Source organism: Massilia niastensis DSM 21313 (genome assembly GCF_000382345.1).
GTDB classification, from domain to species: domain Bacteria; phylum Pseudomonadota; class Gammaproteobacteria; order Burkholderiales; family Burkholderiaceae_D; genus Telluria; species Telluria niastensis.
The window spans coordinates 1-54,261 of sequence record NZ_KB908119.1; the positions used below are offsets into that span (position 1 = coordinate 1).

The following is a 54,261-nucleotide window of genomic DNA, read 5'->3' on the forward strand; positions in this document are numbered from 1 at the left end:
ATCCGTTCCACGTGCTGAAGAACCTGTTCCGTCATCGGAAGACACGGTACCGCGGGCTGGCGAAGAACACTGCACAGCTGTTCACCTTGTTTGCCTTTGCCAATCTGGTGCTTGCCGGCCGTACCTTTGGGAGCGCTCGCGCCCGAACTCCGTCCTGAATGGGGAAACGCGTGCCGCGACACGCCGAAACCTGCTCGGCAGCGTCGAATAGACGCAAAAAATAGCTGATTTCGGCGCTCGTCTCTGCCGGCACCGGTTTGTCGCACCGGCGCGAAGGAAACCTTATTTATTCAGCGCTTCCCTAGGACAAGCACCGTAAGCAGTTATCTTACCGGGCGTACAATTTTCATAAACCTTGATAGTACCCGCTTTTATATATCCGATCACTTTGACTCGAACAAGTTGGCTGCAATTGGACGCCGTTGCAGTGAGAGGATTGCCGCTAGTGAACGTGAAAAAGAGAGGTGGCGCGTATCTCGCGTGACAAAGACAAAGCTGGCGCTGACTGCATATTCTGCGGACCTTCATGAGTTCGGACGTGCCTTTGATTCGTTACTAGCCCCGATATATGCTTTAGCCGAAGAAACATCTGAAACCAGAACAAAGCCTATTTCGAAGCACGACAAAGCAGCGATATTCTATTTTGTGTGTTGCTGCCGTATTGAAGGCCTTTTACTGTTTCCTCAAACACACCTGTTCCCATTACTGAGGATTGGGGCCGGGGACAAAGAAGACAAATGGGGCGACGAGCTCCTCCCAACAACCTATTTAGACGAAATAGGTATCGTTGCGCCTATTGCTCTGAATGCAAGATGGTTAGCCAACATCCGTCTAAAATGCTTCGGCATCGAATCAGTTTTAGATTTCCTGCCAGAGGTGATCAATCCGTTCTTCCTTCATGCGAAACAAGCTGCGAACAAATCTGTTCTTCAAAATCTAGCGAAAATACCAAAACCACTGGTCGCTTACCAAACGGCGCACTATAAAAAGGCGCTTCGTCATACCGCTGCTCACTACGAATCTTTACGCGCCCGAGATGCTACACGAGGAAAGGCTGGAACTGACTTTGCTTGGGTGCTCACAAAGGATCCGAGCCTCAATGAATGGCGCGAACTAGCAGCGCGTTATTACCGCACGCTGACATCAAATTTGCCGGGAATTCAAAATGTACTGAATACATTCCTTGATCACTTAGCGTCACATCCTTATCTTCCCCGAGACCCTCGCGTTTTCCTCAACAAGCGAGCGATACCCACGCAACTTTACGAAGGCCGTGGTGGAAACCTAAACGGGCATGTAGATTTCATCGAGTGGGTCATCAAATGGGGATTAGCCGAAGTTGACGCCGCTGACGGAAGTCCTCTGCGATCTCGTTTTCTAAAAAACCCGTTCGAGCGCAAGATCAATGAACGAAGGCGTGCCGACACCCCTCGAGACCCGATGCCACCTTTTTTAGTCGAAAAGGCTATAGAGGTCCTGACCGGCAACGAATGGGAATGGGCTAAAAAAGTAAGCGGCAACGGCTTTTCCGGCGAACAGATTTCTGGCGATTGGTTCAGGCATTATGATCCTCAAGCCCGAAGTTTCAAAAGGATCTGGTCGCCTGTACGTGCCGTCGCCCTATACCTGAAGCTTCGTACCGTGCTTCGTCTATTCCAAGTTATTCATCTTGATTCTGGAGAAGCTGATTACTTCCGCCTTACCGCTGGCTCAGCATCAGAAGATGCGCCTTCTCGATATTCGATGATCCGGAACAAGCACCAGCTCGCTTCGAAGCTTGAGAGAACCCATCAAGCTAAAGGTGTACTTCAAACCATCTCAGACAATCGAACTGGACAGGTTGAGGTATTTCTTCGAGTTAGCACGAACAAAAGCCAGGATCGCAATAAGGATGCTTCGGAAAAAGGGTATGACTCTCCCTGGGCTGCTGATGACGTAATCAAGGTTCTAATGTGGCTGCGGGAGTGGCAAGAGAAGAACAACCCAATTTTGCGCATCACACCATGGGAAGAGGTACCAGACCTGCTGCACGCGAAAGGTAAAATTGTGCTCAAAGGCATGGAAAACTGTTTTCTCTTTCGCGATCCAACTAGCCCAGCTAACGATCATCCCATCTCCGAAAGCGCTGTCCTTCAGCTATGGCTAGCTCTCTGTGACGAAGTAGAGAAGCGACTGGCCGCTGAAACGATTACCGATCCAATTGGAACGAACCACTATAAACTTGTGGTCCAGCGAGACGATGCCGCGCGCGCGACCAAGGTCAGGTACGATCTTCATTCCCTACGGGTAACAAATATTACAGCGCTCGATAAGGCAGGTGTTCCCGCACATATCGTCATGCTGATCGCTGGTCACGCGAATCTTTCCATGAAGCTCTATTATACAAAATACAGCATGTCGGAGACTAGGGAGCTACTGACAACGCTGAACCTAGCAGGCGATATCAACGCTTGGCAAAAGGAATGGATCAATTCAACGAAGGATCTCGACTTCCGGCGGATGACTAGCTTATTTGCCTACAACGACATGGAAGCTGTCCACCGATTTGAACGTTCAGACCATGAGCTAGTTTTTATGGATGTTGGCATGTGCACTGCAAGCTGTGCGGGCTGCCATGAAGGGAAAACGATCCGAACCAATGGAAGAAAAACTTCGTACGGACCTGTTCCAGGAGGACGACGAAACTGCGCAGAATGTCGCTACTTGCTCAGTGGACCACCATTTTTAACAGGTTTGGTGGCGACAATCAATGTAAAAAGTCTAGCTGGAGTGGACGTTGCGCGACGCCGAACGAATGCTCAGCGGGAGATTAATCGTCTTAAAGGAAAACGGCACGAGGCCATAGACAATCCATCGTTGTTTGGCTCGATTAGTACTGACGAGTTAGTCAGATGGACGGAAGATCTCGAACGCTTGACCGCAGAATTTGATCAGATAATGCTTGAAATGTCGGCTGCAGCAAGTCTTGCGATTGAATGTACCGAAATTCATAACAAGGTGGCGGCTGGCGAGATTACTGTCAACGGCAAGCTAGTCTTGCTTACTCGCGACAAAGGAACACTTGAGCAACAATTTGAGCAATGCAGTGAGTTTGAACTGCTGGACCGCGTTTGCGAAAATTCTGTTTTTTTCGAGTCAATTCAAGGGGAAACGGTGGACAAAGCCAGCCTCAAACGTAATCGATATTATGATCAGGTGCTGATTAGACATGGGCTTGAGCCTGCATTCCTGACGCTCGATGAGCAAACAGCGCTAAAGGTTGGCAACGAACTCTCTCGTCTAATGTATCTGCGCTTGGGCAAAACCAAGGCGATCAATGTGTTAGACGGCCGCGATACACTTGAGAATCTCGGAATTTTGACCGATACGCTAACATCGTTTGGCCTCGAAGCAAAACGTCTGGATTTGAATACGCCTACGCAGTAGAATAATCACTGCACCATGTTGTTCAGTCTATGATGATCCGCTCTGGTAGCTTCACATCGAAGGCACAAAATGCGTGAAATTAAAACATCGATAGGTGCCCTATGAGTAAGCAAATTGCCATTAGCCCTCTTGCTCATATAAGATTCGAAGATCTGGATCCGAACAGGCTGCCGCGTGTAAGACTACTTACACACGGGTCCGACTTCGTTCCGTGGTTGCAGTTTTCTCAAGCACACGGCCTTAAAATCGGCGGTCAGCGCGCTTACAGTCGTGCGATTGGCTTATTCATCGATTTTTTGGCTGCCCGTGGTGAGGAATTCCACTACGACGGCGCCACGAAATACACTGAACTATTTCCGGCGTTTTTTACTTCGCTGTCGCTCGGCACAATGCAAAAAGGCTCTTGCCCATACGATCTCTGGTGGACGCCACGACGTGTTCGAGATATCAAAAATATTAGTCAACGCATAACAATTTTTCTAGATTGGATAGCAGACAGATCAGATATACCGTCGATCGTTCCACAAAGAAACTCGACGACTGGAGAACAACTTAAGTTTTGGGCCCGGTGGAATACTTTAAAAGGTAAAAGCCTTCTAGGCCATTTGATGAGGCCACAAGCCAGTCAAGGTTTATCAGTACAAACAAGTGCGCCTCCAGTACTTTGGTCTGAGCCAAAAACCGATCAAGAGCTTTTACGTTTTGAAGACGAATACTTCCACCGCTTCCTCAACGAAGGCTTTAAGCGTCGGGCCGAACTTCGGTGGTCGGTTGTTAGGGATCAAATGATTTCACTGCTACTTCATGGCAGCGGTTTGCGTATCAGTGACGCGTTGTCGCTCTGGATACCTGACGTAATGTACGATGACCCCGAATTTCCGGGAAAAGCAGTAGTCCGTTTGTACGATCCGCATGAGGGCTCGATCTCATATCTTGACCCTCTAACCGGGCGAAAAGTAACGACAACAAGGGTGGCGTTTCTCCGGCTGAAATACGACATGTTGCCCCTGTCTCTTCAGCCCGGGCATCAGCGTGTAGGAGCCAAGGGAAACCTTTACCAAGATTCAGAGGAAAAATATGCACTCGTCTGTTGGAAAGGGCCGAGGTATGCACGCGCATTCGCCCAACTGCGGGATGAATATCTTCGAATACGGCCGCGACCCGATAACCATCCCTTTCTTTTTGTGACTCCTGAAGGTAAACCCATGACCGACAGAGCTTTTGCAAAAGTTCATGCAGCCGCAATCCGAAGGATTGGTCTAACACCCGGCAAAAAATTCGGAACCACGCCACATGGACATCGACACGCTTATGTATACGATTTACGAAAAGCCGGGCTGGGTATCAAGGAAATTCAAATCGCGGTTCGCCACCGATCGACTGAAAGTCAAGAAGCTTATGGGGGCATGACTATGCTAGAGGTATCCCAAGAAGTCCAAAAGGCATGCGTCGATGCAAAGGGCGAGCTCGTAGATATTGGACGGAACTTAGCTTGAGAAAAAATATTCACTGGCATAACGATCAGCAACGGGTTGTCCGCGAACATAGTAGGATAAACGGGCGCCTTATCACTCTCAACAGTGACCTAGAACGCTTCTATATCCCAGAAAGCTTCTCAGTTGACAGGTTACGACCGGCTGCATCTTGCGCTCTCGAAGTCATGCGCCAAATTGAAGAGAAACACGGGCGCGCCCGATTCTCACGTAATATCAAAAATCGTTTGGAGTCCGCTTCTTCAATCAGCAGCGCTTCCGAGTTCGGGATATGGCTCGACAATGTTTTTGAGATTCGGGAAGAAACGTGGGGCTCGAAAACCATAAAGAAAGGATGGACTCTTGCTGACAAAACAGCCCTCCTCCGATTTTTGCGGCTGTGTTGGCTGTCGGAAGCGCTCGTTTTTCCGCTCCTCGACCCGTTTCCGACGACCAAATTCGTAGACGATTATATTGAGGAACTCGTCCCCAAACAATATCGCGCAGAAACAAAAGCGATCACAAAAATACCAGAGAATCAACAGTGGCTCGCCAAACTGCAACTTTGTTGTCACGGTTTATCGTCTGTGGTTGACCTGACTCCACCAATACTTAATCCGGCACTTCTTTTAGCGCATAAGACTAAGAGTGATCCAATGCTCCGGAAGCTGACACAGATACCAATACCTCTAGTCGCGTTTCAAAAGGCGCATGTGGACATTTCCCTTACGCACACGGCATCGGACTATTTTGAGGTCAGGCCTCGCGATACCTCTCGCGGTCGGGGCGGCCTCGACTTCGCTTGGTGTCTCGCTCGCGATAAGGGGCTAGAACGTTGGCGTTCACTGGCAGAAGGGTTTCTTGCGGCACAAGAAATAGCTCGCCCTACTACGCAGTCTTTACTGAACATGTTCTTGGAGTACTTAATCGCGAACCCCAACTTGCCACGAGATCCCTTCAAATTTTTGAATGCGGATTATCAACCTCTACCCTTGTTCAAGGGTTCAAGTGCTAATCCGAACAAACACCGCGATTTTATTGAGTGGGCCCTGGATGGTCCGCTCGCCGATTACGATGCTGTAGCGGGCGACAGCGTACGGTGTGTTGGGCTGCACAACCCCTTTGTCATGGCCCCTCTCCAGCGTTCTCGAATTCAGACCGCTCGTAGTCCGATGCCGCTGCTGCTCGTGCAGAAAGCACTCGAAATTTTGACAGCCAACGATTGGGAATGGGCCAAGAATAAAGCTAAAGTCGCTCAAGCCGAGGGCAATATTGCGGGCGACTGGTATGAAGAATACGATCCGGTCACCGGTCGCCTGATTAAAAAGTGGTCGCCTGTCCGCGCAATGTGCCTTTATGTCAAGTTGCAAACTGTGTTCCGGACATTTCAGGTTCGCCACTTGGATTCCGGCGAAGCGGACTGCGAACGTGTCGAGGCCGAGCACATACACCTTGAAGGTCGAGCTGAGCGCGTATACCGCAGGGTCACGAATTCCCATCAGTTAGCAAAGGTTTCACCGAGAAAGTCCGTTCCCAGCGGCGTTCTGCAAACATTCCTAGACGAGCCAACCGGAAAACTACAACCTTTTTTCCGAGTTAGCACAAACAAGTCAGCCAATCGCGCGACCGGGGCGTGGACTACAGGGTACGACTGCCCGTGGGCACCTGACGATGTGGTAGACATCTTTCTGCAGTTACGGGACTGGCAGGAGATCAACAATCCGGTTACGACCTTGACTCAGTGGAAGGACGTACCGGAGCTAAAACACAAAAAGGGCGCAAAGACGCTTATTAAACTCGAGGGCTGCTTTTTGTTCCGCGACCCCACCGCCAAAAATCCTTATCATCCTATTAGCGATAGCAAAGTTTCTCTTTTGTGGCGCGATTTATGTGAGGAGGTCGAGAAAAGATTAAATTCGGAAGGATATCAGGATGCATTAGGGCGGCCCATGCCGCCCTTGGTAGTCACCTACAGCAAGGGCAGACCCTCTCGGGTTCTTTATGACATGCATTCACTGCGGGTCACGCAGTTGTCTGCCATGCATAAAGCCGGCGTCCCATTAAAAGTTGCTATGGATATTGCGGGCCATTCAACGGGACGTATGAATTTGTATTATGTCAAGTATGGCATGACAGAGATCCGGGAAATTGTCAGCGCCGTCGAGGCAAAAATTGAGATCGCTCGACAGAAGGAATGGGCAGATGGTGTCAGAGAGCTAGAGGAAAAACAAATTTCCGGCCTCCTTGCATTCAATGATCCTTCCGCCATAGGTGCATTTTTAAGTGATGTACAGGGCTTCGTATTCATGGACGTCGGCATCTGCACTGCAGGGTGCAGCCGATGCCATGAAGGAAAATTGGTGACTGTGCCAAACAAGAAGCCACAGGTCGCTCCAGTTCCGGGTGGGAGGAGGAACTGCGCCGAATGTCGTTTTCTCATTAGCGGCCCGCCGTTCCTGTCGGGGCTTACTGCCACTGTAAACGTAAAGAGCCTAGCGGCAGTGGATGTTGCTAAACGGAGAACCATTATGGAACAAAAAAAGTCCCAGATTGAACACAGGCGCCGTGAAGCTCAGAGATGTGGAGGTCAGCTTGCACCTAACGAATGGGCAGAGCTTATAAAGACCACAGAATGCCTCGATAGTATTACCGAAGAGTTCGACCAACTAATGAGCGAAATGAGTTCTGCAGCCACGCTTGTTTCACGCTGCGTCACGATTTATAACAATATGCTCCTATCAGGAACGCCTTCAAATGAAAAGTTATCTCTATATGCCAGGGACCTAGGCACCATTAAACAACAGTTCGAAGAAAGCCCTGAGTTCGAAGCGCTCGACAAGGTTTGTCGTTCAAGTGTCTTTTTTACTTCGACAATGGGAACTACAGTCGAAAAGGCGAACCTGAAACGCAACGCATATTACGATAAAATGTTGTCAACACATGGATTACCACCTGCGTTTTTAACCTTGGACGAAGATACTGCCTTAAGAACTGGGAATGAGCTTAGTAGATTGTTATACATGCGTTTGGGACGCGACCGCGCGTTAAACCTCTTGGAGGGGAGAGAAAAACTACAGGACTTAGGTATCATCGCGGAGATTTTCTCTTCCCTGCCGCTTAATACAAAACCCTTGGATTTATCTTTAATTCGAACATAATCGCTGAAACTTGAATCTTTGGCACAATGTGCTTGACGAGATTCAGATTTGACCCAGCATCTGACAGTGACGATGATTACCGACTGCCACTATATCAAATGTACCAAAAAATGAAATTTCCAGAACATCCCGAAAATAGTTCGGGTCGTACAAATAATTTCGAACGAGGGCGCGCTTTTGACTTAAAAGAGCGTCTTAAACAGTCCGCAAGAGCAGACAAACAGCTGAAAATTGACGCGCTATGGGATCTACTGATTAGCCAATATCGAAACGCAGATATGGACTTTAGTGTGGCGAAAATAGGTCGAGAACTGGAGGCCCGGGGCATACAGAAATCTCAATCGTATCGAAATTTTACAGGAAAAGACTATCGAGATATAACTGAAGCATTCGCTCACGAGTTCGGAGGCCGCACTCATCACTTTCGTGCAGCCTCACAAACGCCGCTAGATAAAGTAATCGATGCACTACCGGATATTGATGCGCAAACCAGGCTACGCTTGATTATTCGAGAAGAAGCCAAGCTGCGAGAGGAAAACCAGCAACTACGTGCTCTGTTAAAAAAAATACCTTCTCCCGAGCTACCGATACAGGACGTCCATGCAACTTCCACTTCATCCGGAGTAACTTCGTTACGACCTATAGGAAATGCAAAACAAACGCCATGGACGCAACCGTTGAAACAGTTTCTTGATCCTGATTGGCTGGCCGCATGTGGGCTCAAATGCGAAGCTGATGGGACAGTTTATCATGACAATCAAGCAATTACGCTTCCTGGGTTCTCCAATCAGCTCCAAGAGGTTATTGACTACTTCAACAATGATGACAATTAGGGAAGTGCTCTGACAGGGCTTGCAGCGCCCGCTGCCAGCCGCTTCCAAAGGTTTCTAACGTGCGTCGCGCCAGGGTACGGGCTTGCACTCAGCCCCCCGGACTCGCACCGCAGAGCTGGTTACCTCAGTAAGGATGTGTCAGGCTCGCTTTGGCGGTGATCGATAGTTGCAATTTTCTTATTAGCTAGGACAATCTCTGAAACAATCGGTTCAAAATGAGCGCGACGGCGGCCACTTCTTCGAAAAATAAGGCAGGCATCTCCACGAAAGGCGAAAAAACCTTCCCGATTCAGGAGCGCAGTCGGTACGGCAACCTTTAGAGCAATGGAGGCATTGGCTCATCGTTTTGCACTGAAGGCTGGGCTCACTTCGAAACGCATGTGCAGACTTCCTTTGCCCCATGCTCTGCCAAATCATTGGCCATTCCTTCCCGAGCGGTTACTCCGGCCCCTCCGTGTACGGCGCGGCTGAGTGCCCCTTGCATGCGGGTCCTGCAGTGAGGAGCCGGCGATACTCTCTCCCTACCCTAAAAATTCTGGGCTTCACCGGAATCAGCGGAGCCCGAAAAAGTGAAAAGCCTCGAGCATCACTATGAGTTCTACAGGTTAAGAGTGTTCCAAGCTTGATGGTGACGAATCTAGCGGAGAGAACGGCATTCATATTGATGACACATTCGTGCAGGCCACAAACAAAAAACCCGCTACACGTTATAATGCGGCGGGTTTTTCGATTGTTAAAGACTTCTCTAAAAAATATTATCCTGGCGGAGGCGGTGTCCGTAGAACCTAGAGTGAAAAAGTGCGCTCAACTAGGTCTATCTACCTTCCTATCTACCTTGCGAATGATCAAACTCTGCTTTTTATTGATGAGCTTACGTGACCAATAACTGTGGCTTAGAGGGTGTAGACGAAATCAACGGCGTGGTTGTGGCATGCTATGGAGGTGTGGGAGGAGCATGCCATGGCAACGAAACATCCACCCGACGATTCTCAGCCGTCAGTCCATGCTGGGGGCCGGCCGCCAGCATTGAAGCCTGAGCATATCGCAATTCTGCTTGAGATCGTGGCAGAGCGCGCGCAAGCCAGTTTGCAGGAGATTGCAGACGAGTTGCATCGCCGCAGTGGCGTACGCGTGTGTGACGCCACCATCCGCCGTGCACTGCGCGCGCAAGGTGTCGTCAGAATCAAGCCAGTACGTCGGGTCTACATAGCAGGCAAGGCGGCCAAGCGCTACGGCTACACGGCGGCGCATCGACGCGAGAACGTTCCACCGTACAGCACCAATCTAACCGACGCCGAATGGGAGTTGGTCGCTGATTTGTTTGATCGCGCACCAGGCCAGCGGGGCACGCCTGTGCATTACAGCCGGCGGGAGTTGGTCAACGCATGCTGCTATGTCTTGCGCACAGGCTGTGCCTGGCGGCTGCTGCCCACGACATTCCCACCCTGGCAGGCAGTGTACAAAGCGTTCTCGCGTTGGGTCAGCGCAGGCGTGTTCGAGCAGATGCAAGACCGCTTGCGCGAGCAATGGCGTTCACGCATGGGGCGCGCGAGCGCGCCGACAGCGGCGGTCATTGACGCCCAATCCACCCGTACCTCACCACAGGGCGGCGAGAGCGGTTTCGATGCAGGCAAGAAGGTCAAGGGTCGAAAGCGCAACCTGGTCGTCGATACGCTGGGGCTGGTCATCGCGGTCACGGTAACCGCCGCGAGCGTACAAGACCGGGATGCTGCAGCCGCCGTGGTCGCACAAGCGTGCGCCAAGGTACCTGGACTTGAAAGGCTCTATACCGACGGCGCGTACGGTGGCAAATGTGCCCGCAACATCGAGCAGACACATCACATCCGTGCCGAGGTCGTACGGCGTCCTGGGAACGGCGCGACTGGCACGTTGCACGACCCCGCGCAATCACCTGTGCCGACTGCAGAAATAAGCGCAGGATTTGTGGCCTTGCCAAAGCGCTGGGTCGTCGAGCGTACGCATGCGTGGACGGAACGCTGGCGGCGCACGGTGATGCATCACGACCGCAAGCTTGCTGTTTCAGCCGCCTGGGTGTGGCTGGCAGAAGCGCGTATGCTACTCACTAGACTCGCCTACCAATGTTGATTTCGTCTACACCCTCTTAGAGCGCCTAACAAAACCCCCATCGCGGCGTTGCATCGTCTCGCCGTACAACAGTACTGTCTTCGACGATGCGCCTTGCCCTGAGGGTTCTGTTAGGCGTACATGGACGCCCCCGGTTTGCCAAGCACTCAATTCATGACAGCGTGAAGGTAAAGATTGCACCCGTACATCCGGACTTTGTATGCGACGATGTGTCGCGGTCCCTGATGGGATCTGCTGGTTGGTGCCTCCGTCGCTCTATCGCACTTCACGTGCCAGCCTAACAGCGGGCTTTACGAACCACGGTCTTACCTGGCCTGCCATCACTACATGATTGCCTGTGCAATCGGTGGAATCGACAACCTCGTGCTACCTTTACTGCGTGCCGGTCCGATTACGCAGCGACGTAATCGGATCGGAAGTTCCTGTCGTGTGCCAACAGTGCCCATGCAATCCGGGCATTCTTGTTCGCCAGTGCGACCGCCATATTTCACTTCCCGCGCCGGGGCAATTTGCGCCGGCTTCTTCAACTCGTTTTTTCGCGTCAGCAAGTTGACAGTACCGGTCGGTTTGCGAAGGTTCTTGTTATTTGATTACTGAGCTGGTTGGGCTGCCGGTCCCTGTACTTTGCCATGACATGAGCCGTTCTCTGCCAAGCTTTCGAACTGCATGCTCGCGCCCGCGCCTTCGTGGGCACCTTCGAACTGTATGCTCGCGCCCGCGCCTTCGCGGACACTTTGCGGGTTCGCTTTGGCTTGAGCACTACCGTTGCCACGTTGCGTTCCCTCTTTCTGAAACGGGTCGCGAAAGTTCTTCAGGGTTTCTTCCTTCCGGCGCACGTTGCGGTCGGTATCTTCCTCAGCGACAAGCGTCACCTCGTCTGCCGATGCATGTGCGGTACGGGAAGTTTCCGGTCCATGCTGCTGGGTGACACTCGCCAGCTCGACCTGGACATCGGCCGCAAGACGGGAGAGATGCTGCTGATAGGCACGCAGCTTTTCCGATGCCAGCTGGGCGCCGGACGTGACAGCCCCAAATACACCGCTGGCATGCTTGGTGGTCAGCATGCGCCGGCTGGCGTTCATGGTTTCCTCGAGCACGGTCTGGCTGAGCTTGAGATTGGCTTGGCACAGACTTTGGAAGGAACCTGACAGCGATTTGGACAGGTCGTTGAAGAATGCGATCTGGTAGTCCAGATGGGAACGGGCGGCAGGAGTGACGGGTTGCGAGAATGGGAACATGGCGTACCTTTTCGGTGTTGAGCCGCATGAAATGCGATCGCGTGAGGAATGGACTGGGGTAGCGTCTGACGGGCCAGGAAGGAAGCAGCCGTTTGCTGCTCAACGCAGGATCACGAAGGGATCATGCGAACAACCGACAACCATGCCCCTCTCACGGTGAGCACGGGACAAAACGTGCAAAAGTATTTAAATTCGGCAATGTTTGCGGACAACCCTACCCCACGGCTGCGCCGAGTGCAACCTCGGTTGAGGAACCTCCAATTTTGGCTAGAAGCAGACGTTGACCTAGAGTCGGAGCGTGGACAATCCGGTTAGCTGACATGACAACAGCGAAGGAGAGATCGTTGTTCCAGATGTAGCAGGCAAAGAGCGGCAAAGTTGACACTGCTGGCAGCGACCATGTTGAATGGTCACTGTGCATTTAACCCGGTTTGCATACTACGACGCAGTACGTGAAAGCTGTACGCACAGTATCGGAACAGGCTACGAATGGTCGTAGCCCTTGATGACAGCGGAATCGCTACGAAGGTCTGGAAAACCGCAGGTGGTCGTGATCAAGCGGTGGCGCTGTATGCCGTGTCATGGCAACGGCACGCCGTTAATCCAGATCAGTTTGGTTTGCCAGGATTCTTGTTGCCTGATTGCTGAGCTGGCTGTGCCGGATGGCCCTGCACATTGCCATGAACCGAAGCATTGTCTGTCTTGGCGTCGAACTGCATGCTCGCTCCCGCGCCTTCGCGGACACTTTGCGGGCCTGCCTTGGTCCGAGCGCTACCATTGCCGCGTGGCGTGCCCTCTTGCTGGAACGGGTCGACAAACTTCTTCAGTGTTTCTTCTTGCTGGCGCACGTTGCGGTCGGTCTCTTCCGCTGCGACACGCGTCACCTCGTCTGCCAAGGCATGTGCAGTACGGGAGGTTTCGGGTACATGCTGCTGGGTGACACGCGCCAATTCGACCTGGGCATCGGCCGCAAGACGGGAGAGATGCTGCTGGTAGGCAATCAGTTTATCTGTTGCCGGTTGGGCACGGGACGCGACAGCCCCAAGCACATCCTTGGTGTCCTTGGTGGTCAGCATACGCTGGCTGGCGATCATGGTTTCCTCAAGCATAGCCTGGCTGAGCTTGAGATTGGCTTCGCAGACGCTTTGGAAGGAGTTGGACAGCGACTTGGACAGGTCGTTGAAGAAGGCGACTTGGGAGTCCAGATGGGAGCGGACGGCAGGAGTGACGGATTGGGAAAATGGGAACATAGAATACCTTTTCGGTGTAGAGCCGCATGCAATGCGAGCACGTGAGGAATGACTTGCGGTGGTGCCTGGCGGGCCAGGGAAGGAAGCAGCAGCTTGCTGCTCGAATGCAGGATCACGAAGAAATCGTGCGAACAGGTGACACTATGCACTTCTTATGGTGAGCACGGGACAAACTACCAAAAGTATTTGCGCGCCGTGGACTTCGGCAATATTTCAGAACGGTTCTGCCGCACGGCTGCGCAGGATGCAAGCTCGGTTGAGGAATCTCCGCATTCGACCATCAGCGCGCCAGGCATCGCTGTGGAAGCGAGACCCAACGGCCATGCGACAAATGTGAGCACAGATTCGCATGAACAGTTACACTCGGTAAAATTGCATTGTCGGCAATCGGTTACCAACTCCCGCCCCTAATGAGTATTATTTCTTATTAATTGTAGACCAAGCTCTGGAGTAAGAATGGATGCTGCCGACGTGCGAGATAACAATGTTCCGACAAATGACCTTGGCTGCGCGCTTGTGCAGTTGCGCAACTCGGTGCTTGCCCAATGGGCTGCGCGTGTTACGGCTGAAGTTCCGGTTACGGCCAAGCTGGGTAGACCAATCCTGATTGATACATTGCCAATACTATACGACAGTATTATTGGGGCGCTGGATTCAGGAGAACCTCGTTTTTTCGTTACCTTTAAGACTGATTTGATCACCGTAAATGAGCAGCGAAATGCCGAAATAAGGGGATATGGCCCACAGGATGTGGTTCATGAGCTTCAACTCTTTCGCGAAATATTGTTCTCTACGGCAAAGGCAAGCGGCCTTCCGCTTGGTAGGCGTGAGTGCGAGGCCATTGGCCATTTAATTGAGGAGGCCATACGCGAGTCGGTTGCCGAATTTAGCACGAGTAATAACGAAGTCAGCGAGGCTTCTGTTGCAAGATGGTGCCATGACCTGAGAAATCCGCTACATGTCGCGAACGCGACCGCACAATTGATTCAACTTAAGGCACCCGATCCTAATATTGCTAGCCTCGCCAAACGCATCTGCAAGAAACTTGCGGAGATGGATGCGATGATTCAAGCGTTGGATCACGACAAGTTCTCTAGACGCTCCTAAGTGGCAGCGGGCTTCGATCACTGTGATGGTCTAATGTTCCTGGACACCTCGATAGGTGGATAATTCACCTTCAGAGGAGTTTTACATGACAAGGCAACGCCGCAGTTTTGACCCCAGCTTCAAGCTGGAGGTCGTCCGCATGATCAAGGAACAAGGGCCCAGCATCTCGCACGTCAGCCAGACAATGGATATCGGCGTGACGGCGATCCGTCGCTGGATGGAGCAATACGAGGCTGAGCAACAAGGCCAGCCGGGCATTGGCAATCCACTCACCGCTGAGCAGCAGCGTATTCGCCAGCTGGAGCAGGAAAACCGCCAACTTCGTAGTGATGTGGAAGTGTTAAAAACCGCCCCACACGGTCGCCCGTGGCCCTCATGAATAGAAACTCCCGGCACAGTACACTGGCTGGACGCAGGACTGTGGCCGTAAGCTTCTCGTCACGCGAAGCAATTCTGCAAAAGCCGTAATTCTGTAACTGGTTGATTTTGCGCCTGCAGGAGTGATTTTTTAGCACTTTTACTTCGCACATCAGCGAAGCAATTCTGCAAAATTCCTTGAATTCCGAAGTAAGCTTGCCAAATTGTCACTAAACAGCCGGAGACCCGCATGGCGCCTAGCTTTTCGCAGCCGCGCTTCACCCATGCAATTGCCACCGCGCGTCCAAAGAGCGCCGCGCGGTTTGAGTTCTGGGCGCCAAAAATCGGACGCCGGCTGACGCTGTTCACCCCCTTGCAAGTGCGCTTTTGGACGCTGCTGGAGGGAACGCCTCGGGTTGCCGCTTACTGCGAGCGCCCGGCATATTGGGGGCGCGACGGCGGAACACTGCTGGCGGATTTCTGGGTCAAGGCTGGACGGCGCGAAGTATGCTGGATCGTTACCAGCGACTCCCAACCAAGTTACGCCGGTCCCTTGAATCCAACCGACGACATCGAGGTGCGTCACATCGACGCCAGGAGCCTGGCGTCGCGCAGTGTCTGGATTGAGAACTGGATGCGTATCCTGCCATATCTCTCAGCGAATGGGCGCTTTGTCGGCGACCGGTTACTCAAGGACATTGAACAGGCGGCCCGGTTGGCCCCGACGCTGGGTGATATCGAGCGTGATTTCCAGCCTCACGACATCGTGCTGGTGCGTACCGCGGCCCTCATGCTGTTGCACCAGGGCCGCGTCAAGGCCCCTTCCCTGCGCGAACGAGCACTCGATTCCAGGACCGTTTTTCGGAGGGTGCAGACATGAGCAAGTCACACGGCATGGTCGGTACCGATCGCGCGGATCCGAGTGGATGGCCGACCGTGGCTTGGCCGATGCTCACCAATAGCCAGCAAGGGATCTTTCGAGCCCGTGAAGAAGCGGTACGCCGCTATTGTCGGCGTGAGTCGTTGCAAGAAATAGAAGCGGCGACAGGCGTATCGTACAGTACGGTGCGCCGTTACTATCTACGCTGCCTTCAGACACATGCGGACGGCCGGATGCAGGGTTTCCGTGCACTGGTCCCTTATGAACGGGTTAAGCCGTATCAGCGAATAACGAAGACCCAATGGCCTGGTCGTGCAGGCAAGGCTGGAGCATTCTCCCAATTGTTGCAGCGCTACCCCGAGCTCGAAGCCCTGATCGTGAGCGAGCTGCAGGCGCATCGCGTGATCGTGGCCGAGGGGACGAGAGGCCTGATCCTCTCAGGATTGAGCGGCTTGCATTGGCGCTTTCGCCAGTTGTGCCTGCAGCTCGGCCTGACCGAACGCGACTACCCATTGGTGCAGAAGCAGCAAGGCATTCGAAGTCTGACCGCGGCCGCGAAAGCCATCGCGACGCGTACTTTCGAAACCGCAGCCGACGCCGCGCTGGCAGACAAGCGCTCCGGTGGCGTGCGACCCGACGTGCAGGGGTTACCGTCGGTGGCGACGCAGCCGTATGACGCCGTCGAATTCGATGGCCATCGCGTCGACGTGCGTCTGCGCGTGGTCTTCGAGCGTGTTGCCGGTGTTGAGGAATCGTTCGACATCGAGCGGATGTGGCTGCTCACCATTATCGACGTGTGCAGTCGTGCCGTACTGGGCTATCACATCGTGCTCGAATCGGAATACAGCCGCTTCGATGTGCTCAAGACCGTGGAGCGCTCGCTCGTACCATGGCGCCCTCCTCCACTCAGCATTCCAGGCCTACGGTATGCCCCCGGCGCGGGCATCCCGTCGGAGCGTTTTCCCGAACTGGGCTATGCAGTCTGGAACGTATTCCGCTTCGATAATGCGCGCGCCAACCTGGCCCAGGACACGTTGCGCGTACTAACCGAAATTGTCGGATGCGGCGCCCACGCCGGGCCGGCCTATCGGCCCAACGAACGACCTCACATCGAACGCTTCTTCGGTACGCTGGCGTTGGTCCTTGCGCATCGTCTGCCTGGCACCACTGGCACCGGCGCCAGCGATCCACGCCGGTGGATAGAGGAACTCGGTGCCGGTGCGCCGGCCCTGGTGCGTCTCGACGAACTCATGGAACTGACGGCGGTGGCCATCGCCAACTACAACGCCCAACCTCATTCCAGCCTGGGTGGCCGCTCCCCGTTGGAGACGCTGGGTTACTACATCGATCAGAAGCGCATCGCGTTACGCTGGCTGGCCGAGCCCATGCGGCGCCATCTGTGCCTTCTGCAGCACCAGCATGAAGGCCACGTGCGCGGCAGTATCGCGCGTGGCGTGCGGCCTTACATTCAATTCTTCGGGGCGAGCTACACCAGCCACAGCATAGCGAGCCGCGCAGACCTGATCGGGCAACCGGTACAGATTTACTTCGATGTCGAGGACGTGCGCCTATTGCGCGTTTTCGATGCCGGCGGACATGAGCTTGGCGTGGTTGAGGTCCAGGGGGCATGGCGCCGTACAGCGCACACGCTGCGCATGCGCCGTGAAATACTGGCACTGGTGCGCGAACGCAAGCTGGTCCTCGTGCGCTACGATGATCCGGTGCAGTGCTACCTGGAGTACCTGCGCAAGCACGCTGGCAAACGGCGCCGTTCGGCCAGCAAAGCAGAAACGGCACGCCGCGCCGTTCAGGATGCATCACCGGCACCGCAGGCGCCACCAGGGCCGGACCAGTCCACCGAGAAAAATGTGGGGCCGTCGGAGGCCGCGTCTCGGAAGGCAGACGATGCCACCGAACTAAGCGGCCCAGTGAAAGGACGGAGCCTGAGCATCGGCACTGGACAGGTGTTCTCGCGTTAGCCGCTCCTCGACACGTAAAGGTGCCACCCGGTGAATCACCTCAAACCATCCGGACGACCAGTCGCCAATGAGCGCCATCCCCTCTCCACACGCACCTACCGTGTTGCCACCACCGCCATAGAGCAATGCTGGCTGCTGGTGTCGAAGTGCCTGCAGTATCGGATTCCCAGTGCGCTGGTCTATGGCGAGAGCCGGTTGGGAAAGACCTACGCGATCGAATACCTGCGCATGCTGATCCACCGCGAGCTGCCCTGCGTGCCGACATTTCACGTGCAGGCCGAGTACAAGGTCAGTCGTAGCGAAGGGGCGTTCTTTTCCAGCCTGTTGCGCGCGGTACGCCATCCGCAACCCGATGCCGGCCGTAACGCCTATAAACGCAAGGCCCTGCACGATCGCCTGCTGGCGGTGGCCGAATCCCAGGGCGGCACCACGATCGTCCTGTTTTGTGATGAAGCCCAGCGGTACTCGCTGCACGAATATGAATGGTTACGCGATGTCCACGACGAACTGGCACAGAGCGGTGTACGACTGACGACGTTCCTGTTTCGCCAGGAGCGGCTGTGCGAACAGCGTGCCCGTTTTCAGGAGTTCGGCGACACCCAGATCGTCAAGCGTTTCATGGCCGAGACCTTGCGCTTTCGTGGTGTATGCAGTGCGCTCGACGCCGCCACCTGCCTCAGGAGTTACGACGAACATGAATATCCGATTGGAAGTGACTGGAGCTTTACACGCTACTACCTGCCCTACGCCTTCGAGGCCGGCCTGCGGCTGGAACAGCGCGCGCATCTGGTCTGGAGTGCATTCGCCAGGGCGCACGAGCATGCGGCGCTGGCGGGCCGCGTTGAAATGCCGATGGAGTATTTCTCACGCGCGGTGGAGGCCGTTCTCTTGGACGGACTGACACGCGATGCGCTTGATTTCGAGCTATCAAAACAACGCTGGGCCGAGGTGGTGAGGCACAGCGGCTACGTCGCTTCCGAACAGGCCGTCGAGCGTAACGCGCGCGGACTGGGTCACTGAGTCCGCCTTCGCATGTGCTTGCCCTTGCTCGTCATTCCGCCCGGCGGCATCAACGTGGTCGCCTCGCTCAGGCTTTCGCCACAGCTATTCGTACCGTATGAAACGGCGTGGGCATGGAGCGCCAAGCTGGCGGCGGCGAACGCGCTGTCAGCATTCGAGGTGGCCGGACTGATGGGGATCCCGGCGACGCATCCGCCCTCTTTGCTACCGCCGCGCACACCGCGGGCTGCGCTGACGTTAGGAAGGAACATGGGAGTGCCAACCTGGCAGGTCAAACAGGCTTTCCTGGGCGGCGACCCGCAGTCCCTGCATCCCTTGATGTCCGAGTTCCTGCGCAGGTGTCCGGCATGTGTCAGGCTGGGCTACCATCTGATTCTTCATCAAATGCGCGTGCTGGATACCTGCCCGCTGCACCACGTGCCGCTGCGCGAGCACTGTGCACGCTGCGCGGCGCATTTTGGCATATGACCTGGGCTCGTCCAAAGTGCATGGCCCGATCACCTGTCCCGGATGCACGGCGCCGCTACTGCCAGTCACGCGGAGCGGCTACCCGACCACAGGTACGATCACGGCCGGAGAGTTCGGCTTGATCGCACGCTGGCTAGCCTTCTTGAAGCGCCGGGCAGCGCAGCCAGCATGGCGCAATGGCTGTGTCCTGGTAAACACGGGCCAGCATGCCCTCACCGCTTATGCGCAGGAGGCGGTGCGGGCGAGCGTGCCAGCCGGTGTGGGTCGTCGTCCTGTTACCGGGCAGCGCGCAAGCTGGACCAGGAATGCCGAATACCGGGAACTGAAGCTGCGCTACTGGCAGCATGCCAATGCACAGTGCCTGCAATGCGATAAGCCATCGCGCCACTGGTACCGGCACTTGCTGAAAGGCGGTGCCACAGAGGACACACCAAGCGTCCACGTGCTTGCTTTCGTCTATTGGCGCATGACGTGGCAAGGCTGCAGCAACCCGTACCTTCTACGTCGCGGACATGGCTTGCCGTTGTATGGCGTCGCCGAGTGGCAGGCCGCCCAGCCGGCACCGGATGACGATGATCGCGACGCGGAACTCAGCGTGTTTTCCGCAGCGTTGGAGGCATCCTGGGACGAATGGCTGGGCTGCATCGACCTGCTTGGGATCACGACGCTAGAGCGACGAATTTGGCGTTTGCGCGCCGTTCCAAGCGCCTATATACCATTGCCGCAAAGACAACTGAAGCGTACCACCAACAATTTTGCATAATTACTTCGTGAGCGGACTAAGTAATTGATTTTAAAATGAATTATTTTTCACATTCGAAGAGTCATTAATTTTTGCACTTTTACTTCGTTTTTTTAGCAAAATTACTTCGTATGAGGGCTGGCTATTGCGGCGAGATGGTCGACGCAATGCATATACTGATGCCGCAGTTTGAGCACATTGTGCGGCAAGTGCTGCAGGGTGCCGAAGCGCTCACCGCGCATCACAAGGATGGTCTCGACATGGAAGTCGCGCTCACCCGTTTGGTCGACCGGCCGCAGATGGCCGAGGAATTCGGCGACGGATCAAAACTGGACATCCATGCGATCATGTGCGATCGCGCTGGCCCGAACCTGCGCAACGACTTGGCACACGGGTTAGCAAATGAAGAGGCGTGCGAATCGGCACATGCCCTGTACGCGTGGTGGGTGGTACTGCAATTGATCACGGAGACAGCCGCTGCCGCTGCGGCTCAGAATGAAGCAGAGACAGAAAAGGTAATAACGTAGCTTCATCGCAACAATTTGAAAAACATGCGCTTCACGCCTGGCGAGGTGGCCGCGTGTGCGAAGCGCTCTTGCACCGATCAGCGCGTTATTCTCGTGCATCACTTGTAGAGCATCCTGTAGCCCAGAACAGGTGAGGCCACCCTGCCACATCGTCAGGTGTCATGTGGCAAGAACTCTACACTATGTAAAAGTTACACCATTTCCGCCAAGAACTAGATCGTAAACTATGGCAATATTTGCAATCCACTTTGTTTGCTACCTACACCATGCCAGTTAAGGTTTTTATCAGCTATTCCCACAAAGACGAGCATCACAAAGAGGCGCTCGCAGAACATCTGACTATGCTTCAACGGAACGGTGTAATTAGTACTTGGGACGATAGACAACTTGTCGCTGGCGACGACTGGAAAGATCAGATATCCGCTAACCTTGAGGAAGCAGAACTCATCCTGTTCTTGGTTAGCCCGTCTTTCCTCGCCTCCTCCTACTGCTTTGATGTCGAATTCGCAAGAGCACGTGCAAAGCACGCTGAAGGTAGCGCAATCCTAGTGCCAATCTTCGTGCGAGCTAGCGACTGGAAGTCAAGTGACCTTCAGGCTTACCAAGGATTGCCCAAAGATGCAGAGCCGGTGGCGAAATGGCCTGATCAAGACGAAGCATGGATGAATGTCATCGATGGATTGAAGAAGCGATTGGCTATATTTGCCACGAAGAAATCGACCGTGGTCATCTCTGCCGACCAAAAAAAAAAGCTATAGCTGAACCCTGCCTTACATGGCTGGACGACACAGAGGTCGCGCTGTCACATAGAAGAGTTAACAAAATTTCGTTGACTAGTATATATGTGTCATTGGACATCGAAGAGCTCGGTTCATCCCGTGCGGATGATCGCATCATCAAGAATTCGACCTATATTTTTGAGGAGAAGGGGCGCTTCTTAGTGTCTGGCGAGGAGCAACAAGGTAAGACAACTTTGTTGAAGAGTGCATTCCGCTTCTTTGCCGCGAAAGGGATACCAGTTGTGTATCTTAATGCATCATCTATAACTGGCTCGGACTTAAATAAGCTCATTGGTAAGGCTATTTCCTCACAATACGAAGGCCTCACTATTGATGACATCCTATCTGCTCAGGATCGAGTTCTCCTGCTGGACAACCTTCACGAAATCGGCCTAAACGAGAAATTTCGGGGTACTTTCCTCGAAGCAGTCACTGCCGCTTTCGACCACATCATTGTTACATGTAGCTCGTCTTTTATGTATTCCGTCCCCGATGTTACGACATTGGACGATTACAGGAAGTTTGAGTTGATGGGTATGGGGCATGTCAAACGCGCAGAAATCGTGGAGAAATGGGTGGCACTGGGTATAGAGGAGTCTATTTGTGAAAAGGACCTCTACAACCAATGCGATGAAATCAAAGCAAAGCTAGACGCAATCATTCGCAAAAATATCGTACCTGCTAAGCCAATTTATGTGCTTATGCTTCTGCAGATGCTGGAAGCATATTCGCAGCAGAGCCTTGATCTTTCATCATATGGTCACTGTTACCAGCAACTCGTCTATCAGGCCTTCGATAACGCCAAGATACCAAAGCGCGAGTTTGACACGTATCTTAACGTTCTTACAGAGCTATCTTGGGACATCCACACGTCTGGTGAGGGAATCAACTCTGCAGGACTAGATACGTTCTTTAAAAACTACCAAGAGACGTTTTTATCGGTAGATGGTGAGGCAATCATCACCAAGCTTGAGGCGAACTCAATCCTCCAGACACGTGACCATAGAATACATTTCAAGTATCCCTACCTATATTACTTTTTTGTAGCAAAGCGTATTGCTGAGTCTTATTCTACATCAGAGCAAACTCGCGAGTCAGTGAAGACTCTTATTGACAACCTGCATCGTGAAGACTACGCCAACATATTAGTTTTCGTCACCCATCACACGCGGGAAAAATGGGTATTAGATGAGATCAATACCGCCTTGGGCTCTCTGTTTTCCCAGCATGAGCCATCTACTCTATCCAAGGACGAGGTGGCATTCATGCAAGAGTTCATTGCCAAGATCCCGGAGTTGGTTATCGAGCAGCGTGAAATACGAGCTGAGCGTCAAAAACGCAACGAGGAACTCGACGAGATTGAGCGATTCGACGAAGAACCTGGCCCCTTATCGTTAAGTGAAGAGTCTAAGAAGGTATTGTCACATGAACTTCCTGCTCTCGTTAATAAAACTTTTAAGGGAATGGAGCTCTCAGGTCAGATAATCCGAAACCGCCACGCAACACTTCCAAGAGTCAAGCTCCTAGAACTTGCCCAAGAAGGGGCATTCTGTGGCCTTCGTTTTTTGACATTCTTTATCGACATCTCAGATGCCGCAAAGTCGGAAGTAATTAAATATGTGGCAAATAGTCTCAAAAGCAATCCAGAACTGACAAATGCCGAGATACAAGAGCATGCAACCAATCAATTTCTAGTGTTAACCTATGGGGTAATCAATAACGTTCTTCGTAAGATTGCCTCATCAATCGGTTCAAAAGAGGCTAGCGAAATATACGCACAGCTACAAATACAAGAGCAATCGCCGGCAGTTATCTTATTGGAACAAGCCATCTCTCTACAGTTCACAAGGAAACTTGATATAGCAAAGCTAAGCGATACTTATTCAAAGATCAAAAGCAATCCAGTGTGTGTTCGCATCCTGAAAGATATGGCTGTACAACATGTATATATGTTTCCCGTGGGATATAAAGAGAAACAACAACTATCCTCTCTGCTGCATATACCAGTTCAAAGCCAGCGCATAATGGACCGAAAGAAGTCCACAAAGGGATGAGTAATTAGTAAGATATGGCTCTGGTGCTAACCTGCAGCTGGGCTAGAATGACGGCCTTTGCCCAGCATGCGCAGTCCGAGCAAGAGCGACCTGTTCAAGGGTCGACACTTCGAACAAGAGATCATCCTTCTGTGCGTGCGCTGGTACCTGCGCTATAAGCTGGCGTACCGCGACCTGGTCGAGATGATGGCCGAGCGTGGCCTGCCGATCGCTCACACGACAATCCTTCGCTGGGTTCAGCGGTACGCGCCAGAGTTCGACAAGCGCTGGAGCCGCTTCTCGGCGGCGGTTGGTACTTCCTGGCGAGTGGATGAGACCTACGTAAGGATCCGCGGCCGGTGGGCGTATCTCTACCGTGCGGCTGATGCATTAGGCAAGACTGTCGACTTCCGGCTCTGCCCACGGCGCAACGTCGCCTCGGCAAAAGCCTTTTTTCGAAAGGCCCTGCGCTCCCAGCGTCGACCGCCCGCGACTATTACACTGGACGGCTACGCAGCCTCCCACCGGGCCGTGCGCGAACTTCAACAACAGGGACGACTTCCCACCTTGACCAAGCTTCGCTCGTCAAAATACCTGAACAATCTGATCGAACAAGATCATCGCAACGTGAAGTCCAGGCTGGGGGTCAATGCTGGGCTTAAAGAACCTCGCTTCTGCTGCCACGAGAATTCGTGGCATTGAGCTCATGCATCGCATTCGCAAAGGGCAGTTCGACTTGCGTAGTCGTCATACAAAGTAATTCTGTGAACACCCTCCTACGGTAACGCATTGATTTTTCAAGCCGCCTCGATCTTTTGTTCACACTTTTGCTTCGCATGCTAGCGAAGCAATTTTGGAACAAGCTTGAAATCCGAAGTAAATCTGCTAACTTGCTGGCAAACAGCCGAGACCCGCATGGCGCCTACGTCTTCGAAGCCACGCTTCACCCAGGCAATTGCCAGTGCGGGTCCGAACGATGCCGCGCGATATGAGTTTTGGGCGCCAAAAATCGGGCGCAGGGTGACGCTGTTCACCCCCTTACAAGTGCGCATCTGGACGCTGCTGGAAGGAACGCCTCGGGTTACCGCTTATTGCGAGCGACCGGCTTATTGGCAGCACGACGGTGGAAAACTTCTGCCGGATTTTTGGGTCAAGGCCGGGCGGCGCGAAGCATGCTGGATCATCACCAGCGACTCCCAACCGGAGGGTACCGAAACCCTGAGTTTGAGCGAAGAGATCGAGATGCGTTACATCGACGTCAGGAGCCTGGCGTCGCGCAGTGTCTGGATTGAGAACTGGATAAGGATCCTGCCGTATCTGTCGGCGAATGCGCGTTTCGTCAGCGACCGGCTAATGAGGGACATGGAACAGGCATCGTCGTCAGGGCCAACGCTGGGTGAAATCGAACGTGATTTCCAGCCTCACGATATCGTGCTAGTACGCACCGCGGTATTGATGCTGTTGCACCAGGGGCGCGTCAAGCCCCCCGCTCTGCGCGAACGGGCACTCGACTCCCGGACTGTTTTTCGGAGTTTAAGGCCATGAGCAAATCGCAAAGCACAGCTGGTACCGATCGCGCGGATCCAAGTGGATGGCCGACCGTGGCCTGGCCAATGCTCACCGATCGCCAGCGAGACTTGTTTCGGGCTCGAGAGGAAGCGGTGAGACGCTATTGCCGCCGTGAGCCGCTGCGTATCATCGCTGCCGCCACCGGCGTCCCCTTTAACTCGATACCTCGGCTCTATGAACGCTGTCTTCAAACGCATGCTGATAGTCGGATGCAGGGCTTCCGTGCCCTGGTCCCTTACGAACGGATCAAACCCTATCGGCGCCTGGTAAAGATTGGGCGAGCTGGCATTGCTGGTAAGGCTGGCGTATTTTCCCAGCTGCTGCAGCGCCACCCCGAGCTTGAAGCCTTGATCGTCAGTGAATTGCAGGCGCATCGCGTCGTCGTGACCGAGGGACCGAAAGGCTTGATCCTCTCTGGATTAAGCGGCTTGCATCGGCGCTTTCGCCAGTTGTGCCTGCAGCTCGGTTTGACCGAACGCGACTACCCATTGGTGCAGAAGCAGCAAGGCATCCGAAGTCTGGCTGCGGCCGCGAAAGCCGTCGCGACGCGCACGTTCGAAACCGCCGCCGGCTCTGCGTTGGCAGACAAGCGCTCCGGCGGTGTGCGACCCGACGTCCAGGGGTTGCCGTCGGTAGCGACGCAGCCTTATGACGCCGTCGAATTCGATGGCCATCGCATCGACGTGCTTCTGCGCGTCGTCTTCGAGCGTGTTCCCGGTGTTGAGGAGTCGTTCGACATCGAGCGTGTCTGGCTGCTCACCATCATCGACGTGTGCAGTCGTGCCATATTGGGCTATCACATCGTGCTCGAACCGGAATACAGCCGCTTTGACGTGCTCAAAACCGTGGAGCGCTCGCTGGTGCCGTGGCGCCCTCCGCCACTCAGCATTCCAGGCCTACGCTATGCCCCCGGTGCGGGCATCCCGTCGGAGCGTTTTCCAGAATTGGGCTATGCAGTCTGGAACGTATTCAGCTTCGATAATGCGCGTGCCAATCTGGCTCAGGACACGTTGCGTGTGTTGACCGAAGTTATCGGATGCGGCGCCCACGCCGGGCCGGCCTATCGGCCCAACGGGCGGCCGCACATCGAACGTTTCTTCGGTACTCTGGCGTCGGTCCTGGCGCATCGTCTGCCGGGCACTACTGGAACCGGTGTCACCGATCCACGCCGGAGGATAGAGGAACTGGATGCTGGCGCACCGGCCGTGGTGCGTCTCGCCGAACTAATGGAACTGACAGCAGTTGCCATCGCCAACTACAACGCCCAACCTCATACCAGCCTGGGCGGCCGCTCGCCGCTGGAAACGTTGGGTTACTACATCGATTAGAAGCGCATCGCGCTACGCTGGCTGGCCGAACCCATGCGACGTCATCTGTGTCTTCTGCAGCACCAGCATGAAGGTCATGTGCGTGGCAGTATCGCGCGTGGCGTGCGGCCTTACATTCAGTTCTTCAGGGCGAGTTACACCAGCCACAGCTTGGCAAGTCGTGCAGACCTGATTGGGCAACCGGTAAAGATTTATTTCGATGTCGAGGACGTACGTCTATTGCGCGTATTCGATGTCGGTGGACGTGAGCTCGGCGTGGTCGAGGTCCAGGGTGCATGGCGCCATACAGCGCATACGCTGCGCATGCGCAGGGAAATACTGGCATTGGTGCGCGATCGTAAGCTGCTCCTCGTGCGCTACGACGATCCGGTGCAGTGCTATCTGGAGTACCTGCGCAAGCATGCAGGCAAACGGCGCCGTTCGGCCAGCAAAGCGGAAACGGCACGCCGTGCCGTCCAGGATGCATCACCGGCGCCGCAGGCCCCACCCGGGCCGGTTCAATCCGATGACAAAACGAGGGCCCCGTTGGAGGCGGCTTCCGGGAATGCGGAGGATGCCACCGCCTCGAGCGGCCCAGTAAAAGGACGGAGCCTGAGCATCGGTACCGGTCAGGTGTTCTCGCGTTAGCCTCTCCTCAGGACATAAGGTGCCCACCCGTGAGCCAGTCTAAACCGCCCGGACGACCCGTCGCCAATGAGCGGCATCCATTCTCCACACGCACCTACCGTGTCGCGACCACCGCCATCGAGCAATGCTGGCTGCTGGTGTCGAAATGCCTGCAGTATCGGATTCCCGGTGCGCTGATCTATGGCGAAAGCCGGTTGAGCAAAACCTACGCGATCAAATACCTGCGCATGCTGATCCACCGCGAGCTGCCCTGCGTGCCGACCTTTCACGTGCAGGCCGAGTACAAGGTCAGTCGCAGCGAAGGAGCATTCTTCTCCAGCTTGTTGCGCGCGGTACGCCATCCGCAACCTGATGTCGGCCGTAACGCCTATAAACGCAAGGCCCTGCACGATCGCCTGCTGGCGGTGGCCGAATCCCAGGGCGGCGCCACGATCGTCTTGTTTTGCGACGAGGCCCAGCGCTATTCCCTGCACGAATACGAATGGCTGCGCGATGTCCATGACGAACTGGCCAGAGCGGCGTACGCCTGACGACGTTTTTGTTCGGCCAGGAGCGGCTCTGCGAGCAGCGCGCCCTCTTCCAGGAGTCCGGCGACACGCAGATCGTCAAGCGCTTCATGGTCGAGACCTTGCGCTTTCGCGGGGTTTGCAGTGCCCTCGACGCCGCGACCTGCCTCAGGAGTTACGACGAACATGAATATCCCGCTGCGAGTGGCTGGAGCTTCACGCGCTACTACCTGCCCTACGCGTTCGAGACTGGTCTGCGGCTGGAGCAGTGCGCGCATCCGGTCTGGAATGCCTTCTCGATGGCGCACCAGCATGCGGCGCTTGCAGGCAGAGTCGAAATCCCGATGGAGTACTTTTCACGCGCGGTGGAAGCCGTCCTGTTGGACGGCCTGACACGCGATGCGCTCGGCTTTGAGCTGACCGAACAACGCTGGAGCGAGGTGGTGAGACATTGCGGCTATGTCGCTTCCGAACAGGCCGTCGAGCGTAACGCGCGCGGGCTGGGCCACTGAGTCCGCCTTCGCATGGGCTTGCCATTACTCGTTATTCCGCCTGGCGGCATCAGCGTGGTCGCCTCGCTCAGGCTTCCGCCACAGCTATTCGCACCTTACGAGACGGCGTGGGCATGGGGTGCCAAGCTGGCCGCGGTGAATGCACTGTCGGCCTTCGAAGTGGCTGCGCTGATGGGGATCCCGGCGGCGCAGCCGCGCTCGTTGCTACCGTGCGTATACCGCGAGCTGCTCTGACATCAGGAAGGAGCATGGCATTGCCATCTTGGCGGGTCAAACCGGCTTTCCTGGGCGGCGATCTGGAATGTCTGCATCCCTTGATGTCCGAGTCGCTGCGCAGGTGTCCGGCATGCGTCAGGCTGGGCTACCATTTTGTTCTTCACCAGGTGCGTGCTCTTGGCACCTGTCCGCTGCACCACGTGCTGCTGCGCGAGCACTGTGCGAGCTGCGGGACGCACCTGGCATATGACCTGGGCTCGTCCAAAGTGCATGGCCCGATCACCTGCCCGAACTGTGCGGAGCCGCTGCTCCCAGTCACACGAAGCGGCTATCCGACCACCGCTGCGATCACGGCCAGGGAATTCGGCTTGATCGCGCGCTGGCTGGCCTTCTTGAAGCGCCGGGCAGCGCAGCCAGCGTGGCGCAACGGGAGCGCTGCAATAGATACCAGCCAGTCTGCCCTGAATGCGTCAACGCGCGAGTCGCTGCAGGCAATCATGCCAGCCGGTGCAGCACGGCGTCCGGTCACCAGGCAGCACGTGCGCTGGACTGACGATACGGAACATCGCGAACTGGAGCAGCGCTACTGGCAGGATGCCAATGCGCGCTGGCGGCAATGCGATAGACAATCGCGCCAGTGGTACCGGCACCTGTTACAAGGCCTGCCGCAGAGGACACACCAAGCTCACACGTGCTCGCTTTCGTATACTGGCGCATGACCTGGCAGGGCTGTAGCAATCCATATCTGCTGCGCCGTAGCCTTCGCTTGCCGTTGTACGGCGTCGCAGAATGGCAGGCTGCCGGGCCGGCACCGGATAAGGACGATCTCGACGCACATTTGAGCGCCTTTTCTGTGGCACTGGATGCATCGTGGAGCGAGTGGCTGGACTGCATCGACCTGCTTGGAGTCTCTACGTTGGAGCGGCGAACCTGGCGTTTGCGTGCCGGCCCAAGCTCCTACGTTCCATTGCCGCAGAGACAGCGAAAACGTACTGCCGGCAATTTCGCATAATTGCTTCGCGACGTCGCCAAGCTCTTGTTTTTAAGGGATGATGCTGAGGCATTCTCAACAAACCATTTTGTTCACACTTTTACTTCGTTTTTTTCGCAAAATTACTTCGCATGACGGAAAGCGCCGGCGCCGCGCGAGCTCAACGTGTCCCGCGCGATTCACCTGGATTTGTACGACATCGTCCTGCAGGTCATGGATGACCAGGACAGCGAAGCGCTCACCGACCGCAGGTCCTACCTGCGCGACAGGTTCGTGCTCGTATGCTGCGGGAAACCGCCCTGCGCGCCTCTGAACTTGTCGGTGCGAAGATGGGGGCTTTCAAACAGTTCGATGATCCACACGCGCGTAAGACGTACTGGGTGCTCGATGTCAGTGCGCATGACGCCAAGGGCGGCAAGGCACGCACCGTGCCGGTAACGAAGGTATTAATGGACGCGTTCATCTCCTACCGGATGGGCTTTAGGTTGCCAGCCTATCCGTCTCACGGAGACGCAACTCCCCTGCTGCTGTCTCTGCGCACGCGCAAGGTGCAGCTAGCGACTGGGGCCATCACCAGGACCAGCGACAAGCGCCTGTTTGGCGCTTGGGGCAGCGTCCAGACGCGATAGGGTCTGCATAAAATCGTCATCGGACGCCTCGAGGGCGCTGCGTTATATCTCGACAGCCAGGAAGATATGGAAGGCGCGTCACGGCTGCGTGATGCATCATCGCACTGGCTGAGGCATACCTTCGCGATGGCTACCCTGCTCAAGGGGCAGGAAATTCGCAGCGTCGCGGCGTTGCTCGGGCACAGCAGCGTGAACACGACGATGGTGTACACCGGACAGCAGACGCTTGATCTGGTACGGGCCTTCGAGGAAGCCGAACCACATTCCCTCGCAGCAGCGCAATTGACACAATAGTGGACTTGCAAGTCATGACGTCCTCGTTGAGCGCGGTTAAAGCCAACATCGACATGTGGTGATCTGCACTAAGCAGGACGTGCTGGGTTGACGAACCGCATTCTAATGGCAACACGTAGGCCTACCGTAGGAGTACTGCAGGAGTGCGCAGAGTATGTGTTACTCCTGTTTCAGTCCAACTCACTCTTGACGGGAAAAGACCGACCACCATGCAGCGTCCGCAATAAATTATGAACGTATGCAGGAACGTGGGTATCGAATAATTGAAAGTGGCGTGTTGCGTTTCGCAACACGCCGCCGCTATCCAACCTCCAAGCTTGCTATCTGCGCATTACGTTTCTCGCGACGCGCCGACCGTGGTTTATTGAAAGCTCCTCACCTCTAAAGATGTCAGCAAAAATGGGGTTCGGCTGACTTGGCGGCTATAGCGTTCAATTTACTCAGCGCACATTACGTAAACTACTTTGTCGTGAAGGTAGATACGATATCCGTCGACACCAGACCGAGAAAGCAGCTCGGCCTACAGGGGGCGCGCGGGCTTCAAAGTATCCTTGATGAAGCGGGTCATCCTGGCGAGAGCAGCGTCTGACTCCGGAGTACCTGCCATCATTACTTGGTGTACGTGCGGCATCCCTTCGTACAAATCCAGTTCGGCACGCTGTCCCCCTTGTACGATGGCCTGATAATGGCGTACGAAATTGCTCAGAAATATTTCGCGGGTACCGCCTTGGATCAAGGTCGGCGGATAGCCTTTACGGTAGTCGCCGTACACGGGCGAGACGTATGGATTTTTCTGATCGGCAGGGGAAGCATAAGCGGCCGCGCAGACATCCAGGAATCCCGCATAGCTCAGGAAATCGGTGTCTTTCAGCGTGACATACGAGTCGCCCGATTCAGTAATGTCGGACCACGGCGACCACAGCACAAGTGCGCCAGGCATCCCTGATCCCTCGTCCCGCATGCGCAGCACCGCTCCTGCTACCAGCCCACCACCTGCAGAGTCTCCGAATACCCCTATCGATCCCAGCGGCGTTCCAGCTTGCTGCAAACCTCGTAGTACAGAAATCACCTGCGCAGTTGCGACTTTCCACTTGGCCTGTGGCGCCAACGTGTAGTCGATCGAGATCACTGGCATTCCAGTAGCGTGGGCCACCATCGCTGCCGATCCCAGTGTTGAACGCACGCTACCGAATGTATAAGCGCCGCCATGTGCATAAACCAGCTTGCGGCCGTCCCGCAGGACTTGTGGCGGCAGGACTTCAACTACAGGTACGCCCGCTATGAGGCGTTCGCGCACCTCTACAGGAAAGCGTTTGAGAAGGGCTTTGTCGTAGACGTCGGTCATCGCGGCAAATTTGACTTGCTCCGCCTTCCAGCCGGCGAAATCATCGAGCTTAGGTAATTTAAAGTCCGGCTTTGCAGTTTGTGCTGCCTGCATGACGGACATTTTTGCAAAAGCGGCAGGCGACACGGTCGTTGGCGGTGGCGGCGACGCGTGCAAAGATAAAGGCAACGTGATTGCGCTCGCGAACAACAGGCGACGTATCAACGGATAGACGTTCCTCGACTTCATCGGATCCCTCGCCTTTGATTCATTTTTACGAAAATTGTTCATGTCTGATCAGGAATTTGTGGAGAAAATCAGTATGGGCGAGTCGCATGCAGTCAACGCCACCCGCAATATGAGTGTAATAACGCCGCTGATTGAGAAACTCACGGCGACGTCGGGATGCCGCGCTATGTTTGCGTGGCGACGTGGCTGGTGCGTGCTCCCCACATTGCGTAGAACAACACATACAGTTCGCATGCCGCCGTCAGGAGGAAAGACAGTTGCAAGCCGATCGTATCGGCGAGCCAGCCTTGTACAATCACCAGCGCACCGCCCGCAATCGCCATGATCAACAGCCCGGCCCCCTCCTCGGTAAGGGGACCCAAGTCCTTGATGCCTAATGTGAAGATGGTCGGGAACATCACGGAGTGGAACAAGCCGACGGAAATCAGCGCCCACATTGCGATATGTCCCGTCCCCAGTGCCGCGATCAACATGACGACAAATGCGCCAATACTCGCAAGAGCCAGGACGCGCTCGGCGGATATCCGCCGCATCAACGCGCTACCGGCGAAGCGCCCGACCATCATGCCTCCCCATAGCAGGAACAGGTAGTGCGCTCCCTGTTCATGGTTCAGGTTCGCGATGTCTGGCTGTGCAACAAAGTTGATGAACAGATTGGCGACCCCGATCTCGGCGATCAAGTAGATGAAAATGGCTGGGATGCCGAAAACCAGATTGCGGTGGCGCCACAGCGACAGCGAGGCGCGCTGTCCTTTACTGGCGCGGCGGCTGCCGGCGTGCAGTGCTGGAAGTGGAAAGCGGGCGATGACTACTGCCAGGACCACTAGCACGGCCGCCACAATCAAATAAGGCAGTTGGACCGCCTGCGCATCCGCCAGACGTTCGGCATGGGTCAACACCTGCCCCGCTTCCGCGGTGCCAGAATTCGAGCGACCCAAGATCAGGTAGGCGCCGAACAAGGGCGCCAGAGTGGTGCCCAGCGAATTGAATGCTTGGACAAGATTCAGGCGTGACGACGCGGTCGAAGCCGAGCCGACAACGGCCACATACGGATTGGCCGACACCTGGAGCAAAGTGATGCCGCATGCGATCACGAACAGCGCGCACAGTGTCATCATATACGACGGGAGCCGCGCCGCTGGAATCATCATCAGTGCGCCGACGGCCATAACGACCAGTCCAGTGACCATTGATTTCTTGTAGCCGAGGCGCTTGATCACACGCGCCGACGGAATCGAAGCAACGAAATAGGCAATGAACCACACCGACTCGATCATCGTCGTCTGGGTGTAATTCAAGTCGAACACGCTACGCAAATGAGGCAACAGCGTATTGTTGATGACAGTGATAAATCCCCAGGTGAAGAACAGGCTCGACAACAGCGACATTACGGCAGCATTGCTGACGCTTGAGAGCGAATGCACAGGTGTGCTGCTATCGCGGGTGACGACGGGACCAGGCATCGGAAACTCCTTAATACGGTTAAAAAAGCTCCGTTCCAGCGGAGACGTCGCACTTGACCATCGGCGCTGAAGTCGAGATTGCAGCGGATTACATTCGGTTCTGCGCTTGTCATCACCATGGTCACGCAGTCAGGGAGCGGTTCTTCGCCAAGTCGCCGAGAAAGCGCTACCGCAGCGCTTCTCAGCCCGCGACCGCAAAGCGTATGCATACCCCAGTAGACTGAGCTAATAGAATTTGCAGCCAACGAAGGGAGTCGAATGCAGGGCCTGAACGGGCCACACTGCTCCCACGTTCTACCAGCGGCGTATCACATTCACGCCCGTTGATAAGAACGCGCCAGTGCATTTTTGCCACGGTAGAGTATTCGCATTGGCATCCGGGATCGATGTCCTGAAGCAGCATTGCGGATCTTGGTTGTCCCGATCAAAGAGAATTGCGTCTGGCAATCGCGGCAAACACTGCGGCGCTGGGCTTGGGTGTTCGAACAAAGGTCTTAGGATCGACGGAAGCCAAGCCCAACTTCGGTGCAAAGCCCGATACCCATTCGAAGTTGTCAATCAGAGTCCAGTGAATGTAGCCGAGCACGGGAACACCGTCGTCCATGACGCGCTTGAGTTCGGCCAACGCCAAGGGCAGCTGGCTGATCCGAATCTTGTCATCGGTTATGTAATAGCCGTGTTCCGTCACCATCACCGGCAGGCCGGTCGCTTCGTGCACATACCGGACCGCACCGGCCAGTGAGGATGGGTAAATGCCTTGACCTTCCGAACTGAGCGGCACGCCCGCTGGATCGGGCAGCTTGCCTTTGGCGTCCCAGACGTTGCGCACGTAGTTTTGCACGCCAACAAAATCGTCGCCCTTGACGTTGTCGATCCACGCCCCGTAGAAGATCTTGCGCATTTCGTCGCGCTTACTGCCAGGTCCGGCCGCCTGGTCGTCAGCCACCGCCAGCGTGGCACCAACTGGCAAGTCGGAGCGCGCCGCCTTAATGGCGCTCTTGCCCAGTTTGTGCGCCTTGAGCATGTTCGGCAGCATGTTGTGAATCTCGCCGAACGCCGGACCGCCGATAAAGTTGTCGACGCCATGAGCGCGTGAGGCTGCAACCAGCATTGCTTTCTGCGCCGCGATCGCCTGGGGTGGCACCATGGCCCGGGCAATCAGGAGGCCGTTCGGTTCATTAAGGGTGAACGCGACACCGATCAGATCACCGAAATAACGCATCACGCGGTCGCAGTAGCGGGCGAACAGGTCGGGCGCATCCGGATGGGTCCAACTGCCTTGGGCGGCGAACCATACCGGCACCGTCCAGTGATTGAAGGTCACCATCGGCGTCAGGCCGCGCTGGCGGCACCCTGCGACGACACGCTTGTAGTGATCCAGCATTGCAATGGAAAATTGCCCTGGCGCGGGTTCGATGCGCGACCACTCGATGGAAAAACGATAGCAGTTCAGTCCCATCGACTTGGCTAGATCCAGGTCGGCTGCCCACAAGATCAGGCTATTGCATGCGTCGCCGGAGGGCTCGGAGAAAAGGGTCGGCTTGGTATGTTCCAGCACCCAAAAGTCGCTATTGACGTTGTTACCTTCGATCTGGTGCCCTGCGGTCGCCGCTCCCCAATGGAAGCCCTTCGGGAAGGTACGCTTGGATGGCGCACTGGCCGTTGCAGCCCACGCTGGCACTGCCATCATGGCCACACTCGATGCAATAAAATTTCTTCGGTTAAACATCCGACGTCTCCTAGTTCTTGTTTTTCATCAGCAACGGCAGTCCGTTGTCATGACCAAGTATAGAAGCTCAAGTTCTCTGACTCGAAGCCTTAAAATGCGATACCTACTATCTGCTTCTAATAGGGACTGTTTTGTTTTCCACTCTCCGAAGAGAATACGATGTTTGCAGTCGAGCTTACCGCGGTCGGTACGAGTCAATCTGCTGTGTTCGCTACCGGCGAGCGAAAGCACGCTGGCTATATCGACACTTGTGCTTCATCGCCGCTGTTGATCGAATAGACCTGGCTCAGGTGGTTGTGGCCGCGCACCACGGAGATCTGCGGCTGGAAGCCGTGCTGCGTGACCAGGCGGGCAAACAGCTCCCCGGCCTGGGCCTGCATCTGGATCGGATCCAGCTCCGCATAACTGATCGCCAGGGGAAACGGCTCGGCGTCGATCTGCGCGATGGTCGACATCTCCCGGTAAGCGCTGAAATCCGGGCCGAAATAGGCTTCGTTGCGCGGGTCGGGCGTCGCGATCCCGAGCTGGCTGCGCGCCAGCAGCTCCAGCTCGGCGTTGTAGACCCCGGACGCCAGGAAGGCGCCGGCGATCCGCAGGCCGCCGGGAGGATGGAAGCGCCGCATCAGGGTCGCGGCCGCGATGTGCGCGGCGCCGGCCGATTCCCCGACCAGCACGATATGGTCCGGATTCCCGCCGTGCGCCGCCACGTTGTCGCGCGCCCAGGCCAGTACCGAGGACACGTCCTCGGCCCCGGCCGGCCAGCGGTTGCGCGGGCCGAGGCGATAGTTCGGCAGCACGGCCAGCACCCCGTGGCGCGAAAAATAGTGGCCGACATGATAGCGATCGGCCTTGTCGCCGCGGATGAAGCCGCCGCCATGCAGGAAGATCACGACCGGCGCCGGACCGTCGGCGCCCAGCGGCAGGTACAGGTCGAGACGGTGGAGCTCATCCATGCCATAGGCGATGTCCGGCACCACGGCGCCGCCGCGCGGCGCGTCCGCCAGCAGCGGCGCATACAGCGCCTTGGCCGCCGGCGGGTCGATCACCGGACCGGCGGCCCGGATGGTTTCCTCGAAATCTCGCGTCATCGATCGTCCTTACAGCGCGGCCAGCGCCGGATCCTTGTGGAAGCGGCCATCCTTCATGATGGCGCGCAGGTGGCTGCGGTCCTGCAGCACGGTCACGTCTTCCACCGGATTGCCGTCCAACAGCAGCAGGTCGGCCAGGAAGCCCGGACGGACCTGCCCCAGCTTGTCGCCCATGCCCATCAGTTCACCGCCCAGCAGGGTCGCCGCCGACAGCGCTTCCTCGGGGCTGTAGCCGAAGTGCTGGACGAACAGTTCCAGGTCGCGCGCGTTGCGGCCGTTCGGATTGAACGGAAAGCCGTAATCGCCGCCCGGCAGGATCTTCAGGCCGCGCCGCTTCAGCTCGGGAATCAGCTTCTTCTGCAGTTCCAGCACCTCGGCCGCGCTGCGCTTCATGTGGCTCATGTCGAAGTGCGGCGGCGGCGCCGCGTCCAGGGTCGCCTGGATGATGCCGATCGCCGGCGCGATGTAGATCTCGTCACGCCTGGCTTCCAGCATGTCGAGCGCTTCCTCGTCGGCATAGGTGCAGTGGTACAGCACCCTGAAATTGGCGCGCAGCGCCATCTTGATCGCCTCCGCCGCCTGCGCATGGCATGCCAGCCAGACGCCGGATTCGCGCGCCTGCTCGCCGGCCGCGCTGGCCTCTTCCTGGGTGTACAGCAGCTGCTGCGAGGCGCCGGGCATCAGCGCATCTTCGCCCGACAGCAGGAACTTGACCGACTTGGCGCCGAGCGTCGCGCACTGCCGGACGAAGGCGCGCATCGCGTCCGGACCGCTGCCGTGGTCGGCGGTCTGGCCCGGGTCGAGCTCCTCGCCTTCCTGCGGCGGCGAACGTTCGATCGACGAAGCCACCAGGCGCGGACCTGGCATGCCGCCGCTGGTGATGAAACTGTTCAGCACCACTTCGACCGTCTTGCTCAAGGCACCCGCCGAATACGCGCTGGTAAAGCCATGGTCGAGCAGGATGCGCGCGTTGCGCGCGGTGGTCAGCACCAGGTCTTCGGGCGGCAGCGCCATGCCGGGCACGAAGCGCTCGACCGAGCTTGGCCACGACAGGTGGGCATGGGCCTCGACCAGGCCGGGCATCAGGGTTCCGCCATGCCCATTGATGACTCGATCGCCCTCTTTGCGTTCGACGGTCTGGCCGGGAGCACTCACTTCGGTGATGCGATTGCCTTCCACACGCACGGCGCCGACTCCCGGATGTGAGCGGGCGCCGTCGAAGATGCGTACGTTATCAAAAATAATCCCGCCCACGGTGTTGTCTCCTGTTATTTGCATCGAATGAAGGGCTTCAGCTTAGCGGCGCCGCTGCGGCAGCCAAAGCCTAATTTGGCGATACCTGCTATCGTCAGCGGACGTCCTGTACCAGCACCCGGCACGTCACCTGGCAGTCAGATCCCGTTGGCCTTGGCGATTTTCCCGAGCACGTAGGCGCTCGGCTTGATGGTGCGTTTCATCGTGCCGCGGTCGACGCCGATCAGGCCAAAGCGCGGACCGTAGCCGAAGATCCACTCGAACTTGTCGATCAGCGACCAGTGGATGTAGCCGCGCACGTCGATGCTATCCTTCAGGCAGTTCGCCACGCTTTGCACCGCGGTGTTGATGTAGGCGACGCGGCGGGCATCGTTGTCGGTCGAGATGCCGTTCTCGGTCACGTAGATCGGCAGCTTCACGTTTTGGGCCGTGTAGCGGAGGGTTGCCTCGAGCGCCTGCCGGTAGTATTCCATGTGGCCGGTGGTGATTTCGGCATCCTTCGGCGGCGGCCGCACGCCGTCCTGCCCGATCAGTTCGCGGGTATAGGTCTGCACCCCGATGAAGTCGCCATTGCGGGTGATCGCCTTGAACCACGGTTCGTAGGCGATGGCGCGCTTGCGCTCAACCATGGCCTCGCCGCCGTCCACGGCCTGGTCGTCGGCGATCGCGATCGACAGGCCGACCGGAAGTTTTGGATCGACCGACTTGATCGCCTTGTAGCCCAGTTCATGCGCCTGCAATAGGCCAGCTTCGATCTTCGCGAAGTCGCCGAAGATCCACGCCGAGAATTTGCCGGTGCCGCTCAGCTGGCCCGCCTTCGCCAGCATCTCGCGCATGCGCGGGTTGTCGGCCATGCCCGACAGCGGGCCTGGGATGCCGAACAGCAGGCGCGGCAGGTTCGGCTCGTTGAAGGTGGTGGCGACGTCCATCAGGTGTCCGAGGTGGCGCGCCACCTTGTCGCAGTAGCGCGCATACAGCTGCGCCGACCCTTCCGCCTCCCAGCCGCCCCTGGCCGCGAACCAGCGCGGATTGACGAAGTGGTTGAAGCTGACCATGGTCTTGATGCCGCGTTTACGGCAGGCTTGCAGGACGTCGCGGTAATGCTCCAGCGCGGCGACAGAGAACATGCCCTCCACCGGCTCGACGCGGGCCCATTCGATGGAAAAGCGGAAGGTGTTCAGGCCGACCGAGGCCAGCATGGCGATATCCTGGTCGAACAGGCGGTAGTGGTCGACCGCGGAACCGGACGGCTCCTTGAACTCGGTGGGCTGGAGATTCTCGAGGAACCAGGCGTCGCTGGCGACGTTGTCGCCTTCGGCCTGGTGGCCCGCGATGGCCGCGCCCCACAGGAAGCCTTTCGGGAAGCCGCGGCCGGCCTTGGCCGCGGCGCTCACGGCGTCGGGCAGCAGCGCGGCGCCCGCCAGCGCCGTGCCCATGCCCAACAGATTGCGACCTCGTGCGTTATGTCCGTTCTTGAATTGTGCCATGCTAGTCTCTTGTCTTGTTGTGTGAACATGTCCGATGCCGGCGGGCGCAATCGCGGCCGCCGGCATCCGTTTTACTTCAGGCGTTGCTGCAGTCCGGCCACCAGCTCCAGCAGCGCTTCGCCGTTGTCGGCCACGCCGTACACGTAGCGGTCCGGGCGCACGACCGACGCGCGGCATTGATGGCGTTCGAACCAGCCTGCCAGCACGCCATCAAGTTCGCCAGCCTCGATGCAGTGCTGCGCGTTCGAGAACCGCTGTTCGCCCGGCGCCATGCACACCAAGGTGCCGAGCGATTGCGCCAGCGGCAGGAGTCCGGGCGGCAGCTGCGCCAGGGGCAGGGTGGTGACGATGTGCCAGCCGGTGCCGGCCACGTCGTCCAGCAGCGCCGGGCCGCCGGGACCGGCCACGCGCGGCTGCGGGAACAGGCTGCCGGTGCCGCTGTGGGCGCCGTCGTCCAGCAGTCCGCTGCTCAGCGGCGGGATGATGTCCTGGCGCGGCACCGTCCTGATCGTACCGCCGGCGGCGGCGATCAGGCTGGCGTCGCGGTTCCGTGCCGCCGCCACGTCGCGTTCGCAGATGACGGCGCCGATCTCCTTGATGCGCGTGGTCAGGCGGCGCACATGCTCGCGGCGTTCCTCGGCATAGGTATCGAGCAGCGCGTCGCGCGCGGCGCCGGTGAGCACCGCATTCAGCTTCCACACCAGGTTGGCGACGTCGCGCACGCCCTGGCACATGCCCTGCCCCAGGAACGGCGGCTGCTGGTGCGCGGCGTCGCCGGCGATGAACACCCGTCCGTTGCGCCACTCGCGCGCCACCAGGGCGTGGAAGCGGTAGCTGGCCTGGCGCCACAGGGTGGCGTCCTCTGGACCGATCCAGCGTTTCAATACGCTCCAGGCGCCCTCCTCGGTCGCCATATACGCCGGATCCTCGCCCGGCAGCAGCGAGATTTCCCAGCGCCGATGGTTGCCCGGGCCGATCACGTAGGTGCAGGGACGCTCCGGTTCGCAGTACTGCACGCTGGTCCTGGGCAGCTTGGCCAGGCCTTGCTCGTTGACCTGCACGTCGACCACCAGCCATGGCTCGTCGAACTGCAGGTCCTCGAGCTCGATCCCGACCGCTTCACGGACGGCGCTGGAAGCGCCGTCGCAACCGATCACGTAGCGCGCATGCACGCTCGCTCCCTTGCCATCGGCGCCTTGCAGGCGCACGGTGACGCCCTGGCCATCCTGTTCCAGGCCGGTGAAGCGCTGGCCCAGGACCACGTCGACGTCGGGGTGCGCCTGCACGTGCTCGCGCAGGGCGCGCTCGACCGGCGGCTGGGTGAACACCATCGACGGCGTATGGCCGAGCGGATAAGGCGGCTCCACGGTGGCCAGCCGCTTGATCAGCTGGCCGCCCACGCCATAGTATTCGGACGGCGTGAACGGTTCGCAGAACGGCGCGACCGCATCCTGCAGGCCGAGGTTCTGGAACACGCGCATGATCTCGTGGTCGAGGGCGATCGCGCGCGGCTTCGGATAGACCTCGTCCGTGCGGTCCACCACCAGGGTGCGCACGCCGGCCTGGCCGAGCAGCGCCGCGGCCACCGCGCCCGACGGGCCGAAGCCCACCACCACGACGTCGTAGCTGGACTGGTCGCGCAGGCTGCTCATGGCTTGACTTCGTTCTCGATCTGGTTGACCAGCAGGCCCACGCCTTCGATCTCGACTTCGATCGTGTCGCCGTCCTTCATCCACACCGGCGGCACGCGCGACTGGCCCACGCCGGCCGGGGTGCCCATGGCGATCACGTCGCCCGGCTCCAGGGTCAGGCATTCGGACAACAGGGCGATGGTCTCGGCCACGTCCCAGATCATGTCGGTCGTGTTCGCGTCCTGCATGACCTGGCCGTTCAGGCGCGACTGGATGCGCAGGCCCGCGCCGCCGGCCGGCAGCTCGTCGGCGCTGACCAGCACCGGGCCGAAGGCGCCGGTACGGTCGAAGTTTTTACCGATCGTCCATTGCGGAGTGCGCTTCTGGTAGTCGCGCACCGAGATGTCGTTGAAGCAGGCGTAGCCGAACACATGGTCGAGCGCATCCTCGCGCTTGACGTGGCGCGCGGTCTTGCCGATCACCACGGCCAGCTCGGCCTCGTAGTCGAAGCGTTCCGACACCAGCGGCAGCGGCGACGCTTCGCCGTGGCCCAGCAGCGAGGTGGTGGCGCGCAGGAAGAACCTCGGGTAGGTCGGCTTGTCGCGGCCGCTCTCGGCGGCATGGTCATAATAATTCAGGCCCAGGCAGACGGTCTTGCCCGGCTCGGGCACGACCGGCGCTAGCGCCAGGCCGGCTAGCGGCTGGCGCTCGCCTGGCGCCGCCAGTTCGATGGCGCGGCGCGCGGCGCCCACCAGGTCGACCCCGGCCAGCAGTGCCTGGCGCGCATCAAACGGTACCTCTGGCAGCATGCGGTTCTGGTCGATGATGGTGTCGCCATCGACAACGGCCAGGCGGGCGGTGCCCTCGGCAAGGTAGCTGGTGAATTTCAAGGTTTTCTCCTGTCGGTTGATGCTTATTGTTCGATGAAACGGATTTTCTTCTGGGCCTGCTTGATGCGGTCGGACAGCGGTTTCGACACGCCCCACTGGTCGAAGCGCCTAGCCGGCCAGCCCCAGTCGGACGGGCCGCCGGTCCGGTAGCTGTCGTCGACCTGCAGCACGTCGGCGGTGTATTCGATGACGAAATCGTCCGGGCCGACGAAATACGAGAACACGTTATTGCCTGGGCCATGGCGGCCCACGCCCCATTCGATCGGCCAGCCGGCATCACTCATGCGGCCGGCGCCGCGCATCGCGGCCTCGAGATCCGGCATGACGAAGGCAATGTGGTTCAGCGTATTGGCATCCGAATCGGCCAGCGCGATACTGTGGTGGTCGTTGTTGCAGCGCATGAAGGCCATGATCTTCGTTCGGTCGGACAGGCAAAAGCCGAGCGCTTCCTCGAAGAATCGCTGGGCAACCGCCACGTCGGTACTGTTAAACACGACGTGGGTGATGTGCTCCGGCGCATCGCGGTGGGCGCGATCGAGTGCCTCGAGGTGGCGCGCGTCGCCGTGCACGAAGCGCAGGATCCTGCCTTGCGGGTCATTGATGACGACCGCCGTGCCGCCGCCTGCTTCCGCGAGCGGCTGCGGCCCGGAGACGACCGTGCCGCCGGCGGCCGGGATGCGCGCCGTTATCGCGTCTACGTCGGCCAAACTGGCGACGCTGAAGGTGACGTTCCGCACATCCGGCTTGCTGCTGCGGTGCAGGGGCAGGATGTGATGGAAGCTGCCGGAACCGCGCAGGTAGGCCGCATCATCGGTACGCGCCACGGTCTGCAAGTTCCAGGTACTGGTTTAAAAGCGCTCGGCCGCACCGAGGTCGGTGACGCCGATAGCGATGCTGCGTAGCTGGTCGGCTGGGGATGCTGGCATGGAACTCCTTATGCTTCAGTGCCGAGCGCGAGGAAGCGCGGGGCGATATGGGTTGTCGGTTGCGCGCGCACGACCGGGTCGAGGATCCCCGCGGCGATGCAGGCAGCGGCCCAGGCCTTGCCGGTGGCGATATCGACACGCAGCATGCTGGCGTCGTCTTTGCGCTGCAAGGCCACCGGATGGCCGGACGCATCCAACCCCACCAGCGCAACCGGCGGCATGCCGGCCTTGCGCGCCGCAAACAGGGCCTCGCTGACGATTCGGTTGGCCTGCACGAGGGTCACTGCACCGCTATCACTCATACTGCACTCCGCTTGGATTAGATCGTTGGTAACGCTGCGGCCGCGCCTGCACGGCGCGCCACCAGCGAAAAGAAGAGGGTCGCAGCAATGCCCACCACCGCCGCCAACATGGTCAGGCCACCGAAGCCGGCGCGCATCGCCACTGCTCCGGCCAGCGCCGGGCCGATCGCAGAGCCCGTCATCATCATCGCCGGAGTGGAGGCCAGCGAGCGGCCGCTCGGGTCGAGCCGGGCAATCAGGCCGAACAGAAAGGTGTGCATGAAGATCAGCACCGTCGCATACACGCTGGCTGCCAGCGCGTAGCCGATATAGCTGGTCGACTGCGTGATGGTGACGGCCAGGATGGCTTGCAAGGGTGCCGCTACCAGCGCGACCCGCGCCGGGTTCAGGCGCTTTTGCAGCAGTCCCGCGAGCGCGGCCGGCAACAGGTTGACCAGGCCGCATACCACCAGCAGCGCATTGACCTGCTCTTGGCTGAAGCCGCGCATGATGCCGACCCGGTCCAACATGCTGTGAGTAAGCGCCTGGTTCAGCGCCATGCTGTTGACGCCGAAGATCGCAAACCACGCGGCGCGCGGCAGCGGCGCGGCCGTCGCACCTAATTGAACGCGGCTGGTCACTTGGGGAAGCCCAGTGCGCTCACTGCCGCCAGAGCCATGAGGCCATCGAATACCTTGAACAGCACGCTACCGCCGTGAAGCGCGATCGCGGGCGGCACCGCCGCATAGAAGATGATCGCAGCCACGCCCAGCGCTGTGCCGACGATGGCGAACAGCTTGTGCGGATTGCTGCTGCGGCCGATGGTGCCATGCGTGACCGGCAGCGCCATGCCGGCGGCGGCACCGACCGCCAGATGCAGCAGGGCCAGCACGCCGAAGCTGGTGGCCTGGGCGGCGCCATAGAAGGCCAGTGCGGCGACGCCATACCGGGCAACCACGCAGGCGCTGCGCGGCAGCCGGTTGAAGGTGGGCGCGGCGACCAGGCTGGCTGCGACCGCGTGCCAGAAAGGCGGTGACGATCATGCCGGCATGTTCCAGGTCGAAACCATAGTGCTGTACCAGCGCGCCGACCCAGAGCGGCAAGGCAACCAGGTCGACCATGCCGACGAAGTGGCAGAGCATGAGGGTGGCGCGTCCGCGCAAGCTGTCCGGGCCGCAGCAAGAGGACGAGTGTGCATGGGATGTCTCCGTTATCGTTTTTGACAACGATATCAGCGCAGCAGCTAGCCTCGAAGCCCAGAGTTGCAATACGACGTATCAGCGCATTCGATTGATCAGCGCTTGATCATCACTTTCCGCCGGCGATAGCTGGTATCACGGATTACGACTTTAGAACCGCCGAGTCCCGTGCCTATACTTGATTCGACTGTGCTGGAGCGCAAGACTCCGGCCATGCCAGCAAACACACATCACAACACGCCGTCCGACGGGACCGGCATACAACAGGAGACGACATGCCCTCAATGCACACCCCTTTCGCGCGTGGCCCAATGACCATTTTAAGCCTTAGCCTCGCGGCGATCTGGAACCCTGCGTTTGCCCAGGCAGATGCCAGCGGCGCATCGCCAGTCGCAGCCAAGCAAGCCGACCAAGGCATCGAGACCGTGGTCGTGACGGCGCAGAAGCGCAGTCAGAACGTTAAGGAAGTGCCGGTCGCGATGACGGTGGTCAATGCGGCCCAGCTGGCCAATGCTGGCGTTAAGGACATCGGCGACCTGTCCCGCACCGCGGCCTCGCTTGAATTCGGCGACCAAGGAACCGGCGGCCCCGGCGGCAGCGCATCGATACGTGGCATCGGCACCGCCGTGTTCACGATTTCAGCTGAAAGCTCGGTCGGCGTGGTCGTGGACGGCGTGCCGCAAGGCGCCACCGCCAGTGGCTTGATGCTGGACCTGGCACGCGTGGAAGTGCTGCGTGGTCCGCAGGGTACCCTGTTCGGCAAGAACGCTTCGGCCGGTGTACTCAACATGTCGACTCAAGCGCCAATGATCGGCGATGCCAGTGGCAATGTGCAACTCGAACTCAAGGGTTCGCACGGCAATGCCGTGCGTGCGACCGCCAACGTGCCGATCAACGATATCTCGGCCCTGCGTATTTCCGGTCTGGCTGAGCGCAACGAGGGTGTCTACCACAACGTCTTCACGGGCAAAGACAGCGTCACCGACAATGGTGGTCTGCGCCTGCGATACCTGCTCAAGCCCAACAGGGACATCAGTTTTAACCTGATCGGCGAAGCATCCAATTCCAAGACCAAAAACGCGGCGTTCTTCGCGCCTATGGTTGCCAATGTCACTAATACCGCCGGTAACCACCGCCCGCTGGCTGAATTCGCTGCCTGCGGCGTGACCGTCTCCCCGACCAACAATCAGATTTGCTCGGACGCCGCAGAACTTTCGCGTAGTCGGGTGCGCGGCCTGTCCGGCCAGCTCGACTGGACGCTGGGCAGCGGCAACACCCTGACCTCGATTACCGCCTACCGTACCCGTGAGGTTGGTCCGAACGATCTCGCCGTCGACATGTCGCTCGGCTACGACAAGATCCGCAACCTGACGCCGTACCAGGACTCCAAACAATTCTCGCAGGAGCTGCGCATCGCGTCGCCAACCGGACAGCGCTTCGAGTACGTTGCTGGCTTGTTCTATGCCGATTCATCGAACGATAATCGCACGATTACCACGATCCTGCCAAACCCAGCTCTTCCTTCGCCACCAGTGCCGCGCTCGATCGTGAACAACTCGGGCGCAACGGCCGACCTGACGACCAAGGCGCTGTTCGGCCAGGCTACGTTTCGTCTGACCGATGCAACCAGCCTGATAGCTGGCCTGCGGTACACGCGCGACGCTGTCCATAGCGATTATAGCCAGTCCAGCGTGGTGAGGTTCGCACCCTTTGCACTACCCGCCACCGTCAAAACGGCAAGCGGCAGTGTCCGTGAGACCAATGTCTCTGGCAAGGTCGGGCTGCAGCATGTAATCTCGAAGTTGGCGAATGTCTATGGCACTGTCAGTCGCGGCTATAAGGGTCCGCAGATCGACAACGATACTGTCGTCGGTGCGGCCACTACCTCGGGCAATTTCACTGGCACCTTGATCAGACCCGAGCTGCCGACCAGCATTGAATTGGGCACTAAACTCACCATGCTCGACCGCAGGCTCGACGTCGACCTGGCTGCCTTCCATACCAAGATCAAGGACTTCCAGGAGCAGAACTGCACGCTGACTTCGGCCGGTGCTTTGGGCTGCATTCCGCTAAACGTGCCGGAAGTCGTTACCAAGGGGTTCGAGGCCGATATCCGTGCTCGTCCGCTGCCGCAGCTGCAGCTCGGCATGAGCATGGCCGTGATCCTGGATACCGAGTACCCGGAAGGTTTTACTATTGGCAACAACAGCAGCGATGGCCAGCGCTTGCTATATTCGCCGAAGACAAAGGCCACGCTTTCCGGCGATTACAGCTGGGATCTGCCGGGCGATTATGAACTCAAGCTCGGCGGCGATATTGTGTATAAGAGCCGTGTGCGCCTGTGCAATTCGCTTGAAGCGAGTTGCGGCTTCGGAGGTCACAACGTTTCGTCGCTGCGCCTGACCCTGCGCTCGCCCGACAGCAAATGGAGCGCCCAGCTGTATGCGCGTAACCTGAGCGACAAGCGAGTGCCAAACGCTATCCTCGATCCGCTGCCGGGCAAGGGTCCAGGTTCCGGCTTCGCCTACAGCCTGGGGGAGAACTCTCACCGCCGTGTAGGTATGACGCTCGACTACAGCTTCTAATCCGTGTCGGCCAGCCCCGGAACGGGCCGGCTTGCTGCCTGTGCCAGAAAACCAAAACGGATACTCATGCAGATAATTCTTCCGCTGCGCTGCAGCGTTGCCGTCGCCGCGCTGCTACTGGCCCACGCCACTTACGCGCAAGCCACCGAACCATCCGGGCCGCCGGCCAAGATGGACGTGGCAGCCTTCTTCGCCGCCAATCCACCCAAGCCCGCTAGCCCTGCCACCGAGGCCTCGATTCCGCTACTGACCGCCGGTTCGCCAGCCACCGAAACTTGGGAAACCATGTTCGGGCACCGCACCGTCCGTAACGTTACCCAGCCGGCGGTCTACCCGGTCAGGCCGGCACCCGGTAAGGCCAATGGCACGGCGCTCGTTATCGCTCCCGGCGGCGCCTTTCTCAGTTTGTCCTTCGATACGGAAGGCATGATGCTGGCAAACTACCTGGCAGAGCGCGGCGTCACCTGCTTCGTCCTGAAGTACCGGCTTGACTCAACTCCGACGGATACCGCCGGCTTTATGCGTACGGTCGGCGCGCGCATGCGCAGCGCGAAACCACGGATGACGCGCGGCGACCTCATCGACAGCAAGGCGCAGCCGCTGGCCCAACAGGATGGTCTCGCGGCCATTCAATGGGTACGCACGCACGCCAGCGATTACGGCTTAGACCCGCAACGGATCGGCATCATCGGCTTTTCCGCGGGCGGCATGACGGCGATGAACGTGGCCACCGGCTACAGTGCGGCGAGCCGCCCGGACTTCGTCGGGGTGATCTATGGCGGGGCGCCTGAGCGACCAGTCCCCAAGGATGCGCCGCCAATCTTCGTCGCGTTGGCGGCCGACGACGGCTTGCTGGGATATGCCGGTGTGCCGATCTTCGAGGATTGGCGTGCGGCCGGCAAGCTGGCAGAGCTGCACATCTACGCAGCAGGTGAGCACGGCTTCGGCATGCGCGGAGTACCCACCAGCGCCGACCACTGGCCCGAACATTTTGTTCAGTGGCTGAAGGCATCGCACCTGATGCCCTAGCCCGGCAGCCGACCGGACCAGTACCGTTCCGGACGGCCAACAAGCCATAGGAGGTCTTTATGATAGTTGACAAATGGCGGCCTTTTTCGTTACCCCCGGATGTGAGTTTACCGTGAAGGAGAGCATGCAGATTTCTGGATCGAGACCGATCGGCGCGAAGTATGCTGGATCGTCACCGGCGACTGCCTGCTTGGTTACTCCAGCCCGTTAAATGCAACGCCGACATCGAGGTGCGTTACATCGACGCCAGGAGCCTAGCATCGCGCAGTGTCTTCGACATACCTTCGCCACGGCCAACCTGCTCAAGGGGCAGGATATTCGAAGCGTCGCAGCGCTGCTCGCGCATAGCAGCGTGAACACGACGATGTTGTATACGGGCAGCAGACGCTGCGCCTGGCACGAGCCTTTGAGGAAGGCGAACCGGCCCCCCTCGCGGCAGGGCAATTGATGCCGTGAGGTAGCTCTCGTATCTTGACTCGGCCGTTTTGTATGGGCTGCGCAACTGAGCTCACGGAACTATCCATGTGTTACGCCGATGGTGGCTATTCGGCGATCTGGCTCAACCGATCAACCTGCCAGGCGCGATGCGCTGCCTTGTTAAAAATTTCCGCATCAAGTGTCTCTCGTCTACGACGCGCCGGTAGAAACAATGTCACCGGTCGGCCAGCTTTGGGATCGGACAGAGCCCAATGCGTCGTCAGGAATGGAGACGCTAGCGCCCCATTCCAGATGACAGTCGCGTTCTCGCGCAGTGAGCGTTCGATGGCATCATAGCTTTCCATTGCGGCGCTTGCAAAGATGTGCGAAAGCATCCAAGCCCTCCGCTCGTTCTTCCAGTCGTCCGTCTCCGTGGACGGCGCGCCCGCGGGAATACGGGTCTCGAAGGTCTTTCCCAGCAATGCAACCGGTACGTTCACGGTTACTGGGGTCTCGCTCGGCTCCTTCGTCGTCCGTATCGAGGCGCAGGGCGTTCAATGCGCCGCCACGTCGGGCTTCGTGAACTGACGACCCGTTCTATCGGGGCATAACCCGGGTTTTCCGCTAGGTTAGATGATGATCTTCGACTTCATGATGCCGCAACGCAACCGTTGTGTTCACACTTTTACTTCGTTTCTTTCGTGAAATTACTTCGTATGACGACTTATGACGGCGTGCGCGCTGCCTCCTTTGCTTCGATCAATCCGGTCAGCAGTTGGTCGCGCGCCGGCCGGCGCCAACAGGCCAACTCGATTCTGCGCAGCGCATCCTTCATCCCGGCACAAATTTTTTGTTTCAGGTCCCCGGTAATGAAAGATGCGCCCAGATCGGCCCGCCAGCTCTTGACCGGAGGTCTGGGGTGATCGAGCAAGTCGCGTACCCGCCCTCGCCACCCGACAGGAGTAGTTCAGGAATGGTCTATCAGGGTCCAGCGTAACCCGGGACCGTGCGAGATCGCCGTATCGATGTCGGCGACGCTAGCAACACCTGGCCGACCAGGTGAAACGCCTCGCGCGATCGCGCGGCCTCGATCCGGTTCGAAATGTGGCCCGTCACCTCTTGCGCCGATGGATGGGCCGTTTGCAGATCGCCGTGTAGAACGCCAGCGTTCGCTGCACCGTGTCCGTTGAAGTCTGCTCCCGTCAACCACTTCTACCAGGGGGATCACGTACGGCGGATTGAAGCGATGTCCGAGAATGACCCGCACCGGATGCCGGCATGCGCCTTGCACATGGCCGATTAGCAAGCCCGAGGAACTCGACGCCATGATCACTTGCTGGAAGCAGTGCGTCCATTGCACGAAATAGTTCCGTTTTGAGATCCTCCCCTTCCCGCCCGCCTTCTTGTACAAAGTCGACATTTTTCAACGCGGTCGCGAGATCGGCGCCGAAGAAAAGCCTGTGCATAGACGCGCCCTCGACCAATCCAAGGCGTTCCATGCTGGGCCAGTGGGTGCTGGCTGCATCGCGCGGCTTCGCTTCATCGCCCGGCATCGGATCTGTCACGGATACATCGAGACCTTGTAAGGAAGTAAGCGATCCAGCTGGCTCCGATCACACCGGTCCCGACCACTGCAATACGGTTGAATTTTCAGACTGATCCACTTCTCACTTCACGCTGATTTCTGGATTAACCCGGACAGGGTTCGATGAACTTCCACCTGTTCCCTGCGGATGTCCCAACAGGCTTGCCAATTCCTGCGTCAGTTGCTGCACGCTCTTGTGCGAGGTTGTTACTGTCAAGTGGGCCAGTTGATACAAACCTTCGCGCGCCTCCAGGGTACGCACGATGTTTTCCATGGCGTCCTGCCGCAACTGCGGACTAGCGATGCGCACATCGTGCTGCGCCATCACGCGCTCGAAATGTTCCTCCGGAGTCGCCTTGAGCCACACGTTATAAAACGAGTGCTGCAGCAACTCGTACGTCGCCGGCTCTGCGACGATGCCGCCGCCGGTTGCCAATACGACTTCCGGATAGGACCTAATAATCCGTTCCAGACAGCGCCGTTCCAGCTTGCGGTACCCGGCCTGCCCATAAATCGAAAAAATCTCGTTCAGGCCAATGCCGGCTTCCCGCTCGATTTCCCTGTTCAGTTCTACAAAGGGAACCTTCAGCTCGGCCGCAACTAATGGTCCCAGCGTCGACTTGCCGGCCCCGCGCAAGCCGATCAGCGCGAGTTTGCGCGGTACGATGGACGCTCCTTGTCTTCCCGACAGATGGTCGACAAGCAGTTGTCGAATTTCCGAAAGCTGCTCCGGGGTCTGGCGCTTCAATAGCTCGATGATCAGTAAATAGTTGCTGCCATACTGTTCGGTGTCTGCCAGCAGGTTTTCAATCGGCAGGTTCAAAGCGATTGCCAATCTGTACAGGACTGCAATCGATATGTTGCCGTCACCCTTCTCGACGCGCGACAAGTACGGCAGGGAAATACCCGATTCGGCTGCCAACTGTTTCATCGTCATCGCCCGCGCGGCGCGTGCCGATCGCACCCGCTGGCCAAGTTGCGCCGACAATTCAGCGGTCTTGGAAGCACTGGATTTCCCCGACAGCGATTCGGCGATTTCTGACCCCAGCGGTAAGCCGGCCGCACCCACATCCTCAACGAGGGTCCGAGCGCTGGCTCCTTCAGCCTTCAGTGCTTGTTTACGAACTGGCATATTAACGTCCGAAAAAAAAGCACATTGTAGTGAAATTACCTCCTGTTCACGTGTTCGGACGTTTACTCATTATAACGAGATGACGCCCGGGTAGGCGGATGGCGAGTACAGCCGCTGCCCCAGCGTGGCGCGGTTTTTTGACACCGCCCCTGGCTCAAGTAACCTTTGCCGGTAATTTCCTGGGCGTCGACCGATGCTGCATGCTCCATCAGCATCGCGGACTGCATACGTCGACGATTTAGTTCCCGCCTGCCGGCCCACCTCAAGAGCCATGCGCAGGTGCCTTTTCACGGAGGGATGTGCAAGCACATCACTGATCGACGCGTGCTTCGGCAGTCCAGCCAACTGACGGCAGGCCCCGACGTTCGGGAATACCAGTAAGCAGATCTCGTCTTGACCGTGACCGGCGACGGCGGAGTCCTGTGCCAGCGCCGTTCTTTCGATGGACGACAAGCGTAGAGAACCCACACTGATCCGCGTGCCACTGGATCGCTTGAAGTCCTCCATTACATGCCCGTCATACATCAGGCCCAGGTACGGCGCTGCCAGGTCGACAAAGCGCAGGGCGCCCCCGGTCATGTAGTAGCCGTCCTTATCGAACGCCATTGCGGACAGTTCTGGCTGCTTGAAATAACCCGGCATCACGTTCGGCCCTTTGACGCGCACCTCGAGCTTGTCGCCATTGGGTGTCAGTTACAGACTCCCGGCACCGGCAGGCTGATGCCCCTTACCGCTCCGCCTGGAAATAGCAGTCGGTCGCCAGAGGCGAGGTCTCGGTGGAGCCCCAAGCCGTGACCATGGGGACGATATAGCCTAGCTCCAGGATAGAAATTTCTTCCAATGCTTTCATAGATGCTACGGCAGCGTCGCGACGGCATAGAAAATTACTTGCAGGCGAGAGATGAACTTCTTGCGGAACTGCTCGTCGTTCCGCAACACTGGAATAAGCATGTCGAAACCGCGCGGCACGTTCATGTACAAGGTCGGGGCCACGTCACACAGGTTGTCCAGGGGGGTCTCGAACAAACCTGACGCGGTCTTGCCGGCTTCGATATACAGCGTTCCGCCGTGGACCAAGATCAGATTAAAGTTGTAGTTGCTGCCAAAGGTACGATTCCATGGCCGCCAGTCCAGCAGCACCGGCGGCTCGCCAGACAGAAACGGCCGGCTTTGCAGCAGCATCTGCAATGTGACTGCACAACATACGCACGGGACGCAACGAAGAGCTGCCGATGTTCTGATCGGTATGAGACGGGCGATTGTGCCTGGAGAGAGCCGATTCGTGCTGCACTAGCGGCGTCGAGCAGCAACGTGAGCGCCGCAGCCCGCGAGTTCGGTATCAGAGCGCGCCATCTGCACCGCCGCTGGGAGGCGGGGGTGCAGGCTGCGCTCAGAACACCCATACCAGGCGCAGATTGACGGGCGACGATTCTGGCGCCCTTCGACACTCCTGCCACCCTTGCCAGCCTGGGCCTGCCACTGCGGCGTCCGCAATTGTTACACCGTCACGAACGATTCAAGAAGATTTTACTACACCAATGAAATATTCAGTAGTAAAATACAGACCGGCGCACAATCCCACGCCGGTGTAAATCCATTGCAATAATAGGTGATCAACATGAATATGAAATACCTCCTTCCTGCAGTTCTCGTCTCTATCCTGTGCGGTTGTGCTTCCAGTGGTCCTGCCCAAACCGACGATCCGGTTCGTAAGCAGGTACTTGCTGAACTGGAACAAGCTAGGGTAGACGGCACTTATCCGTTAACTGAAATGCAGTCTATATACCCGTATTGGCCCGAAGTAGTTGCGGCCGAACGATTGAAGAAGCGCCAGGCGGCACAGGCCGCAGAAGCAGAACAAAATGGGGATAGTGCTGTTGCCCTAATGGCTGCTAAGGCACAACTGAAGGCCAACTGAAGCCGTGCCAAGGCTTCTATAGCCGATTTCGTCTGACCCTGCAGTACCCTATGGCGGTACGCGAGCGGAACGGTTTACAATCTTCGTTTATATGCTGCACCAAGGAAGGTGAATGAGTAACTTTGGGCCAACTGATGAACGATTGCGTAGAGTCCAGGCACGGATGCCCGGTTTCGCTGTTGAGCCCATGCGTGTCGCACGCATGATCTTCCTCCTGCATAAGACCTTGCGCGATGAGATGAATTCTGTGCTAAGGAAGTATGACCTTGCGGACTCGAGCTACATTGTGCTCGCGATTCTGTACGGTAGTATTGACGAGACCTCGACCGCATCCGCATTGAGCGAAGCTTGCCACGAAAAACCTGCTAATCTCACTAGGGTATGTGACGAACTGGCTGGGCGTGGCCTGATCGAACGTAATCCAAAGCTGGGAGATCGGCGCGCGGTCATGATCTCGCTAACCGATTCGGGCCGTGCTCTGATAGAACAAGCTTTGCCGGACGTTTCCGAGAGGGTCGTGGCAGCCTGTACAAGCGTCAGCGCCGCCGAGCTGCGTCAGCTGGCTGACCTGCACCTGCGTCTACTGGAAGGTTTGAACAGCGGCGCTTAAAATTCGCCCTTCCGACGTTATTAGGCGTGCTAAGTACTTGGCCATAAATAAATGTGATTTTTGGCTGCCATAACCGGCGCGCTGCTGCGTTGGCCCTTGCTAGCAGTGCTCGCACTGCGGCAGAGCGTCCTCCTTGCACCGTATCCGGTTCAGTTTGCCAAAAATTTGGCATTTATTTCTGGACAAGTACTTAGTGCACACAAAAGCCAAGCGCACGTGTGCACTCGCGGCGTTCCTTGAAATTAGCCGACAGTAACGTGGACGTCAATAGCGCCAACACTGCTGCGCCTTGCTTCCGGCGCAATCACGACTCATCCGCAGTGTGCACTACAGCGGCTCATCAGCCTCGCGCCGTCCATCGCTCCCGATTTGCATTCCATCGCCACTGGCAACTATCGCATTGCGACACCGTCCATCGAGGAATTTACGAATTTGTCATGCGCTGTCTGTGCTACCGCACCACGGGGGCACTGATTCATGGCGCTTCCCGCATTGGTGAAACACGATCCATCGAATACTTACGACTGCTGCCAGCCGACACGTATCCCAAGATCACGACATACCATGCGCAGGCCGAGCACAAGCCACGCCACGCCACGCCAAGGGCCCGTTCTTCTCGAATCTGCTGGAAGCGGTGGACTATCCTGATCGCGACCACGGATCGAATCCTACCAAGCGCCTCCGGCTGATCAACAAGATCGAGGAAGCCTGCGCCAGGGCCGGTAGCGGCACCGGGATCCTGTTTCGCGACGAGGTCCAGCGTTACGACGACAACGGGTATGAATGGCTGCGCGATGTTCACGACCATCTCGGCCGGCTGCAAATCAGGCTGTTCACATTCCTGGTCGGCCAGCAGGATCTGCTGGCCGCCAAGATCAACCTGCAGTGCGCCGGCAAGACCCGGATCGTCGCGCGCCTGATGGTCGACGAACTCGCCTTCCATGGCATTCGCAATGTCGCCGACGTCGCCACCTGCCGGGTCGGTTATGGCCCGCTCCATTTCCCGCACCGGTCCGATTGGTCATTTACACGCTTCTATTTGCAACAGGCGGGGAATGCCGGATATCGTCTGGTAGACGATGCCCAAGTGCTATGGGAAGCTTTCACCACTGTACATAACAAGGCAGGACTGGCCGGCGCACTAGGGAAGTACTGATTTAATCGTCTGCCAATCTGCTGAGCTGTCACAATAGCGCATCCAATTTCCGAGTAAATCGATGACGCAGATGAGCTTTTCCGATGTCGAGTACGCCAGCAAGAAGAAGCTGACTCGACGCGACCGTTTCCTTGCAGAGATCGAGGCTGCAACGCCGTGGCCAACTCTGGTTGCGGCGCTGCTGCCGTACTATCCGAAAGGCGATGGTCGTGGCCGGCCGCCGGTCGGTCTTGAGCGCATGCTGCGCATGTACATTGCCCA

At 57.7% G+C, this 54,261-nt stretch carries 52 protein-coding genes and 1 pseudogene; 32 read left to right on the forward strand and 21 right to left on the reverse strand.

The genetic code is table 11. The features are described from left to right. The 6 genes from H162_RS34315 to H162_RS33415 form a co-directional block, all read left to right on the forward strand. On the forward strand, positions 1-158 hold a 158-nt coding region (locus H162_RS34315), incomplete at its 5' end, for a transposase (RefSeq protein WP_020655074.1). A 322-nt stretch (positions 159-480) separates the two neighbouring features. Further along, positions 481-3,426: a gamma-mobile-trio integrase GmtZ gene (gene gmtZ / locus H162_RS33400; RefSeq protein ID WP_169444534.1), complete on the forward strand. Its 2,946-nt coding sequence runs from the start codon at positions 481-483 to the stop codon at positions 3,424-3,426. A gap of 101 nt (positions 3,427-3,527) precedes the next feature. Next, positions 3,528-4,922 carry a site-specific integrase gene (locus H162_RS33405; RefSeq protein ID WP_084677085.1) on the forward strand — a complete coding sequence of 465 codons (1,395 nt, stop codon included), beginning with the start codon at positions 3,528-3,530 and terminating at the stop codon, positions 4,920-4,922. A 164-nt stretch (positions 4,923-5,086) separates the two neighbouring features. Then, entirely contained in the window at positions 5,087-8,056 is a 2,970-nt protein-coding gene (gene gmtZ, locus H162_RS33410) for a gamma-mobile-trio integrase GmtZ (protein WP_169444536.1), read from the forward strand. 110 nt (positions 8,057-8,166) lie between these two features. Beyond that, positions 8,167-8,889, forward strand: a complete 723-nt coding sequence (gmtX, locus tag H162_RS34320; protein WP_156885735.1) for a gamma-mobile-trio protein GmtX — start codon at positions 8,167-8,169, stop codon at positions 8,887-8,889. 960 nt (positions 8,890-9,849) lie between these two features. Further along, positions 9,850-10,995 carry an IS5 family transposase gene (locus H162_RS33415; RefSeq protein WP_084677091.1) on the forward strand — a complete coding sequence of 382 codons (1,146 nt, stop codon included), beginning with the start codon at positions 9,850-9,852 and terminating at the stop codon, positions 10,993-10,995. 590 nt (positions 10,996-11,585) lie between these two features. Here H162_RS33415 and H162_RS33420 read toward each other — a convergent pair. Further along, on the reverse strand, positions 11,586-12,233 hold the full coding sequence (locus tag H162_RS33420; protein ID WP_084677087.1) for a phasin family protein: 648 nt from the start codon (positions 12,231-12,233) through the stop codon (positions 11,586-11,588). Positions 12,234-12,841: 608 nt separating this feature from the next. Further along, positions 12,842-13,483, reverse strand: coding sequence for a phasin family protein (locus tag H162_RS31495; RefSeq protein WP_020655574.1), 642 nt, complete (start codon positions 13,481-13,483; stop codon positions 12,842-12,844). Positions 13,484-13,939: 456 nt separating this feature from the next. Here H162_RS31495 and H162_RS34325 point away from each other — a divergent pair, with 456 nt between their 5' ends. From H162_RS34325 to H162_RS35870, 19 genes and pseudogenes are all read left to right on the forward strand, one after another. Further along, the gene (locus H162_RS34325; RefSeq protein ID WP_156885736.1) at positions 13,940-14,590 is read left to right on the forward strand and encodes a hypothetical protein; all 651 of its coding nucleotides are present in this window, start codon (positions 13,940-13,942) and stop codon (positions 14,588-14,590) included. A gap of 85 nt (positions 14,591-14,675) precedes the next feature. Next, positions 14,676-14,969: a transposase gene (locus H162_RS0121565; RefSeq protein WP_020655576.1), complete on the forward strand. Its 294-nt coding sequence runs from the start codon at positions 14,676-14,678 to the stop codon at positions 14,967-14,969. Positions 14,970-15,197: 228 nt separating this feature from the next. Beyond that, entirely contained in the window at positions 15,198-15,827 is a 630-nt protein-coding gene (locus H162_RS0121570; protein ID WP_020655577.1) for a hypothetical protein, read from the forward strand. Then, on the forward strand, positions 15,824-17,806 hold the full coding sequence (locus tag H162_RS31505) for a TnsB C-terminal domain-containing protein (RefSeq protein ID WP_156885737.1): 1,983 nt from the start codon (positions 15,824-15,826) through the stop codon (positions 17,804-17,806). Before H162_RS0121570 ends, H162_RS31505 begins: the two co-directional genes overlap by 4 nt. 30 nt (positions 17,807-17,836) lie before the next feature. Beyond that, positions 17,837-18,826 carry an AAA family ATPase gene (locus tag H162_RS31510; RefSeq protein WP_040787880.1) on the forward strand — a complete coding sequence of 330 codons (990 nt, stop codon included), beginning with the start codon at positions 17,837-17,839 and terminating at the stop codon, positions 18,824-18,826. Between the two features lie 24 nt (positions 18,827-18,850). After that, the gene (locus H162_RS34330) at positions 18,851-19,294 is read left to right on the forward strand and encodes a hypothetical protein (RefSeq protein WP_156885738.1); all 444 of its coding nucleotides are present in this window, start codon (positions 18,851-18,853) and stop codon (positions 19,292-19,294) included. 118 nt (positions 19,295-19,412) lie between these two features. Then, positions 19,413-20,057, forward strand: a complete 645-nt coding sequence (locus tag H162_RS34335) for a hypothetical protein (RefSeq protein WP_156885739.1) — start codon at positions 19,413-19,415, stop codon at positions 20,055-20,057. A 158-nt stretch (positions 20,058-20,215) separates the two neighbouring features. Continuing rightward, positions 20,216-20,563 carry a DUF4209 domain-containing protein gene (locus tag H162_RS0121595; RefSeq protein WP_169444538.1) on the forward strand — a complete coding sequence of 116 codons (348 nt, stop codon included), beginning with the start codon at positions 20,216-20,218 and terminating at the stop codon, positions 20,561-20,563. A gap of 248 nt (positions 20,564-20,811) precedes the next feature. Further along, the gene (locus H162_RS0121600; RefSeq protein ID WP_020655583.1) at positions 20,812-21,321 is read left to right on the forward strand and encodes a toll/interleukin-1 receptor domain-containing protein; all 510 of its coding nucleotides are present in this window, start codon (positions 20,812-20,814) and stop codon (positions 21,319-21,321) included. Next, the gene (locus H162_RS0121605; protein WP_156885740.1) at positions 21,222-23,396 is read left to right on the forward strand and encodes an STAND family AAA ATPase; all 2,175 of its coding nucleotides are present in this window, start codon (positions 21,222-21,224) and stop codon (positions 23,394-23,396) included. Before H162_RS0121600 ends, H162_RS0121605 begins: the two co-directional genes overlap by 100 nt. Positions 23,397-23,462: 66 nt before the next feature. Continuing rightward, positions 23,463-24,135, forward strand: a pseudogene (locus H162_RS31515) (IS6 family transposase). Positions 24,136-24,239: 104 nt separating this feature from the next. After that, on the forward strand, positions 24,240-24,920 hold the full coding sequence (locus H162_RS0121615) for a hypothetical protein (RefSeq protein WP_229452175.1): 681 nt from the start codon (positions 24,240-24,242) through the stop codon (positions 24,918-24,920). Beyond that, a complete protein-coding gene (locus H162_RS0121620) occupies positions 24,917-26,272 on the forward strand; it encodes a TnsB C-terminal domain-containing protein (RefSeq protein ID WP_026354921.1) in 1,356 nt (451 codons plus the stop codon). The genes H162_RS0121615 and H162_RS0121620 overlap by 4 nt, the downstream gene beginning before the upstream one ends. A 33-nt stretch (positions 26,273-26,305) precedes the next feature. After that, the gene (locus tag H162_RS34340; protein WP_156885741.1) at positions 26,306-26,899 is read left to right on the forward strand and encodes a hypothetical protein; all 594 of its coding nucleotides are present in this window, start codon (positions 26,306-26,308) and stop codon (positions 26,897-26,899) included. 29 nt (positions 26,900-26,928) lie between these two features. Next, positions 26,929-27,429, forward strand: coding sequence for an AAA family ATPase (locus H162_RS35340; RefSeq protein WP_229452177.1), 501 nt, complete (start codon positions 26,929-26,931; stop codon positions 27,427-27,429). A gap of 8 nt (positions 27,430-27,437) precedes the next feature. Continuing rightward, positions 27,438-27,917, forward strand: a complete 480-nt coding sequence (locus tag H162_RS35345; RefSeq protein ID WP_229452179.1) for a hypothetical protein — start codon at positions 27,438-27,440, stop codon at positions 27,915-27,917. A gap of 248 nt (positions 27,918-28,165) precedes the next feature. Further along, on the forward strand, positions 28,166-28,852 hold the full coding sequence (locus H162_RS34345) for a hypothetical protein (protein WP_156885742.1): 687 nt from the start codon (positions 28,166-28,168) through the stop codon (positions 28,850-28,852). A 553-nt stretch (positions 28,853-29,405) separates the two neighbouring features. Then, complete coding sequence (locus H162_RS0121645; RefSeq protein ID WP_020655590.1) at positions 29,406-29,753, forward strand: hypothetical protein; 348 nt, start codon at positions 29,406-29,408, stop codon at positions 29,751-29,753. A 66-nt stretch (positions 29,754-29,819) separates the two neighbouring features. Continuing rightward, a complete protein-coding gene (locus tag H162_RS35870) occupies positions 29,820-30,047 on the forward strand; it encodes a tyrosine-type recombinase/integrase (RefSeq protein WP_020655591.1) in 228 nt (75 codons plus the stop codon). A 520-nt stretch (positions 30,048-30,567) separates the two neighbouring features. Here the strand turns inward: H162_RS35870 and H162_RS33425 are convergent. The 12 genes from H162_RS33425 to H162_RS35355 all read right to left on the reverse strand — a co-directional run bounded on the left by H162_RS33425 (position 30,568) and on the right by H162_RS35355 (position 43,327). Next, positions 30,568-31,662 (reverse strand): alpha/beta hydrolase, encoded by a 1,095-nt coding sequence (locus H162_RS33425; RefSeq protein ID WP_084677088.1) that lies wholly within the window; start codon positions 31,660-31,662, stop codon positions 30,568-30,570. Between the two features lie 122 nt (positions 31,663-31,784). Next, a complete protein-coding gene (locus H162_RS0121660) occupies positions 31,785-33,083 on the reverse strand; it encodes a sugar MFS transporter (protein ID WP_040787883.1) in 1,299 nt (432 codons plus the stop codon). A 424-nt stretch (positions 33,084-33,507) separates the two neighbouring features. Next, positions 33,508-34,812, reverse strand: coding sequence for a glycoside hydrolase family 1 protein (locus tag H162_RS0121665; RefSeq protein WP_020655595.1), 1,305 nt, complete (start codon positions 34,810-34,812; stop codon positions 33,508-33,510). Between the two features lie 236 nt (positions 34,813-35,048). Continuing rightward, positions 35,049-35,900: an alpha/beta hydrolase gene (locus H162_RS0121670; RefSeq protein WP_020655596.1), complete on the reverse strand. Its 852-nt coding sequence runs from the start codon at positions 35,898-35,900 to the stop codon at positions 35,049-35,051. Positions 35,901-35,909: 9 nt separating this feature from the next. Next, positions 35,910-37,154, reverse strand: a complete 1,245-nt coding sequence (locus tag H162_RS0121675) for an amidohydrolase family protein (RefSeq protein ID WP_026354922.1) — start codon at positions 37,152-37,154, stop codon at positions 35,910-35,912. Positions 37,155-37,291: 137 nt separating this feature from the next. Continuing rightward, complete coding sequence (locus H162_RS0121680; protein WP_156885743.1) at positions 37,292-38,641, reverse strand: family 1 glycosylhydrolase; 1,350 nt, start codon at positions 38,639-38,641, stop codon at positions 37,292-37,294. Positions 38,642-38,712: 71 nt separating this feature from the next. Next, positions 38,713-40,293, reverse strand: coding sequence for a bifunctional 3-(3-hydroxy-phenyl)propionate/3-hydroxycinnamic acid hydroxylase MhpA (gene mhpA / locus H162_RS0121685; protein WP_020655600.1), 1,581 nt, complete (start codon positions 40,291-40,293; stop codon positions 38,713-38,715). Next, positions 40,290-41,162 (reverse strand): fumarylacetoacetate hydrolase family protein, encoded by an 873-nt coding sequence (locus H162_RS0121690; RefSeq protein WP_020655601.1) that lies wholly within the window; start codon positions 41,160-41,162, stop codon positions 40,290-40,292. Before H162_RS0121690 ends, mhpA begins: the two co-directional genes overlap by 4 nt. Before the next feature lie 23 nt (positions 41,163-41,185). Further along, complete coding sequence (locus H162_RS0121695) at positions 41,186-41,986, reverse strand: VOC family protein (protein WP_229452180.1); 801 nt, start codon at positions 41,984-41,986, stop codon at positions 41,186-41,188. Between the two features lie 110 nt (positions 41,987-42,096). Next, positions 42,097-42,390, reverse strand: coding sequence for a heme-binding protein (locus tag H162_RS31530; protein WP_156885744.1), 294 nt, complete (start codon positions 42,388-42,390; stop codon positions 42,097-42,099). Positions 42,391-42,407: 17 nt separating this feature from the next. Beyond that, a complete protein-coding gene (locus H162_RS35350; protein ID WP_229452181.1) occupies positions 42,408-43,010 on the reverse strand; it encodes a hypothetical protein in 603 nt (200 codons plus the stop codon). After that, complete coding sequence (locus tag H162_RS35355; RefSeq protein ID WP_229452182.1) at positions 43,007-43,327, reverse strand: hypothetical protein; 321 nt, start codon at positions 43,325-43,327, stop codon at positions 43,007-43,009. Before H162_RS35355 ends, H162_RS35350 begins: the two co-directional genes overlap by 4 nt. A gap of 525 nt (positions 43,328-43,852) precedes the next feature. Here H162_RS35355 and H162_RS0121710 point away from each other — a divergent pair. From H162_RS0121710 to H162_RS33430, 3 genes are all read left to right on the forward strand, one after another. Beyond that, positions 43,853-46,153 (forward strand): TonB-dependent receptor, encoded by a 2,301-nt coding sequence (locus tag H162_RS0121710; RefSeq protein WP_229452183.1) that lies wholly within the window; start codon positions 43,853-43,855, stop codon positions 46,151-46,153. Positions 46,154-46,219: 66 nt separating this feature from the next. Next, positions 46,220-47,182 (forward strand): alpha/beta hydrolase, encoded by a 963-nt coding sequence (locus H162_RS0121715; protein ID WP_020655606.1) that lies wholly within the window; start codon positions 46,220-46,222, stop codon positions 47,180-47,182. A gap of 211 nt (positions 47,183-47,393) precedes the next feature. Continuing rightward, positions 47,394-47,630, forward strand: a complete 237-nt coding sequence (locus H162_RS33430; protein ID WP_084677089.1) for a tyrosine-type recombinase/integrase — start codon at positions 47,394-47,396, stop codon at positions 47,628-47,630. Between the two features lie 94 nt (positions 47,631-47,724). Here the strand turns inward: H162_RS33430 and H162_RS34350 are convergent, their stop codons facing one another. From H162_RS34350 to H162_RS34790, 7 genes are all read right to left on the reverse strand, one after another. Beyond that, positions 47,725-48,099 (reverse strand): hypothetical protein, encoded by a 375-nt coding sequence (locus H162_RS34350; protein ID WP_156885745.1) that lies wholly within the window; start codon positions 48,097-48,099, stop codon positions 47,725-47,727. A gap of 224 nt (positions 48,100-48,323) precedes the next feature. Next, on the reverse strand, positions 48,324-48,530 hold the full coding sequence (locus H162_RS35665) for a hypothetical protein (RefSeq protein ID WP_307188085.1): 207 nt from the start codon (positions 48,528-48,530) through the stop codon (positions 48,324-48,326). Positions 48,531-48,566: 36 nt separating this feature from the next. Next, the gene (locus H162_RS35670) at positions 48,567-48,890 is read right to left on the reverse strand and encodes a 3-hydroxyacyl-CoA dehydrogenase NAD-binding domain-containing protein (protein WP_371846872.1); all 324 of its coding nucleotides are present in this window, start codon (positions 48,888-48,890) and stop codon (positions 48,567-48,569) included. Next, a complete protein-coding gene (locus tag H162_RS35770) occupies positions 48,802-49,152 on the reverse strand; it encodes a carnitine 3-dehydrogenase (RefSeq protein ID WP_371846871.1) in 351 nt (116 codons plus the stop codon). The genes H162_RS35670 and H162_RS35770 overlap by 89 nt, the downstream gene beginning before the upstream one ends. Positions 49,153-49,266: 114 nt before the next feature. Next, positions 49,267-50,316, reverse strand: a complete 1,050-nt coding sequence (locus H162_RS0121725) for a helix-turn-helix transcriptional regulator (protein WP_084677090.1) — start codon at positions 50,314-50,316, stop codon at positions 49,267-49,269. A 69-nt stretch (positions 50,317-50,385) separates the two neighbouring features. Further along, positions 50,386-50,982 (reverse strand): AMP-binding protein, encoded by a 597-nt coding sequence (locus H162_RS32835; RefSeq protein WP_156885746.1) that lies wholly within the window; start codon positions 50,980-50,982, stop codon positions 50,386-50,388. Between the two features lie 189 nt (positions 50,983-51,171). After that, on the reverse strand, positions 51,172-51,504 hold the full coding sequence (locus tag H162_RS34790; RefSeq protein WP_169444542.1) for a hypothetical protein: 333 nt from the start codon (positions 51,502-51,504) through the stop codon (positions 51,172-51,174). A 430-nt stretch (positions 51,505-51,934) separates the two neighbouring features. Between H162_RS34790 and H162_RS34360 the strand changes: the two genes are divergently transcribed. The 4 genes from H162_RS34360 to H162_RS33445 all read left to right on the forward strand — a co-directional run. Continuing rightward, positions 51,935-52,234: a DUF4148 domain-containing protein gene (locus H162_RS34360; RefSeq protein WP_156885747.1), complete on the forward strand. Its 300-nt coding sequence runs from the start codon at positions 51,935-51,937 to the stop codon at positions 52,232-52,234. Between the two features lie 112 nt (positions 52,235-52,346). Next, entirely contained in the window at positions 52,347-52,844 is a 498-nt protein-coding gene (locus tag H162_RS0121745) for a MarR family winged helix-turn-helix transcriptional regulator (protein WP_026354926.1), read from the forward strand. Between the two features lie 634 nt (positions 52,845-53,478). Beyond that, positions 53,479-54,000, forward strand: a complete 522-nt coding sequence (locus H162_RS35015) for a hypothetical protein (RefSeq protein WP_020655611.1) — start codon at positions 53,479-53,481, stop codon at positions 53,998-54,000. Between the two features lie 61 nt (positions 54,001-54,061). Further along, positions 54,062-54,261, forward strand: a 200-nt coding sequence (locus H162_RS33445) for a transposase (RefSeq protein ID WP_020655612.1), incomplete at its 3' end; no start/stop codon positions are given.

What these genes read in the sequence shown, in the direction of transcription:
- H162_RS33405 (WP_084677085.1), top strand. Translation starts at nt 3,528, where the DNA reads ATGAGTAAGCAAATTGCCATTAGCCCTCTTGCTCATATAAGATTCGAA.
- gmtZ (WP_169444536.1), top strand. Translation starts at nt 5,087, where the DNA reads ATGCGCCAAATTGAAGAGAAACACGGGCGCGCCCGATTCTCACGTAAT.
- gmtX (WP_156885735.1), top strand. Translation starts at nt 8,167, where the DNA reads ATGAAATTTCCAGAACATCCCGAAAATAGTTCGGGTCGTACAAATAAT.
- H162_RS33415 (WP_084677091.1), top strand. Translation starts at nt 9,850, where the DNA reads ATGGCAACGAAACATCCACCCGACGATTCTCAGCCGTCAGTCCATGCT.
- H162_RS33420 (WP_084677087.1), bottom strand. Translation starts at nt 12,233, where the DNA reads ATGTTCCCATTCTCGCAACCCGTCACTCCTGCCGCCCGTTCCCATCTG.
- H162_RS31495 (WP_020655574.1), bottom strand. Translation starts at nt 13,483, where the DNA reads ATGTTCCCATTTTCCCAATCCGTCACTCCTGCCGTCCGCTCCCATCTG.
- H162_RS34325 (WP_156885736.1), top strand. Translation starts at nt 13,940, where the DNA reads ATGGATGCTGCCGACGTGCGAGATAACAATGTTCCGACAAATGACCTT.
- H162_RS0121565 (WP_020655576.1), top strand. Translation starts at nt 14,676, where the DNA reads ATGACAAGGCAACGCCGCAGTTTTGACCCCAGCTTCAAGCTGGAGGTC.
- H162_RS0121570 (WP_020655577.1), top strand. Translation starts at nt 15,198, where the DNA reads ATGGCGCCTAGCTTTTCGCAGCCGCGCTTCACCCATGCAATTGCCACC.
- H162_RS31505 (WP_156885737.1), top strand. Translation starts at nt 15,824, where the DNA reads ATGAGCAAGTCACACGGCATGGTCGGTACCGATCGCGCGGATCCGAGT.
- H162_RS0121595 (WP_169444538.1), top strand. Translation starts at nt 20,216, where the DNA reads ATGCCGCAGTTTGAGCACATTGTGCGGCAAGTGCTGCAGGGTGCCGAA.
- H162_RS0121605 (WP_156885740.1), top strand. Translation starts at nt 21,222, where the DNA reads ATGGATGAATGTCATCGATGGATTGAAGAAGCGATTGGCTATATTTGC.
- H162_RS0121620 (WP_026354921.1), top strand. Translation starts at nt 24,917, where the DNA reads ATGAGCAAATCGCAAAGCACAGCTGGTACCGATCGCGCGGATCCAAGT.
- H162_RS34340 (WP_156885741.1), top strand. Translation starts at nt 26,306, where the DNA reads ATGCGACGTCATCTGTGTCTTCTGCAGCACCAGCATGAAGGTCATGTG.
- H162_RS34345 (WP_156885742.1), top strand. Translation starts at nt 28,166, where the DNA reads ATGGCATTGCCATCTTGGCGGGTCAAACCGGCTTTCCTGGGCGGCGAT.
- H162_RS0121645 (WP_020655590.1), top strand. Translation starts at nt 29,406, where the DNA reads ATGCTGCGGGAAACCGCCCTGCGCGCCTCTGAACTTGTCGGTGCGAAG.
- H162_RS35870 (WP_020655591.1), top strand. Translation starts at nt 29,820, where the DNA reads ATGGAAGGCGCGTCACGGCTGCGTGATGCATCATCGCACTGGCTGAGG.
- H162_RS33425 (WP_084677088.1), bottom strand. Translation starts at nt 31,662, where the DNA reads ATGAACAATTTTCGTAAAAATGAATCAAAGGCGAGGGATCCGATGAAG.
- H162_RS0121660 (WP_040787883.1), bottom strand. Translation starts at nt 33,083, where the DNA reads ATGCCTGGTCCCGTCGTCACCCGCGATAGCAGCACACCTGTGCATTCG.
- H162_RS0121665 (WP_020655595.1), bottom strand. Translation starts at nt 34,812, where the DNA reads ATGTTTAACCGAAGAAATTTTATTGCATCGAGTGTGGCCATGATGGCA.
- H162_RS0121670 (WP_020655596.1), bottom strand. Translation starts at nt 35,900, where the DNA reads ATGACGCGAGATTTCGAGGAAACCATCCGGGCCGCCGGTCCGGTGATC.
- H162_RS0121680 (WP_156885743.1), bottom strand. Translation starts at nt 38,641, where the DNA reads ATGGCACAATTCAAGAACGGACATAACGCACGAGGTCGCAATCTGTTG.
- mhpA (WP_020655600.1), bottom strand. Translation starts at nt 40,293, where the DNA reads ATGAGCAGCCTGCGCGACCAGTCCAGCTACGACGTCGTGGTGGTGGGC.
- H162_RS31530 (WP_156885744.1), bottom strand. Translation starts at nt 42,390, where the DNA reads ATGAGTGATAGCGGTGCAGTGACCCTCGTGCAGGCCAACCGAATCGTC.
- H162_RS0121710 (WP_229452183.1), top strand. Translation starts at nt 43,853, where the DNA reads ATGCACACCCCTTTCGCGCGTGGCCCAATGACCATTTTAAGCCTTAGC.
- H162_RS0121715 (WP_020655606.1), top strand. Translation starts at nt 46,220, where the DNA reads ATGCAGATAATTCTTCCGCTGCGCTGCAGCGTTGCCGTCGCCGCGCTG.
- H162_RS33430 (WP_084677089.1), top strand. Translation starts at nt 47,394, where the DNA reads ATGCAACGCCGACATCGAGGTGCGTTACATCGACGCCAGGAGCCTAGC.
- H162_RS35770 (WP_371846871.1), bottom strand. Translation starts at nt 49,152, where the DNA reads ATGCCGGGCGATGAAGCGAAGCCGCGCGATGCAGCCAGCACCCACTGG.
- H162_RS0121725 (WP_084677090.1), bottom strand. Translation starts at nt 50,316, where the DNA reads ATGCCAGTTCGTAAACAAGCACTGAAGGCTGAAGGAGCCAGCGCTCGG.
- H162_RS34360 (WP_156885747.1), top strand. Translation starts at nt 51,935, where the DNA reads ATGAATATGAAATACCTCCTTCCTGCAGTTCTCGTCTCTATCCTGTGC.
- H162_RS0121745 (WP_026354926.1), top strand. Translation starts at nt 52,347, where the DNA reads ATGAGTAACTTTGGGCCAACTGATGAACGATTGCGTAGAGTCCAGGCA.